The sequence below is a fragment of the Allobosea sp. NPDC055353 genome (assembly GCF_053644975.1).
This window is the reverse complement of the sequence record NZ_JBSHMC010000001.1, coordinates 1,044,469-1,098,179: the sequence shown is the minus strand read 5'-3', so window position 1 is coordinate 1,098,179 and position 53,711 is coordinate 1,044,469. Positions and strand designations below refer to the sequence as shown.

Below are 53,711 nucleotides of genomic sequence, written 5' to 3'. Positions count from 1 at the left end.
GCGCCGCGGATCAGGCCCGGCAGGAGCGAAGGCCGCATGTCCGAGAGATCGGCCGCGATCGGGTTGGCGAGCGCGAGCCTGGGCGAGCCACCGCCGAAGAGCTTGGCCTGATCATGCGAGATGAAGGACCAGGTCACCGCCTCGACGAGGCCCCGCGCCGCGAGCGTGCGCTTGGCGATGCGCGTGCGCTTCTGCAGCACGGTGAGTACCGGCTTGATCACCTCGCCCTTGATGCGCGGCAGCGGCGTCGAGGCGACGCGATCGAGCCCGGCGATGCGCACGATCTCCTCGACGAGATCGGCCTTGCCGCCGACATCGGCACGCCAGGACGGCGGCGCCACCTTGGCCCGGTCGCCCGCGCCCGAGACATGGAAGCCGAGCGAGGTCAGTGCCAGTTTCATTTCTGCCTGCGGCAGCTCCAGGCCGGTCAGGCGCTTGACCTCGGACCAGGGGAAGTCGATCGCGCCGGGGCTATCCGGCAGGTCGCCGACGAATTCCACCTCGGAGGCTTCGCCGCCGCAGAGATCGATCACCAGCGCGGTCGCGAGATCGAGGCCGGGGCGTGTGAAATCCGGGTCGACGCCGCGCTCGAAGCGATAGCGCGCATCCGAATTGATGCCGAGCGCGCGGCCCGAGCGGGCGGTGTTCAGCGGGTCCCAGAGCGCGCTCTCGATCAGCACGTCGGTGGTCGCCTCGCTTGAGCCCGAGGCCTCGCCGCCCATGATACCGGCCAGCGATTCGACGCCGTGCTCGTCGGCGATCACGACCTGCTCGTCGGTCAGCGTATAAGTCTTGCCATCGAGGGCGAGGATGGTCTCGCCGGCCTTGGCGCGGCGCACCGTGAGGTTGCCCGTGACCTTGGCGGCGTCGAAGACGTGCAGCGGCCGGTTGCGATCGAGCGTCATGAAGTTGGTGATATCGACCAATGCGTTGATCGGGCGCAAGCCGACGGCGCGCAGGCGCGCCTGCAGCCAGTCCGGCGAGGGGCCGTTCCTGACGCCGCGCACGAGGCGCAGCGCGAAGGCCGGGCAGAGCTTCCTGTCTTCCTCGGCGAAATCGAGCGTGACCTTGACCGGGCACGGGAAAGAGCCGCGCAACGGCTGGATGGCCTGCGACTTGAGCTTGCCGATACCGGCAGCAGCGAGGTCGCGGGCGATGCCGGCGATGCCCAGCGCATCGGCGCGGTTCGGCGTCACCGCGATCTCGATCACGGCATCGTCGAGGCCGGCATAGGGAGCGTAGGGCTGGCCGACCGGCGCATCATCAGGCAATTCGATGATGCCGTCGTGATCGTCGGAAAGTTCGAGCTCGGCTTCCGAGACCAGCATGCCATTCGATTCGACGCCGCGGATCACGCCCTTGCCGAGCGTGGCCTTCTTGCCGGGGATGTAGCTGCCCGGCGGCGAGAACACGCCCTTCATGCCGGTGCGGGCATTCGGCGCGCCGCAGACGACCTGAACGGGCTCGCCCGCGCCGGTATCGACCATGCAGACGCGCAGGCGATCGGCGTTCGGGTGCTGCTTCGCCTCGATGACATAGGCGATGGTGAAGGCCGAGAGCGCGGCCGCGCGATCCTCGATCGCCTCGACCTCGAGGCCGACGCGGGTCAGGGCATCAGTGATCTCCGCAACGGAGGCGTCGGTATCGAGATGCTCTTTGAGCCAGGAAATCGTGAACTTCATGCGTCTGCGTCCATCGGGGCGAACACTTCCACCAGGCGGAAACGTTCGCAAAGCAAGGGCATGTCGGGGCTGAAGGCACCGATGCGCCGGAAATAAGTTTCGTGGGCATCCCGCCAGAAGGCCAGGGAGCGGTCGCCCTCCCCTTCGTCGAAGGCGAAGGCCTCGTCAACTTCGTCGAAGCGGCGGGCCACGAGTTCGAGCGTCTCGATGACGCAGACGGGCCGCCCAGTGCCGTCGAGCACGATCCAGAGCTCGTTGAGTTTGGGGCAATCGGGCGCATCGAGCGTGTTCACCGTCGCGGTCTTCCGGCCGCTGACGACCAGCGCCGCGAGTTCGGTGGCCAGTTCCGGACTGTCGCCGAAGGAAAAGCTCGGGCAGCCGCGATAGCGCTCGGGCACGGAGGCAATGAGGTCAGCGGCCATCGCGCGCCGCCTGTGCCGGCGCCGCCGGCAGCGTATCATTCAGCTTGTTGGCGCCGTCGGCACGGATCTTCATGGCGTTGCCGCGCCAGCTCACCTCGCCGCCGACGAAGGCATAGGCCCAGATCCCGGGAAAGGCGATGTCGCGCGCCAGCATGGCCAGCGGCGAGCGCCAGTTCAGGAACCAGCCGGCTCTCGCCGAGAGCAGGATGTCGCCGGCATACCAGATCAGCAGCACGAGGAGCGGCGCCAGCCAGGCCGGCAGGCCGAGAGCGGACGCACCGAAAGCGGCAAGCACGGCCGCCGGCATCGGCGCGGCAAGGATCTCCAGCGCGAAGAAGGGCAGGAAGGTCACGCGCCGGAGCCGCGCCCAACGGAACTGGCGCTGCACGGCGTCGGCAAGCCGGCGCGGGCCGAGCGGCTGCTCGAAAGGCTGGCCGACGAGATGGACATGCCGGCCGGCCGCCCGCACCAGCTTGGTCGAGGCCGCATCCTCGGCGATCTCGGCACCAAGCGCGGCGATGCCACCATTGGCGTCGAGGAAAGGCTTGTTCCAGAGCATCGACTTGCCCTGCGCGAAGCCGAAACCCAGCGCCTCGCCGACATATTGCCAGCGCGCCTGGAAGGCGTTGAGGAAGGCACATTCGACCTCGGCACCGAATCCCTGCGGCCAGGAGCCGGCCGGCGCCGAGCAGACGAGACCGGTCGTGGGCTGCCAGGCGGCCAGCATGCGCTGGATATAGTCCCTGGGCATCAGCACATTGGAATCGGCGAGGATGACCCAATCGGTCGTCGCCGCCTCCCAGCCGCGCACGCAGTTGTTGAGCTTGGGATTGGCGCTGACGGGCACGTCTCCGACGATCAGCCGGGCCTTTTCGGGACCATGGGTACCGATCAGCTCCTCGATCAGCGGGATGATCGGGTCCTGCGCGTCGGCGACGCAGAAGATCGTGCTGTAGCGGGGATAATCGAGTTCCAGCCCGGAAACCGCCGTCTCGCGGCTGAAGGCCTCGATGCCGCGCACCGGACGGACGATGGTGACCGGCGGCAAGGTGTCGAGCAGGGCTGAGCCTTGCAGGGGCCGGCGCAGCCGCCAGAGCGCGATGGCCTGGCTGACCAGGTTCATCGCGACCAGCAGCACGGCGATCGCCGCCGCCCAGCCCGCAGGCGTCATCGCGCCCTCCCTTGTCCGGCCGGAGCCGTCACGAGGAAAGGCCGCCTGTCAGCGTCGGCAGGTCGAGGGGACGGAAACCGTAATGCGCGAGCCAGCGCACGTCGGCCTCGAAGAAGGGGCGCAGGTCCGGCATGCCGTATTTCAGCATGGCGATGCGGTCGATGCCCATGCCCCAGGCGAAGCCCTGATAGATCTCCGGGTCGAGCCCGCAATTCTTCAGCACATTCGGGTGGACCATGCCGCAGCCGAGGATCTCCAGCCAGTCGTCGCCCTCGCCGAAGCGGATTTCGCCGCCCTTGCGCGAGCACTGGATGTCGACCTCCATCGAGGGCTCGGTGAAGGGGAAGAAGGACGGACGGAAGCGCATCTTCACGTCGTCGATCTCGAAGAACGCCTTGCAGAACTCTTCCAGAACCCATTTCAGGTGGCCGAGATTGGCCGACTTGTCGATGACGAGCCCCTCGACCTGATGGAACATCGGGGTATGGGTCTGGTCGGAATCGTTGCGATAGGTGCGGCCCGGGCAGACCACGCGGATCGGCGGTGCCTCGGCCAGCATGGTGCGGACCTGGACCGGCGAGGTGTGGGTGCGCAGCAGCTTGCGCTCGCCATTGGCGTCAGGCGCGAAGAAGAAGGTGTCGTGCATCTCGCGGGCGGGATGACCGACCGGGAAATTCAGCTTGGTGAAGTTGAGGTCGTCGGTCTCGACATCCGGCCCTTCGGCAATGGCGAAGCCCATATCGCCGAAGATCGCGGTGATCTCGTCGATGACCTGGCTGATCGGATGAATGCGACCGCGCGCTTCCGGGCCGTCCTGCACCGGCAGCGACACGTCGACGCGCTCGGAGGCGAGCCGGGCTTCCAGCGCCGCTTCGCCCAGCGCTTCCTTGCGCGCTGCGATCGCGCTCTGAACCCGATCGCGCAGGCCGTTGATCTGCGGGCCCTTCTCCTTGCGCTCGTCCGGTGTCATCGCGCCAAGCGTCTTGAGCAGCGCCGAGATCGAGCCGGATTTGCCGAGCGCGGCGATGCGCAGATCCTCGACGGCGGCTTCGTCGGCGGCAGTATCGATCGCGGCGAGGACGTCGCGTTCCAGAAGGGCGATATCGGTCATGAATTTAAGTCGCAAGCGTTTGAAGGCGTGGGAACGGGCGCGTTCTAGCGGGAACGGCCGGCTTATGCCAGAGCGAAGGCAGGCGTCTCATCCGCAAGGTTCTGGAACGCCGTCCGTCAAGAGGATAGGCCCATGCCCGACAACACCGCCCAGAAGGAATCGCCGTCCTATCGGCTGGCTGCGCTCGACCCCGATTTCATCCTGGGCGATTCGACCCGCGGCGCCCGCTTCATGCTGGAATACCAGAAAGCGGAGGATAGCCTCAGGGCCCGCGGCGTCGTCTCGACCATCGTCGTCTTCGGCTCGGCGCGGGTACGCGAGGGCAATCCCTGGTACGAGGCCGCCAGGCAATTCGGCCACATCGCCTCGGAGCGCGGCGGCGCGCTGCGCGACGGCGAGGCCGGCCGCCATCACGTCATCGCCACCGGCGGCGGCCCCGGCATCATGGAAGCCGCCAATCGCGGCGCGACCGAAGCCGGCGCGATCTCGATCGGCTTCAACATCACCCTGCCGCATGAGCAGGAGCCGAACGCCTGGTCGACGCCGGACCTGACCTTCCTGTTCCACTATTTCGCGATGCGGAAGATGCATCTGGCGATGCGTGCGGCGGCGCTGGTCGTCTTCCCCGGCGGCTTCGGCACGCTCGACGAACTGTTCGAGATCATGACGCTGGTCCAGACAGGCAAAATGAGCCCGGTGCCGATCGTGCTCTACGATTCCGGCTACTGGAAGGGCCTGCTGAACCTCGATGCGATGGCCGCAGCAGGCTTCATCCGGCCCGATGACCTCAAGCTGTTCAGCTATGTGGATTCACCGGAGGAGGCGTATCAGCGGATCGTCGAAGGCGCCGGCGAAGGCTGGAACCCGCCGCAAAACGGCAGCGTGCAGACCTGACTCGCCCACGCCCCGTCATTGCGAGGAGTGAAACGACGAAGCAATGACGAGTGAACGCTTCTGCGCAACGAAAAAGGCCGGCGTCACCGCCGGCCTTTTCCAATTCAGCGATGCAAGGCTGCTCAGGCGGCCTTGGCTTCGGCGCCCAGCACGCCCTTGACCGTCTCGACCACGGCAGCGAACGAGGCTGCATCGTCGATGGCCATGGCCGACAGGGTCTTGCGGTCGAGTTCGATGCCCGACTTGATCAGGCCACCGATGAAGACCGAATAGGTCAGGCCGTGCTCGCGCACCGCAGCGTTGAGACGCTGGATCCAGAGCGCGCGGAACGTGCGCTTCTTGTTCTTGCGGTCGCGATAGGCGTACTGCATCGAGCGATCGACGGCCGCCTTGGCAGCGCGGATCGTGTTCTTGCGACGGCCGTAGAAGCCCTTCGCAGCCTTGAAAACTTTTTTGTGCTTGGCGTGGGCTGTTACGCCCCGTTTCACGCGAGCCATGTCATGATCTCCGGAATGTCAGGTGGCGTCAGCCGTTGGGAAGGAAGAACTTCTTCACGTTGGCCGCATCGCCCTCGAACAGGACGGTGGTGCCGCGGTGATTGCGGAGCTGCTTGTTGGTCCGCTTGATCATCCCGTGACGCTTGCCGGCCTGGGCGTACATGACCTTGCCGGTTCCGGTGATCTTGAAGCGCTTTTTAGCGCTCGACTTCGTCTTGATCTTGGGCATTTGAGCTCCTCAATGGTCGTGGCTGCGCGTCTTTCGAACGCGTTGCCAATGTCTTGCTTTCAGGAAGCAAAGCACGATCGCCACGGCAGCCCTTATCAGCCGGGCGATCGAAGGCCGGGCCTATCGCAGAAAATGACCGCTATTGCAAGTGCGAAGCCGGCAATAACCGGTGAGGCTGCCCGGAAAAGCAGCAGCCCTTCGTCTGCCTTCTTCAAACGATCGTCACGCCGTAAGGTCAACAGGCGTGTTCCGCATCTGGAGACAGTTCCGTGAAGAAGCTTCTGCTCAATCTCGCCGCAGGCCTTGCCCTGACGGCCGCCGCTTCCGCTCCCGCCCTCGCCCAGTCGACGCTCGACAAGATCAAGGCGCGCGGCAATATCATCTGCGGGACCAGCGAGGGCGTGCCCGGGTTTTCGCTGCAGGACAATGGCGGGGTCTGGAAGGGCTTCGACACCGATTTCTGCCGCGCTCTGGCGGCGGCGATCTTCAACGATCCGAACAAGGCGAGCTATCTCTCGCTGTCGAGCAAGAACCGGCTCGTCGCGCTGCAGAGCGGCGAGATCGACGTGCTCGCCCGCACCACGACCTGGACGCTCGGCCGCGACATCGGCCAGGGCCTCACCTTCACCGCCGTCAACTACTATGACGGTCAAGGCTTCATCGTGCGCAAGAAGCTTGGCGTGACCAATGTCAAGGATCTCAACGGCGCCTCGGTCTGCGTGGCGCAGGGCACCACGACGGAGCTCAACCTCGCCGATTACGGCCGCACCAACGGCATCAAGTTCGAGACCGTCGCCTTCGCCACGCTCGACGACACCGTCCAGGCCTATGAGGCCGGCCGCTGCGATGCCTATACCACCGACCTCTCGGCACTGTCCGGCACCCGCAGCCGGCTCAAGGACCCCGACGAGCACATCCTGCTGCAGCAGGTCATCTCCAAGGAGCCCCTCGGCCCCTGGGTCCGCAAGAACGACGCGGCCTGGTTCGACCTCGTGCGCTGGACGGTCTTCGCCCTGATCAATGCCGAGGAGCTCGGCGTCACCCAGGCCAATGTCGAGGAGATGGCGAAGTCCTCGCAGAACCCGGAAATCCGCCGCATGCTCGGCAGCGAGGGCAAGTTCGGCGAATCCCTCGGCCTCAGCAATGACTGGGTCGTGCGGATCATCAAGGCCGTCGGCAATTACGGCGAGAGCTTCGAGCGGCATTTCGGTACCAGCACCCGCCATCCGCTGCCCCGCGGCGTCAACAAGCTCTGGACCCAGGGCGGCCTGCAATACGCCCCGCCGATCCGCTGAGGTCAGACCGACTGAAATCGGGCCGCTCCTTTCGGGGAGCGGCCCTTGGCGTTCGCGGGCCTCAGGCGGCTTCGCAGACCAGGGTTTCGGCGCGTAGGCCGAGCAGGCGGTTGTAGCCCGCCAGCACCACCAGCAGGGCAGCGACGCCCGCCCCCACCGAGATCCAGAACCCGCTAGGGGCGCCGAAGGCGTCGATCAGCACGCCGGCGGCCGAAGCGCCGGCGGCCATGCCGATGCCGATGCCGGTGATGCCCCAGGTCATGCCCTCGGTGAGCTGGCGCGGCGGCACGAGGCGCTCGATCAGGCCCATGGCGATGATGATCGTCGGCGAGACCGCCGCGCCCGCCATGAAGAAGACCAGCGCCAGCGAGGCGAGCCCGGTCACGGCGAGCAGCGGCAAGGTCGTCGCTGCCGCGAGCGCGAGCGCCGCGAGGAATTGCGTGGCGAGCGAGGCCTTGAGCCTGAGAGCCCCGAAGACGAGGCCGACGATCAGCGAACCCGCCGCATAAACGGCTAGGACGAGGCTCGCCGACGCCTTCTGGCCTTGCGCCTCCGCGAAGGCGACGGCGGTGATCTCGGCGGTGCCGAAGATCGCGCCGATCGCGATCATGGCGAGCACGACGACCTGGACGCCGCCGAGCCGGATGACCGAGATATCGGCCTCGGCAGCGCGGGCGCGGACCGGCGGCTCGGTGCGCCGCTGGGCGCAGAGCAAGGGCACGCCGACGACCAGGAAGATCAGGGCGGCGAGCGGCCCCGCTTCAGGAAACACGCTGACGCTGAGCCCGATCGCGACGATCGGCCCAACGATGAAGATGACCTCGTCGACCACCGATTCGAAGGCGAAAGCCGTGCGCAATTGCGGGGTGTCGCGATAGAATTCGGTCCAGCGTGCCCGGACCATCGCGCCGATGCTCGGCATCAGGCCGGCGAGCAATGCAAAGACAAAGAGCAGCCAGCTCGGCGCGCCCGCCCAGGTCGCGACCATCAGCCCGCCGAGCGCCAACGCCCCGGCCGCGGCGGCGGGCATCAGCACGCGGCGCTGGCCGTAGCGGTCGACCAGACGCGAGACCTGCGGCGTGATCAGCGCGCTGGCGAGCGCGAAGGTCGCGGCCACCGCGCCAGCGATCGCATATTCCCCGCGTCGCTCCGACAGCATGGTGACGATGCCCAGCCCGACCATCGAGGCCGGCAGGCGAGCGATGAAACCGGCGGAGGAAAAGGCGAAGGCGCCGGGCGCCTGGAAGATCTCGCGATAGGGATTAGACATGGCTCGGACCGGACAAGGCGGACATACGCCGCGTATGTCAGTGAGTAATTGCATACGCTTCGTATGTCAATTAACATACGGAACGTATGTGAAGAGGATGTGATGGCCCGCAGACTTCGTGCCGACATGATCGCGGAAACCCGCGCCAGCCTGATCGCCGCCGCGCGCGAGGCATTCGGCACGATCGGCTATGCGGCGGCCTCGATGGACGAGCTGACGGCGGCAGCCGGGCTGACGCGCGGCGCGCTCTATCACCATTTCGGCGACAAGAAGGGCCTGTTCGCCGCCGTGCTCGACCAGATCGATGCGGAGATGACGGTCAGGCTGCGCGCCGTCTCGGCGAGGGCCGAGGATCGCTGGGCCGGCTTCCGCGACGAATGCGCCGCCTATCTCGCCATGGCTCTGGAGCCGGAGATCCAGCGTATCATGCTGCGTGACGGCCCGGCCGTGCTCGGCGATCCCTGGAGCTGGCCCATCCAGAACGACTGCATCCGGATGATGGCCCGAAGCCTCGACGCTCTTGTCAGTGAGGGTGTTCTGGCGCCGCTCGATCCGGAAGCGGTGGCGACACTGATCTTCGGCGCGACCCAGCATGCGGCACAATGGATCGCGCATGCGCCGGAGCCGGAGGCGGCCCTGAAAAGCGCGACCGACGCCTTCGACGCGATGCTGAACGGGCTGCTGCGTTAGGCGACGCGGAGAATGGCCGGATTGCTCCCGGCCAGCCCTGTCATTCCGGGGCTTCGCGCAGCGAAGAACCCGGAACCCACGACCGGGTGAAACCCTTTCAACCGCATGATCGCGAACGCTCACCCAGTCGTGGCTTCCGGGTTCGCGCCTATGGCGCGCCCCGGAATGACAATCATCCGGTCGACATGAAAAAGGGCGCCAGCGGCGCCCTACTTCTCGATCAGAACGTGATCGCGGGTCTCTCGCGCCTCAGCGCGGCGCGAGCACCATCACCATCTGGCGGCCTTCGAGCTGCCAGTCGCTCTCGACCTTGGCAACCTCGGCGGTATCGACCTTGACGCGCTCGAGCACCTTCACGCCGAGATCCTGATGCGCCATCTCGCGGCCGCGGAAGCGCAGGGTGACCTTCACCTTGTCGCCTTCCTCGAAGAAGCCGTGCATGGCCTTCATCTTGACGTCGTAGTCATGCGTGTCGATGCCGGGACGCAGCTTGATTTCCTTGATCTCGATGGTGCGCTGCTTCTTGCGCGCCTCCGAGGCCTTCTTCTGCTCGAGAAAGCGGAAGCGACCGTAATCGAGGATCTTGCAGACCGGCGGAACGGAGTTCGGGGCGATCTCGACAAGGTCGAGACCGGCATCCTCGGCGAGCTTCAGCGCATCGAAGAACGAGACCACGCCACGGTTGGCGCCGGTATCGTCGATGAGCTGAACATCACGCACTCCGCGAATGTCGCGGTTCGAGCGGGGACCTTCCTTGGTCGGGGTCGGGGCAGCGCGGTACGGACGACGAATGGGGTATTCTCCTGTATCTGGCGCGCTTCGCGCCGTTGTTGCAGACACATTGCACAATGATGCGCGTTGTCAATGCATGACACCGCGATGGCGGACATTCCCGCGGGCTGCGGAACCTCAGCCTCCGAGCAGCGCGCAGTAGACGTCGAGCGTCTCGGAGACCATCGCCTCCAGCGAGAAATGCCGTTCGACATGCACCCGCGCCCGTCGCGCCAGCGCATCCCTGGCGGATGGCCGGAGCGCCAGCGCCTCGTTCAGGCCGGCCGCGAGAGCGGTCGCGTCGCCCGGGGGCACGCGCCAGCCGGTTCGTTCGCCCGGCTGAGCCTGCGGGGGTGCCAGAACCGTCTCGGGCACGGCGCCGAGATCCGAGACCACGACGGGTGTGCCCATCGCCTGCGCCTCCACCGCGACGCGACCGAAGGCTTCCGGGTCGGTCGAGGGCACCGCGACGACCGCTGCCGAAAGCATCGCGGCCGGCATGTCGCTGCAATGGCCGACGCGCTTCACGCGGCCCTCGAGCCCGGCCTTGGCGATCAGCGCGTCGAGTTCCTTGACGTAGCCGTCCCGCCCCTGCGCATCGCCGGCGAGGATGAAGGCGGTGTCGGTGTCCCCGCCATCGCGCATCAGCCGTGCGGCCTCGATCAGCACGCGCTGGCCCTTCCAGTTGGTCAGGCGGCCGGGCAGCAGCACGATGCGCTGATGCGGTTCGACGCCCCAGGCCTTGCGCAGCGCCTGTACCCGCTCGGCCCCGACCGCGGCCGGCGCGAAGGCGGAGAAATTGGTACCGCGATTGACGACCCTGACGCGATCGCCGGCGACCGGATGCTTCGCCAGGATCAGGCCGGCCGTATAGGCCGAGTTGGCGATGACCACGTCGCCGCGCGCCATCACCGAATTGTACAGCGTCTTCACCGTCGAGCGGCTGTTGTAGGAGCCGTGATAGGTCGTGACGAAGGGCAGCTTCAGCAGCTTCGCCGCGCCCAACGCGACCCAGGCCGGGGCGCGAGAGCGGGCATGGATCAGCTCCACCCCTTCCTGCTTGCAGAGCAGCGCGAGCTTGCGGATGTTGAGGAGCATCGCGACCGGGTTCTTCGAGGCCGCCGGGAACGGCAGCCAGACCCCGCCCTTGGCCTGCAATTCGGCCACGAGGCGCCCGCCTTCGGTCGCAACCAGCGCACGCGCGCCGGCATCGGTCAGCCCCTTGGCGATATCGACGGCGGTGCGCTCGGCTCCGCCGGCTTCCAGCTCGGGAATGATCTGCAGGATCGTCCGCCCCGCCAGCGGATGCGTTTCGGTCGAAGGCAGTGAAAGATGGGCACCCGGCTTGAAGGTCATGCTCGCTTGATCTGGACTTTCGTTTGGCGGGGCGAATATGCCCCTATCGGTTAGGCGCCGCAGCCCTTAATCGCCGCGGCCGGATGATTCGTCACAGGAGATTTGCCTTGGAGCGCCAGCCGCCGCAATGGCTCGAGGTCGGAGACGGCCCCACGAAGCGCCGCCTCGCCTATCTCCTGCAGGAGGGAACCGGCGCGCCGGTGGTCTGGCTCGGCGGCTTCCGCTCCGACATGCGCGCGACCAAAGCCGAAGCGTTGGCGGAGTGGGCCCGCACCAACGGCCGGGCCTGCCTGCGCTTCGACTATGGCGGCCATGGCGAGAGCGACGGCGATTTCGGCAGCTTCACCCTGTCGGACTGGCTCGACGACGCGATCGCCGCGATCGAAACCCAGTGTCGTCAACGCCCGATCCTGGTGGGATCATCAATGGGCGGCTGGATCGCGCTGCTCGCGGCACGCCGCCTGTTCGGCACACCCATGCAACCCGCCGGACTCGTCCTGATCGCCCCTGCGGTGGATTTCTCCGAGGACCTGATGTGGGCGCAGATGCCCGATTCCATCCGCCGGACGATCCTCGACGAGGGCGTCTGGCTGCGGCCTTCGGAATACTCCCCCGATCCGACGCCGATCACCCGCGCCCTGATCGAGGACGGGCGCCGGCACCTGCTATTCGGCGGCGAGATCAAGGCCGGCTGCCCCGTGCATATCCTGCAGGGCATGCGCGATCCCGACGTGCCGTGGCGCCAGGCGCTGAAGCTGGTCGAGCATCTCAGCGGCGACCCGGTCGTGCTGACGCTGATCAAGGATGGCGACCATCGCCTGTCCACGCCGGACGATATCGTGAGATTGCAGTCGGCGGTCGCCGGGATGGCGACCGCATCCTGAGGGTCGAAACGGCCGGCGTCAGTGGACGCTGACCATCCTCAGATCGTGCTCCCAGGCATTGGCCGTGGCGGCCTCGCGCGAATCCGTGACGAGGATCGGCGCGCCATCGGCCGAGAGCAGGGTGAAGAGCTGCAAGCCGGATTCGATCTTCGGCGCCTGCGGGAAAATCCGCATCAGCTCGTCCGAGCTCATCGACTTGATATAGGCGACCTCGCCAGCACCGAGCGCGGCGAATTCCGCGGGGGTCAGCGGGTTGGTCTGGATAAGATTGCTGTCCTGTTTCATCGCGCCCTCCTTCAGAGCAGTGCGAATGCGGTTCTGATACTGCGCCTTCAATTATGAACAGATGCGAAAACCGCTGACGCATCCTTCAAAAGCTGGACGGGTCTCCGTCCTCTACTCCCGGCTCATGATATCGATACGCCGGATGAGCCGTTCCGGTTCCGGCCTGACCAGATCAATCGCGAGCAGGCCATTCGACAGATCGGCACCGAGAACCTGCATGCCGTCGGCCAGCAGGAAGCTGCGCTGGAACTGACGGGCGGCGATGCCGCGATGCAGGAACTGGCGATTCTTGTCGTCGCCCTGGCGGCCGCGGATCGTGAGCTGGTTCTCCTCCAGCGTGATCTCGAGCTGCTCCCGGGCGAAGCCCGCGACGGCCAGCGTGATGCGCAGGCGATCGGGCTCGTCCTCTGTCCGGGGCATCCGCTCGATATTGTAGGGCGGGTACCCCTCGCTCGCGCCCTTGGCGACGCGATCGAGCGCACGCTCGATATCGTCGAAGCCGAGCAGGAACGGGTGAGACAGGCTAGGCGTACGCGTCATTGCTCCAGGCCCTCGAAAGGCGCCTCACAGACATCGGGACCCGCCGCTGGCAGCACCCCGCGGGCGAAAGGCGAACCCTTCCGCTTGAACATGATATGGCGAAGAGCAGAGGCCGCTTCAAGAGGAGCGGCCGGCAGCCGGCAACCCGTCAGCCGATGCGGAATTCCGACGATGTCCGGAAGGAGAATGGTACAGCCACCCCGGCTTGAACGGGGGACCTCTAGATCCACAATCTAGCGCTCTAACCAACTGAGCTATGGCTGCCCGTACCGAGGGCTTCGCGACCGGCCGCCGTGGCGGGGTCGTCAGCGGCGCGGACCCTAGTGCCGAGTCTCGGCTTTTGCAACCGCGTAATTCAACTCCGGCTCCGGAAATTCGGCGCAGCGATGGCGCACGCCGAATCCGGCCGCTGGATCAATCCTTGCGCAGGGCCGCGTTGGCGGTCCGGGCGAGCTCCTTCAGGTGCTCGGCATAGGATTCGTAGCTGCGGCGCACGGCCTTGGCCTGCAACGCGATCGCCTCCGAGGCGCTGTTGCTGCGCGCCAGCGTCTGCGCGTCGCCCAGCGTCGCCTCCAGCTCGGCGCAGGCATGGTCGAGCATGCGGGCCTGCAGGGCTCCGAAGGCGCGTGCCATGGTCAAGGCCTGGCTCATCGCGGTCGCCGTGACGACGGCAGCCGCTTCGGGCGGGCGCGGCAACGGCAGCGAATCGAGCGAAGCGGGTTGCGGCGGCGCCTTGGCAGCCGGCGCGGGAGCAGGCTCCGCCGGCTTTGCGGCAGGGGCGACCGGTGCGGCGGCGACCGGCGCCGATTTGGCAACGACGGGCTTGGTCACGACGGGTTTGGCGACGACGGGCTTGGCGGGTGCCGTCTCAGCGACTGTTGGCTTGACGAGCGCCGGCTTCACTTCGGCAGCGACAGCCTTGGACACCGCTGCCGCGCGTTTGGCGGCCTTTGCGGCAACCTTCGGCCCGGCGACCTTGGCCACGGGCTTCTCGATGCGTATCTTGACCGGCGCCGCCTTCTTCGGGGCGCTCGCGATGGCGGGCTTGGTCACGGGAGCAGGCTTGGCCGCCGCGACCGGCAACGGCGCGGGAACGGTGACCTTGACGGGCGCGGGCTTGGCCGGAGCGACGGCGGGCTGCGCGGGAGCGGCAACCTTCGGCTTCTCGGCCTGCGCGGCAGCGGGCGGTGTCGTGGCGGGCGCAGGCGTCAACGCCTTCACCGGGGACAGGCTGACCGGAACCTTGGACTTGGTCCGGGTCGGAGCAGGCTTGACCATGACGGCTCTCCTTCAGCGGCAAACAGCGAAGGCCGGACCCACGCGGTCCGGCCGGAAAAGCGGTATCGGCGCCATCAGGCGCCGAATCAGGAGGCCTCAGCGGCCCTTGGTCGCGTTGCTGACGGTCTCGGCCGCCTTGGTCGCGGCATCCTGCGCGGCGGTGCCGAGGTCCTTGAGCTGGCTCTGGAAGGCAGCAACCTGCGACTTCAGGAAGTCGGACTGATGCTGCATCACCTCGGTCAGGTCGCTCGACTTCACCAGCTTCTGGGCGAAATCGAACGCGGCCGCGACGTTGCTCTCGGCATAGGCGATCGCCTTGCGGGTCGCATCCTGGGTGTTGGCGCGGGCGCTTTCGGCGGTCCCATGAGCATTGTCCACAGCCTTGTTGGCCGCGCCCATGAAGCCGTCGAACGCCTTGCGGGCCTGCTCGACGCTGCGCTCGGCGAACTCGCGCATTTCTGTGGGCACTTCATAAGGCAGCTTGCCGTTCATCGAATCCTCCTGTCGGGTGGTGATCCATCCCTAGATCATTGTGCACTGCAATATCATTGTTGCGCTGCAATGACAACAGCGTGACAATTGGCGACAGCCGCCATGTTAACGCTGTTTCCATGAGAAGCGGGAGAGCGATCTTCGGTTCCATGGATTTGCCGCCGTTTGGGGTCTATTAAGGCTTTGTTAGGCATAACGGGCGCGGATCGAACGAGCAGGCAGGCATGAGCGAGGCCGGAGAGGACTGGGCGAGGTGGAGCATGGCAGCGGCTGAAGACGCAGCCCTTGCAGCCTTTGCTGCCGGCGGTGCCCTGCTGCTGTGGGACCCGGCTGCCGAGAAGCCGCATTTCGCCAATGCCGCGGCACAAGCGCTGCTCGGCGGACAGGTGAGCCTGCCGGGACCGACCCGGCAGCGCCTCAACCTGCTGGCCGGCGGCATGGCCTCCGCCAACGGCATCCGGCTGGAGCGCCTGCGCCTGACCGCAAGCTTCGCCGCGGTTCCGGTCACCTGCGGCAGCAAGCTGGTTTCGCTCCCCGACGGGCGCTCGGTTCTGGCCATTGCCGTGCAGGCCTCCGAGCTGCGCCGCCTTGGCGTCGCCGTTCCGCAGGCGGCGCCCGCCGAAGCTGCGCCGGCAGCCGCGCCCACCCCGGCTACGCCCCTGAATGAGGTCCCCGCACCCGCCAGGCCGGCCATGGTCCGCTTCCTCTGGCAGAGTGATCGCGAGGGCAAGCTGACCAAGCTCTCCGACAATATCGCCACCCTGACCGGGCAGGCTGCTGCGGCCAAGCTGATCGGCCAGCGCTGGCATGACCTGCTCGGCTCCGTCTTCGCCGACAGCGATGGCGGCCTGATCGAACGTTTCGCCAATCCCGCGACCTGGAGCGGCCACGGCGTGCTGTGGCGCACCGATTCGCCCGACGAGGCCGCGCCGGTCGAGCTTTCCGGCGTGCCGGTGCTCGATGCCGGGCGCCAGCTCGCCGGCTTCCGCGGCTTCGGCATCGCCCGGCTCAACGAGCGCTGCCCGTTCCCGATGCCCGAGGCGAATACCGCGGCGGCGGATGCGCAGGTCGAGGCGGAACAGGTTGATGCGACCGCCGAAGCCATTCAGGACGACGATGCGCAACCTGCGGCCAGCCTTGCCGCAATGGAGGATGCTCCGGCCGCGTCGCCTGCCGCCGACGACGTGATCGCGGCCGCCTCGGCCGGCGAGGAAGCCCCGACGGTCAGCGTGTCCGAGGCGGACGATCTCTCGAATCTGCCGGAGGACGACCGCGAGGAGGAGGCAGATGAAGCCGCCGCCTCGATCGATTTCGACCCGCCGCAGGACGATGCTGCGGCAGAGCCTGCTTCCGAAGCGCCTGCTGCACCGGAGCGCGAGCCCCTGCCCGGCAAGATCGTGCCGCTGCGCAACGGGCATCTCACCGCAATCCGGCCGGTGCTCGAACCGTCGAAGTCGCATCTGAGCTCGGCCGAGCGCAATGCCTTCCGCGAGATCGCCAAGGCGCTGGGCGCCAGACTTGCCGGCGATGAAGAGCCGAGCACGCCGCGCCTACCCCCGGTCGCGCCCTTGCAGGTCAAGGACAAGGAAGAGACCCCGGCGGCGAAGCCGGCCGCGGAGGCCGAAGCGGCTGCCGCCCCGGCGCGCCACCGCAATTCCCACGCCGACGTGCTCGACCGGCTGCCGATCGCCGTTCTCGTCAATCGCGGCGACGAGGCGCTCTATGCCAACCGCACGCTGCTCGAATTGCTGGATTATGCCGATCTCGCCGACCTGAAGGCCGGTGGCAAGGTCAGCCGCCTGATCAAGGAAGCCGCCCGCGCCGATGGCGGCACGATGACGCTGCTCGACCGGCTCGGCCACCTCGTCAGCGTCGATGCCGTGCTGTCGAGCGTGAGCTGGCAGGACGAACCCGCCACGCTGATGGCCTTCCGCCATCCCAACGGTGACGGCAGCGACGTGCCGGTCCTGACGCCGGAAGAAGCGGAGGAAGCCGAGCTTGCGGCCGAATTCGCGGCGGAGGAAGCCGAATCGGCGGCCCGGGTCGAGGCGCTCCGGCTCGATGCCGATGCGCGCGATGCCCGCATCGGCGAGCTCACCGCCATGCTCGACACCGCGACCGACGGCGTCGTCACGGTCGACGATCGCGGCCGCATCCTGTCGCTGAACAAGGCGGCCGAGGCGCTGTTCGGTTACGACCAGCGCGAGGTCACCGGCGAATTGTTCACCCTGCTCTTCGCCAGCGAGAGCCACGCGCCGGCGCTCGACTATCTCGAAGGACTGAAGGGCGGGGGTGTCGCCTCGGTCATGAATGACGGGCGCGAGGTGCAGGGCCGCGTGCGGCAAGGCGGCAAGATCGCGCTGTTCATGACGATGGGCCAGATCGCCCATGGCAACGAGCCGCGCTTCTGCGCCGTATTGCGCGACATCACCGCCTGGAAGAAGACCGAGGGCGAGCTGGTCGACGCCCGCAAGGCGGCGGAGATGGCGAGCGCGCAGAAATCCGACGTGCTCGCCAAGATCAGCCACGAGATCCGCACGCCGCTCAACGCCATCATCGGCTTCGCCGAGGTGATGGCGGAAGAGCGCTTCGGACCGATCGCCAACGAGCGCTACAAGGAATATCTGCGCGACATCCACCAGTCGGGCGGCTACGTCATCAGCCTCGTCAACGACCTGCTCGATCTCGCCAAGATCGAGGCCGGCAAGCTTGACCTCGACTTCGTCAGCGTCAACCTGAACGAGATCGCACTGTCGACGGTGTCGCTGCTCCAGCCGGAGGCGCAGCGCGGCCGCGTCGTGCTGCGCTCGGGGCTGTCGCCGAAACTGCCGCCGGTCGTCGCCGACGAGCGCTCGATCCGCCAGATCGCGATCAACCTGCTGTCGAACGCGGTGAAGTTCACCGATGCCGGCGGGCAGGTCATCATCTCGACCGCGCTCGGAGACCAGGGCGAGGCGATCCTGCGGGTCCGCGATACCGGCATCGGCATGGACGACGACGAGCTGCGCCTCGCGCTCGAACCCTTCCGCCAGGTGCCGACGACACGCCGCGCCGGCGGCACCGGGCTCGGCCTGCCGCTGACCAAGGCGCTGGTCGAGGCGAACCGCGCGGCGATGGCGATCACCAGCGTCAAGAAAGAAGGTACGCTGGTCGAGATCACCTTCCCGCCGCAGCGCGTGCTGGCGAGCTGAGGCGGACCGCTCCAGGTCATTCTCTGGCTTGACCTGAGAATGACGACCTCCGCAGCGCGGCGGATTGCGCATTGTACGGAAATCCCGCATATTCGAGCAGATGTCGGAAGACAGATTTGATCCCGTCAAAGACGCGGCCAACCGTGAGAAGCATGGGCTGCCCCTGGCGTTCGGCGATCGGATTTTCGAGGACGGAGATCACCTGATCGTTCCCTCCATCCGCGAGATCGACGGCGAGGAACGCTTCAAGGTCGTCGGGATCGTCGAAAAGAAGCTGTTCACCGGCATTTTTGTCTGGCGGGGCGATCTGCCCCGCTTCATCTCGGTGAGAAGGAGCAACACGGGTGAAGAACGAGCCTACCGCTCTTCCTGCTGATATCGCCGATGCCGAGGATTTCGACGCATCGGCCAAGGCACTCGACCGTGGCCAGCGCGCACGCCTGATCCGCCAGACGCGGACCCGGCTCGGCCTCTCGCAATCCGAGTTCGCCACCCGTTTCCGGGTTCCGGTCGGCACGCTGCGCGACTGGGAACAGGCACGGGCGACGGCGCCGGATTTCGCTGTCGCCTATGTAAGGGTCATCGGCCAGCATCCGGAGATGGTAGCGAAGGCCGTCGCGTAATCGCGAGCCGGCGCCTGCCAGCCGCGTAGGTCATGCTCGGGCACGACCCGAGTATCTCATGACGAGCGCGCACCCTGCCATGCCCGAGATTCCCGGGTCGAAGCTTACGCTTCGCCCGAGAATGACGGCCATCTGCCTTACAGCAGCGTCCCGGTCAGGATGAGCGCCGCCACGCCGAAATAGATCACCAGGCCGGTGACATCGACCAGCGTCGCGACGAAGGGCGCCGAGGCGCTGGCGGGGTCGAAGCCGAGCCGCTTCAGCGCGAAGGGCAGCATCGAGCCGGCGAGCGAGCCGAAGGTGACGATCCCGACGAGCGTGCCACCGACCGTCGCGGCGATCAGCATCCAGTGCGGCCCGTAATCGTAGAAGCCGAGCCATTGCCACGCGACGATCCGGGCGACGCCGATCACGCCGAGGATGCTGCCGAGCGTGAGACCGGTCGGCAACTCGCGCAGTGCGATCCTCCACCAATCCTTCAGCGTGACCTCGCGCAGCGCCAGCGCCCGGATGATCAGCGAAGTCGCCTGCGAGCCGGAATTGCCACCCGAGCTCATGATCAGCGGAATGAACAGCGTCAGCACGAGCGCCTTCTCGAGTTCTCCCTCGAAGAACTGCATGACGGATGCGGTCAGCATCTCGCCGACCAGCAGGATCGAGAGCCAGCCGGCGCGCTTGCGGATCATCGAGACGAAGCCGATCTCGTTATAAGGCTCGTCGAGCGCCTCCATGCCGCCAAGCTTCTGCACGTCCTCGGTGGTCTCGGCGATCATCGCGTCGATGACGTCGTCGAAGGTGACGATGCCGATAAGCTGCTCCTCCGCATCGACGACGGGCACCGACAGCAGATCGTATTTGGTGATGAGGCGCGCCACCTCCTCGCGATCGATTTCCGGAGTGACGCAGATCGGCTTGTGCGCCGGCACGACCGACTCGACCGGCGCCTCCGGATCGCCGCTGATCAGGCGCCTGAGCGAGACCGCGCGCACCAGCTTGCGCGTCACGGAATCGAGCACGTAGATCGCGTAGACCGTCTCGCGCGAACGCTCGACGCGGCGGATATGGTCGAGCGTCTGCTGCACCGTCCAGTTCGAGGGCACGCTGACGAACTCGGTCGTCATGATCGAGCCGGCGCTGTGCTCGGGATAGGCCAGCAGCTTCTTGAGGTCGGAGCGGGTCTGGCGATCGAGGCGCCCGCTGACACGCGCCCGCGTCTCCTCGTCGAACTCCTGGAAGACGTCGGCCGCCCGGTCCGCCGACATGGCGGAGAGCAGCGCACCGGCGCGCTGGTCGGGCAGCAGCGCCACCGCCTCGGCGGCGGCGGTGAGCTCGGGCTGGTCGAGCACCTCGACGGCGCGTTCGAACGGCAGTTCGGCCAGGACATGCGCGATGGTCGCGTCGTCTTGGTCGTTCAACGTCTCGACGATGTCGGCGACGTGTTCCTGCGCCAGCGTCTGGGCCAGCGTCACGGCAAGGAGGTCCGTCGTGGCGGCGGTGTCGTTCATGGCTCTATTCCTTGCGATCGGGCCGTCGTGGCCGGATCGCAGGCGAGCCGGGGGACCCGGTCAGGCGCGCGAGGCGGCGGCGGACGGCTTCGACTGTCGGCTGGGACTGTCGCTTGGCATCGGGTCGGGGTTTCCTGTGAGCAGCCGGCCGCAGGGGCCGGAGGCATGAGGCCAATGCACCCGCAAAGCGCCCGCGTCAAACGGTTTTTACCTCGCCCGCGAGCCGATCATTGGCATTGGCCGATGCGGCCTGCCCGGCCTATTGTGACGGGTGACGAACCGGCGCTTTCAGTCGGCCTCGTCGTCGTCCGCCCTCTCTCGCTGGATTCCGCCGATGTCCCTGACCATCTATGGCTGTTACCGCTCGCGCGCGACGCGCGTCATCTGGCTCGCCAACGAGCTCGGCCTGCCCTTCAACCATGTGCCGGTGATCCAGGCCTATCGCCTGCCCGATCCGAAGGCGCCGGGCGTGCCGCTGCATACCCGCAGCACCGATTTCCTGAAGATCAACCCGAACGGCCACATCCCCAGCATCGACGACAACGGCTTCAAGCTGCACGAATCGCTGGCGATCAACCTCTATCTCGCCCGCAAGCATGGCGGCCCGCTCGCCCCGAAGGACGCGCAGGAGGAAGGGCTGGCCGTAATGTGGTCGCTCTGGGCCGCAACCGAATGCGAGAGCCACGCGCTCAACCTGCAGTTCCATCTCGCCGCCTATCCGCCGGAGAAGCGCAAGCCCGAGCTGGTCGAGGCCGCACTCGCCGCCCTGCCCGGCCCCTTCGCCGTGCTCGACAAGACGCTGGCCGAGAACGGCGGTTATGTGATGGGCAACCGCTTCACCGTCGCCGACATCAACGTCGCGGAGGTGATCCGCTACGCCAAGCCGGCGACGCAGCTCTTCGACGCCGCCCCGCGAGTCAAGGCCTGGCTCGAAGCCTGCCAGGCGCGGCCGGCCTTCCAGGCGATGTGGCAGGCGCGCGACGCCGAAGCCGCCTGAGCGAAAGAGCGTGCAGAATCCGGGTGGCCGGGCCTTGCCCGGCCGCCTACTGACGCGGAATGACCCGGCCAGCGAGCAGAGCTTCCGCCATGACACCGCCGACCTCCGCTCCCGCGCTGCGCATGGGCCCGCTCGAATGGCTCCTGCTGATCGTCCTGTCGCTCCTGTGGGGCGGCTCGTTCTTCTTCAACAAGCTGACCGTGGCGGAATGGCCGCCCTTCGCCGTGGTGCAGGTGCGCGTCGGCCTCGCGGCGCTGGCGCTGCTTCTGGTCGTGCGAATCGCAGGCCAGTCGATGGCGGTCGGGCGCGAGCTCTGGCTCGCCTTCTTCGGGATGGGCATCCTCAACAACCTGATCCCGTTCAGCCTGTTCCTCTGGGGCCAGCAGCAGATCGCGAGCGGCCTCGCCTCGATCCTGAACGCCACCACGCCGATCTTCGCCGTGCTGGTGATGCATTGCTTCGGCAACGAGAGGGCGACGGGCCTGAAGCTCGGCGGCGTTCTGGCCGGGCTCGTCGGCGTCGCGATCCTGATGGGTCCCGACGCGATCACCGGGCTCGGCTCCAATCTGGCGGCACAGCTCGCCTGCATCCTCGCCGCCGTCTCCTATGCCTTTTCTGGCCTGCTCGGCCGGCGTTTCAGGGGCGTGTCGCCGCTGGTCGCCGCCACGGGTCAGCTTTCGGCCTCGACATTGATGATGATCCCGATCGTCTTCGTGATGCATCCGCCCTGGACGCTGCCGGTACCGTCGCAGCAGGCGCTTCTCGCCCTCGTCGGACTGGCGCTGATCTCGACGGCGCTCGCCTATCTCCTGTTCTTCCGGATCATGCGCACGGCCGGGCCGAGCAACGTCATGCTCGTCACCTTCCTGATCCCTGTCAGCGCTATCCTGCTCGGCTCCGGCCTCCTGGGAGAGGAATTGCTGCCGCGCCATTTCGCCGGCATGGCTGCGATCTTCGTCGGGCTCGCGCTCATCGATGGCCGAATCATCCGCTTCGCCCGGACTAGCCCTGCCCCAACCTCCTGACACCGCAAGCGTTTCCGGAGCCTTCCACGGCTGGGCGCCCTCATCGGCGCTCAGCCGAAAGGCTTTGTTGTCAAAAGATTATGAATTTCTGTAGGATCGACACCTTGGTCGGAACCGCTATTGGCGACGGCCACCGATAGAGATATCGCGGCAAGCGATACACGGGACAGGGGACGGCTCATGGATGTGCGGCAACTGCGATGTTTCATCGCGGTGGCGGAAGAGCTGCACTTCGGCCGGGCAGCCGAGCGGCTCGGCGTCGCGCCGCCCGCGCTATCGCGGCAGATCAGCGCCCTCGAGGACGAACTCGGCGTCGCGCTTTTGACCCGCACCACCCGGCAGGTCGCGATGACCCGCGCCGGGCTGATCATGCTCGAGGAGGCCAAGGGCATCCTGGTCAAGATGGAGCATGCCTCGCGTGCCGTGCGCGAGGCCTCGCTCGCCTCGGGCAAGGTGCTGCGCGTCGGCGCGATCGACGCGGCCTCGTCGAGCTTCGTGCCGGAGGCGCTGATGGCCTTCCGCGCCCGCTTCCCCGGCACCGAGATCAAGTTCGTCGAGGCGATGACGGCCGCGCTCGTCCAGATGCTGGAAGCCGGCAAGCTCGACCTGGCGCTGACCCGCCCGCCACGCAAGCCGACCGATTGCGCCTTCGAGATCCTGCGGGTCGAGCGCCCGATCGTGGTGCTGAACGAGAACCATCCGCTCGCCGCGCGCGAGCACCTGACCATGCTCGACCTCGTCGGCGAGCCCTTCGTCGTGCCGTCCAAGCGCATCCGGCCCTATGCCTACGATCTGGTGATGGCCTATTTCGAGAGCGTGGGCGCGGTCCCGAACGTCACCATCGAGGCGACCGAGAAACCGGCGATGATGTCGGCGGTCGCGGCCGGGCTCGGCATGGCGCTGGCGCCGGACTGGGTCTCGCGCTTGTCCTTTCCGGGCGTGACGATGCGGCGCCTGCGCGGCGCGATGCTCGATCCGCCGCCGCCGGGCGCGCTTGTCGGCGTCTCCTGGCGCCCGCAGCAGAAGCTGCCCTCCCGCGACGATTTCCTCGCGATCCTCAGGGAAAGCGTGACGCTGCTCGACGACCGCCACGTCCTGCCCTTCGTGGCACCGAAACCGCAGAAACGAACCGCCCGCACCGGGTCGCCAATCGGAGAAGCCTCATGAGTTTGAACCAGATAGAGCGGGCGCAGGGTCTGCGGGTCAGATCGACGCAGGACATGTGGGCAGGGCTGTTCATGATCCTGTTTGCCTGCGTGGCCGTATTCATGGCCTGGGATCTGCCCATGGGGAGCCTGCGACAGATCGGGGCGGGCATGCTGCCGAAATCCATCGCGACGATCTGCGGCGCGCTGGGAGTGATTCTCGCGCTGAGTTCGCTGCGCTATCACGGCGAGGCATTGACGCCCTGGTCGTGGCGGGCCGTCATCCACGTCCTCGGCGGGACCGTCCTTTTCGCGCTGGCGATCCGCGGTTTCGATCTCGGGCCGATCCATGTGCCTTCGCTCGGCCTCGTCATCGCCGGGCCGCTGGTCGTGCTGTTCTCTGGCATGGCGGCGAGCGACCGCAGCCTGAAGGAGCTGGTGATCTTCGCCGCCGTGATGACATTCGGCTGCGCGTTGCTGTTCAAATACGCGCTGGGACTGCCAATTCCCCTCGCCCCCTGGCTGCTTGGAATCTGACGCCATGGCTGAAATGATGTCTCATCTGGCGGTCGGTTTCGGCGTCGCCTTCACGTTCCAGAACATCCTGCTTTGCTTCACCGGCTGCCTTGTCGGGACGTTGATCGGGGTGCTGCCCGGCGTCGGCCCGACCGCGACCATCGCCATGCTGCTGCCGATCACCTTCGGCCTCGACCCGACCGGCGCGCTGATCATGCTCGCGGGCATCTACTACGGCGCGCAATATGGTGGATCGACCACGGCGATCCTCGTGAACATTCCCGGCGAGGCGACCGCCGTGGTCACCACGCTCGACGGCCACCAGATGGCCAAGCAGGGCCGCGCCGGCATCGCGCTCGGCACGGCTGCCCTCGGCTCCTTCTTCGCCGGCACCGTCGCGACCATGGTCATCGCAGCGCTCGGCGCGCCGCTGACGCGGCTGGCGCTGCTGTTCGGGCCTGCCGAATATTTCTCGCTGATGGTGATGGGCCTTTGCTTTGCCGTGGTTCTGGCACGCGGCTCGATCCTGAAGGCATTCTGCATGATCGCGCTCGGCCTGCTCCTGTCGACGGTCGGCACCGACCTCGAGACCGGGCAGGAGCGCCTGACCTTCGGCATCGCCTCGCTCTCGGACGGCATCGACGTCGCCGTGCTCGGCATGGGCGTCTTCGGTTTCGCGGAAGTGCTCCGCAACCTCGAAACCCCTGAAGCGCGCGACGTCGTCCGCGCCAAGATCGGCCGGCTGCTGCCGAACTGGAGCGACATCAAGCAATCGATCAAGCCGGTGCTGCGCGGCACCGGCATCGGCGCCATCCTCGGCATCCTGCCGGGCAATGGCGCGGTGCTCGGCCCCTTCGCCAGCTACACGGTCGAAAAGAAGATCGCCGACGACCCGTCCCGCTTCGGCAAGGGCGCGATCGAGGGCGTGGCGGGGCCGGAATCGGCCAACAACGCCGGCGCGCAGACCGCCTTCATTCCGTTGCTCACGCTCGGCATTCCGCCAAATGCGGTGATGGCGCTGATGGTCGGCGCGATGACGATTCACGGCATCATCCCGGGCCCGCAGGTCATGACCAAGAACCCGGAGCTGTTCTGGGGCATGATCGCCTCGATGTGGCTCGGCAACCTGATGCTGCTCGTCATCAACCTGCCGCTGGTCGGGCTCTGGGTGAAGCTGCTGCAGGTGCCCTACCGGCTGATGTTCCCGGCGATCCTGATCTTCTGCTGCATCGGCATCTACTCGGTGAACAACCAGCCGGCCGACGTCGCCTTCACGGCGCTGTTCGGCCTGTTCGGCTACGCGCTGATCAAGCTCGGTTTCGAGCCCGCGCCGATGCTGCTCGGCTTCGTGCTGGGCAAGCTGATGGAGGAGAAGCTCCGGCAGGCGCTGATCATCTCACGCGGCTCGTTCTACACCTTCATCGACTATCAGAACCGGCCGATCTCGCTGGGGCTGCTCATCGTCGCGGCGATCGTGCTCGCCATCGCGCTCCTGCCCGCGATCTCGAAGAAGCGCGACGAGGTCTTCACCGAATGACGGGGTTGCCGCCCCGGCGGCCGCCCCCCAGTTTCATTTCACGCAATCTCCAGGGAGGAATACGCATGAAGAAGCTCGCTCTCGGCCTTGCCGCCGTCGCCACGCTGGCATTCGCCGGCACCGCGCAGGCGCAGGGTTATCCGACGAAGCCGATCACCATGATCGTGCCCTTCGCGGCCGGCGGCCCGACCGACATCATCGCCCGCGTCGTCACCGACCACATGTCGAAGACGCTCGGCCAGCAGATCGTGATCGAAAACGTCGCCGGCGCCGGCGGCACGACCGGCATCACCCGCGCCGTCACCGCCGCACCGGACGGCTACACCATCGCGATGGGGCATCTGGGCACCTTCTCGGCGGCCCCCGCCACCTATCCCGGCCTGAAATACGACCCGATCAACGGCATGCAGACGATCGGGCTCGCCGGCGGCACGCCGATCCTGATCGTTGCCCGTAAGAACCTCGAGGCGCCCGACCTCAAGGCCTTCGTCGCCGCCGTCAAGGCCAACCCGGACAAGTTCAACGAAGCCCATGCCGGCCTCGGCTCGGTCTCGTGGACGACCTGCACCCTGCTCAAGGGCATCCTTGGCACGCCGAAGATCAACGCCGTCGCCTATCGCGGCACCGGCCCGGCGCTGAACGACCTCGTCTCCGGCCAGGTCGACTTCATGTGCGACCAGATCGTTTCGGTCTCCGAGCAGATCCGCGCCAAGACGATCAAGGCCTATGCCATCGCCTCGGCCCAGCGCTCGCCGGCGCTGCCCGACGTGCCCACCACAAAGGAAGCCGGCCTGCCCGACTACCAGATCGAGGCCTGGAACGGCATCGCCGGCCCGAAGGGCATGCCGAAGGAGGCCGTGGACAAGCTGGTTGATGCGCTCAACAAGGCCCTCAACGACGAAGGCACCAAGAAGCGCCTGCTCGACCTCGGCGCCGTGCTGCCGACCGCCGAGGAGCGGACGCCGGCCGGTTTCGCCGCCCTGATCAAGCGCGACGCCGACAAGCTGACGCCTGCGCTCTCGGCCGCGTCGAAGCAGTAATCAGACGCAAGACGCCAATGACCATGCGGCGGGCCTTCGGGCCCGCCGTTTGCGTTTCAGGGCCCGGCAGCGTCCCTCAGGCGCCGGAGCACGCGTTTGTCATGACCAGGCAAGGCTCTGTTCCTGAAGCTCTTTCTGCTTCCGGTTGCCGAACGTTAACATCTCGTGACCCGCTTTCCGGGAACTGTTCGAGCAGGTTGCGGTTGTCCTCGCCGAAGGTTCGCTTCGAAAGGAGACATACCATGTTCAAGAAACTTGCTCTTGTTGCCGCCCTGACCATCACCCCGGCGGTTGCCTTTGCCCAGAGCCAGCCCTCGGGCGGCGCGGTCGGCGGTGCGACCAGCGGGGCCGCGACCGGCGCAGTCGGCGGCGCGGTCGTCGGTGGCCCGGTCGGCGCGGTGGTCGGCGGTGTCGGCGGCGCTGTGGTCGGCGCGATCATCGGCGATGCGGCCGAGCCGAAGTTCCGCACCTATGTGGTGGAGCAGCGCGTCCCCTCCTACACCTATGCCGAGCCCGTCGCGGTCGGCACGGTGCTGCCGCAGCAGGGCGTCGTCTACCACCAGCTGCCGGCCGACTATGCGCCGAACGCCTCGAACTATCGCTACACGGTCGTCAACGACCGCACGGTGATCGTCGAGCCGCAGACCCGCCGCATCGTCCAGATCATCGAATAACGCCGATCCGAAAGGCGGACGGCTTCAACCCCAGACCGTCCGTCCTTCAGGCCAGGCCCGCTCCGGAAACGGAGCGGGCCGCTTCGTTCTGGGAAACTTCAGCGCGTCCCGAACATGCGGTCGCCGGCATCGCCGAGGCCCGGAACGATATAGCCGTGATCGTTGAGGCGTTCGTCGATCGCGGCCGTCCAGATCCGGACATCGGGATGGGCGCCGCGCAGGCGCGCGATGCCCTCCGGCGCAGCCAGCAGGCACATGAAGCGCAGATCCCGGGCGCCGCGCTCCTTCAGGCGCTCGACCGCCGCCACGGCCGAATTCGCCGTCGCCAGCATCGGGTCCATCACCACGATCATGCGATCGGCGATATCGGAGGGCGCCTTGAAGTAGTATTCGACGGCCTGGAGCGTATCGGGGTCGCGGTAGAGTCCGATATGGGCGACGCGCGCGGCCGGGACGAGCTCCAGCATGCCGTCGAGGAAGCCGACGCCGGCGCGCAGGATCGGCGCGAAGACCAGCTTCTTGCCGGCGATGACCGGCTGCATCGACTTCTGCAACGGCGTCTCGATCTCGATCAGCTCGGTCGGCAGGTCGCGCGTCACCTCGTAGCAGAGCAGCATGCCGATCTCGTTGAGGAGCTGGCGGAAGCTCTTGGTCGAGCGGTCCTTCTCGCGCATCAGCGTGAGCTTGTGCTGGACCAGCGGGTGATCGACGACGGTGACGCCGTCCTGGCTCGAAGTCATACGCCGGTTACCCCTCTATCTCTCGGACCTTGGCTTATCCTCAAAATACCGTGCCATCGCTGACGATGGTCAAGGGCGGCCCGCCATCCACACGCTTTTCGCGCGCGATCCGACGCCCGGCGGCCCAGGTCCCGCCTTCGAGCACCTTGGCGAGCGGGAGTTCATCGCGCGAACGGCCGAGGCGCTGTCGGATAAGAGCGCCAACTTCATCGAGCAGAGCGACGGTGAGCGCACGCCATTCGACCACGAGCGGCGACGAAACCTCATGCGCCTTCGCCCGGTCCGCCTCGTCCTTCAGCGCGATGACGCCGCTGTCGAGGAAGAGCCCGCCATTGCGGTATTCGGGCAGGCCGGTCATCTCGTCGATATCGACGACAGTGATGCCGGCCCATTGCAGCGGCTCGATCAGCGAATAGGTCAGCCATTGCGAGAGCTTGTGGAAGGGCACGAGGCCCTCCGTCGGCTTCCCCGGTGCGATCAGGGGATGGCGCCAGGTATCGCCGAGCGCTACGCCAGCGACCGTCAGGCGCGACGGCCAGATGCCGCCGAAGGTGCCAAGGACCTCGCCGAGCATATGCGGCGCCCGCAACGTCCCGGTATCTGCGGCATTGGCGAAGCGATCGAACAGCGCTCCCGGTCGGGAAAGCCCCTGCCGCTCCAGCTCTTCGCCGAGGCGGTTGAGTAGCGCGGCACGACCTTCCAACGCGAGCAACGGATTGTCCGGCCCGGCCTGGAATCCCCGCGCCAGCGCGGTCGCATCGAGCCGCTTCAGCCCGGCTGCATCGGCCTGCAGGGAATCGGCTGGATCGCTGGAGAACAGCCCTGCGGCGAACATGTCGAGCGAGGCGAGCGCCAGCCCTTCCGAGCGGCCGATCTCGCGGCCCGTCGCGGCATCGCGATAGCGCCAGTCCGGCCCGGCCCCGGCATCGAGCAGGACGCTGACGACGGCGAGGTCATAAGCGGCGCGGCTGCGCGCCGCAGGGTCGGCGAAGCCGGCGGCCCTGTCGAGCTTCTGCCAGCGATCCTCGCCATCGACGACGAAATGGCGCCAGCGGGCGTGGAAGGGAACGTCGAGCGTCGGATAATTCGCGCGGATCGTCTTCAGTACGTAATCGGCGCAGGCTTCGAGCCGTTCCGGATGAACGCTGAAATGGAGGAGCTGGCCGGCGAGCCCGAGCTCCAGCATCTCCTGCGCGCGCTCGCGCACGGCAGCGGGTTTCAACAGGGCGCGGAACGCCTCGGGATCGCGGTCGGGCATCATCATCTCGGTAGGCGTGGGCGGAATCAGAACTTGTCGAGGTCGCGGCCAACCGTCGACTTAAGGGCATTGTCGCCGGGCGCGCCCTCGGGCGAGTAGTACCCCGCGGCCTTCTTGGCCTCGATCTCGACGGAGGCATCAGGCGGGACCAGCTCGGGCGGGATCGCGACGCGCTCGCCGATGGTGATGCCGCTCTCGACCATGGCGTCGTATTTCATGTTCGACATCGACATCAGCCGGTCGATATGCGTGACGCCGAGCCAGTGCAGCACATCCGGCATGAGCTGCTGGAAGCGGGCATCCTGGACGCCGGCGACGCATTCGGTGCGCTCGAAATAGGTCGCAGCGGAATCGCCGCCCTCCTGGCGCTTGCGGGCGTTGTAGACGAGGAATTTCGTGACCTCGCCGAGCGCCCGGCCCTCCTTGCGGTTGTAGACGATCAGGCCGACGCCGCCGCTCTGGGCCTCCTTCACGCATTCCTCGATGCCATGCGTGAGATAGGGCCGGCAGGTGCAGATATCGGAGCCGAAAACGTCCGAGCCGTTGCACTCGTCATGGACGCGGCAGGCGATGCGCGTCTTCGGATCGGCAAGCCGCGAGGCCTCGCCCATGACATAGGCCGTGATCGAACCGATCGGCGGCAGGAAGACCTTGAGATCCGGCCGCGTCACCAATTCGGGATACATGCCGCCCGTCTGCTCGAAGAGCGTGCGGCGCAGGTCGCTCTCGGTCGTGCCGAAGCGCTCGGCGATGCCCGGCAGGTACCAGACCGGGTCGACTGCGATCTTGGTGACGCTGATATCGCCGGAAGCGTGCAGGATATGGCCGTCCGCCGCGAGGCGATGGGCGCCCATCGCGGCGAGGATCTCCGGCAGGTTGAGCCTGGCCTTGGTGATCGCGATCGAGGGGCGGATATCGATGCCCTCGCCGATCAGCTTGCCGAAATCCTGCGCGACCGTGTGGCCGAAGGGATCGAGCGAGACGATCCTCTTCGGGTCGGCCCATTGCGGCTGCGGCGCGATCTCCGCCGTCGGATGGGTGTTGGTCAGGTCCGGGCGCTGCTGCGGATTCATCGCGCGGGCAGAGATCGCCAGCGCGCGATAGACCGAATACGAGCCGCCATGGGCGCCGATGACGTTGCGGTCGGCCGGGTTGGTGGTCGAGGCGATGATCGGGCCGCGCTCGGCCGCGGTCGCTGCGCCCCATCGGATGGGGAAGCGCGCGGCGGCGCTGCCCGGCTCGGGATGGGAGGTCAGCCTGATATGGCCGTTGCGGTTCGGCGCATTCATCGCGGTGTTACCCCGATAGACCTTGCCCTGAAACGGAAGAAGGCCCCGGGACGGGATCGTCCGGGGCCCTCTGGACCTCTCGAAGTCTGAACCAGCGCGATAGCGCCGTCAATCGCCTTAGAAAACAGCGAGATAGCGCAGCAGCGAGATGATGCCGATCACGATCACGATGATCTGCACGACGTTCTTGATCTGCCCGTCGAGCGGCAGCATGCGCACGAGGTAGAGCACGAGGCCGATGACGAGAACGGTGATCAGCAGCGAAATCAGAATGGACATGCTTGCAGCCCTTTATCTCGGCCGGTAGCCGGCCCCCCGGAGCCCATGCCGCGACGCATTCGCGGCTTGTCAGCCCCGCCGAGAGAACGTCGCAGGGCGGGGATTGGTTCCGGGGGTGGGTTTGCCGGCGAAGAGGGGCTTCTTTTTAGGGAGAGCGCGGGAGCCGCAACAGAAAACCCCTCTCCTGTAAGGAGAGGGGTAGGGGTGAGGTGTAGGCCACTGGACCAGTCTGGCGCCGGCCCAACCGCAGTTGCGGTTAGGACGGAGTGAGGGCGACCAACGGCCGACCCCTCACCCTGCCCTCTCCCTCCGGGAGAGGGTTCCCGGCGCTGTCCTCACCTTATCCGGCGATGCGATCGAAATCCGCGACCGCGCGCGTCGCCTGGCGGAGCTGGTTGAGCAGCTTCAGGCGGTTGGCGCGCAAGGCCGGATCGGGATCATTGACCGTGACCTTGTCGAAGAAGGCATCGACCGCCGGGCGGATTTCGGCGAGCGCGGCCATGGCGCCCTCGTAATCCTCGGCAGCGACCGCAGCCTCGGCCTTCGGCGTCGCCTGCGCCAGCGCGACGGCGAGCGCCTTCTCCTCGATCAGGCCGGCCTCGGCGATCAGATGCAGGTCCGGAGCCTCGGCGAAGGCGCCCTCCCCGTCCTTCTTCTCCTCGGCCTTGAGGATATTGGCGGCGCGCTTGTAGCCCGCGAGCAGGTTCTTGCCGTCCTCGGTGTCGAGGAAACGGCCAAGCGCGGCGACGCGGCGGGTGATGAGGAAAAGATTGCAGCTTCCGGGCGCGATGACGGCATCGATGATGTCGTGCCTGGTGCCTATCTCCCGGAGATGAACCCTGAGGCGATCCTGAAGGAACAGGCGCAGGTCGTCGCTGATAGCGGGGTCATGCTCATCGACGAGCCGCAGCCATTCGGCCCCCTCGTCACGGCTCGCAGCGATCAGCGCGCGCGCCTCTTCACCGAAGATTCCGCCCGCAGCGGCTGCGGACAAGATGGCGCCGAGCTTTTCGGGAGCCGACGCTGATGAGCCGATCTGGTGACGCAGCAACTGCACGTCGTTGAAGCGGTCTATCGAGAAGTTCAGGCCGTTTTCCAGCACGATCTTGATTACGCCGAGCGCCGCACGACGCAACGCATAGGGATCCTTGCTGCCGGTCGGCTTTTCGTCGATCGCCCAGAAGCCAGTGAGCAGGTCAACCTTGTCGGCCAGCGCCACCGCAACCGAAACCGGATCCGTCGGAACGCGGTCCGAAGGCCCAAGCGGCTTGTAGTGCTCCTCGACCGCTGCGGCGACCGAGGCGTCCTCGCCCTGCAATTCCGCGTATTTCCGGCCCATCAGACCCTGCAGTTCCGGGAACTCGCCGACCATCTCGGTCGGCAGGTCGGCCTTGGCGAGCTTGGCGGCGCGTTCGGCCTTCTCGGGATCGGCACCGACGATCGGCGCCAGTTCCTTGGCCAGCGCCGCGATGCGCTGGACGCGTTGCCCTTGCGTGCCCAGCTTGGCGTGGAAGACGACGCCGAGCTTGTCGAGCTTGGCCATGCGCTGGTCGAGCGGCTTGGCCAGATCGAGCCCGAGCTTCTCGGCGCTCTCCTTGAAGGTGTCGAGGTCCGGCAGCGAGCCGCGATCGGTCTGCCAGAAATAGGCGGCATCCGAGAGGCGCGCGCGGACGACGCGGCCATTGCCGGCGGTGATCGCCACGCCGCCGTCGCTGGCAACGAGATTCGAGACCAGGATGAAGCGGTTGGCGATGGTCCCGGTCGCGGGATCGCGCAGCACGAAGCATTTCTGGTTGGCGCGGATGGTGGCGCGGATCGCCTCGCCGGGAATGTCGAGGAAACGCTCCTCGAAGGAGCCCATCAGCACGACCGGCCATTCGACGAGGCCGGCGACCTCCTCCAGCAGCCCCTCGTCCTCGACGAGGTCGAGCCCCTGCGCGAAGGCGAGGTTGCGGGCGTCGGTGAGGATGATCTCCTTGCGCCGGTCGGCATCGAGCACGACCTTCGCCTTCTCAAGCGAGGCGACATAGTCCTCCAGGCGCTTCACCGTGATGGGCGCAGGCGCATGGAAGCGATGGCCATAGGTGGTGTTGCCCGAGACGATGCCGTCGACCTCGAAGGGCACCACCTCCGGGTCCTCGACCTCGGCAGCGCCGAAGGTGCAGAGGATCGAATGCAGCGGGCGCACCCAGCGCAGGCTCGCGCCAGCGGCCGAGGCCTTGCCCCAGCGCATCGATTTCGGCCAGGGGAAGGACCGGATCACGGCAGGGACGATCTCGGCGATGGCCGCGGCGGTTTCCTGGCCGGGCTTTTCGATGATGGCGACGTAGGAATCGCCCTTCTTCGGGTCGCTGACGATGGTCGCCTGATCGAGCGAGGTCAGGCCCGCAGCCTTGAGGAAGCCCTGCACGGCGGCGTCGGGCGCGCCGACGCGCGGACCCTTGCGCTCCTCGCGCACATCGCGGCCACGCACCGGCAGGCCGGCGATATGCAGCGCGAGGCGGCGCGGTGTGACGAAGGCCTTGGCGCCCTCATAGACGAGACCGCGCTCGACCAGCGCATCGGTGACGAGCTTCTTGAGGTCCTCGCCGGCCTTGCGCTGCATGCGCGCCGGGATTTCCTCGGAGAAGAGTTCGAGCAGGAGATCGGGCATCAGATGGCTCCCCCGCCGGCCGTCTTCAGCCAGGCCGCACCGCAGGCCTTCGAGAGCTCGCGCACGCGCAGGATGTAGCTCTGCCGCTCGGTGACCGAGATCACGCCGCGCGCATCGAGCAGGTTGAAGATGTGGCTGGCCTTGATGCACTGGTCATAGGCCGGCAGAGCCAGTTCGTGGCGGGGCTGGTTGGCGCCGGCAGCCGGCTCTCCGGCAGCGAGCAGCGCCTTGCACTCGGCTTCCGCGTCCGAGAAGTGCCGGAACAGCATCTCGGTATTGGCATGCTCGAAATTGTGCCGGGAGTATTCCTGCTCGGCCTGCAGGAACACGTCGCCATAGGAGATGCGGTCCTCGCCATCGAGGCCGTTGAAATTGAGGTCGTAGACGTTCTCGACGCCCTGGACATACATTGCCAGGCGCTCGAGCCCGTAGGTGAGCTCGCCTGCGACCGGTGCGCATTCGACACCCGCGACCTGCTGGAAATAGGTGAACTGGCTCACCTCCATGCCGTCGCACCAGCATTCCCAGCCGAGGCCCCAGGCGCCGAGCGTCGGACTCTCCCAGTCGTCCTCGACGAAGCGGACGTCATGCAGGCCGAGATCGACACCGATGGCGCGTAGCGAGTCGAGGTAGAGTTCCTGCAGGTTCGGCGGCGACGGCTTCAGGATCACCTGGAACTGGTAATAGTGCTGGAGGCGGTTGGGGTTTTCGCCATAGCGGCCGTCCTTGGGGCGGCGCGAAGGCTGGACATAGGCAGCCCGCCACGGCTTCGGCCCGAGCGCGCGCAAGGTCGTCGCCGGGTGGAAGGTGCCGGCGCCGACCTCCATGTCGTAGGGCTGCAGCACCACGCAACCTCGCTCGGCCCAGAAGCGCTGCAAGGTCAGCAGCAGCCCCTGGAAGGAGCGGGTCGGGTCCATCGCCGGGGAAGAAGCCGGGATGGCGGAATGCGAGAGTGGCGCGGGGGCGGACAAGTGCCAGCAACCTTCCGATAACGAGGGAATGCTGCGGTGATTAGGGTTCGGGCCAGTCATGGTCAAGCACGAGCCGGAACCGAAAGCGGACAGCTTTCGTTCATATCGGGTCTGATATCGATAATCCCAACCGCACGGCTCGCGATGTTCGGGGCGAGCATTTGATGCCGGGCCGGCGGCTGTAAAACCAAGGAGTAAGCCCATGTTGACAACCCGCATCATTGCCGCCGCCTTCGGCGCTGCAACCTTGCTCGGTGCCGCCATGAGCACCGCCCCGGCCTCCGCGGCCCCGATTTCCGCGGGCACGGCGCTGGCTTCGGGTGCCGAGACCGGCCTCGTCCAGCAGGCCTGGCATCGCGGCCGCCCGCATTACGGCCCGCGCCGCCATTACCGCCCGCGCTGCTGGACCGAGTCCCGCCGTATCTGGAACGGCCATCGCTGGGTTCGGCGCGCCGTGCGCGTCTGCCGCCGCTGAGGCGAGCGCACATATCTGAAGACGGGCGGACGGCGCGGTTTCGCGCCGTCCGTGCAACAGGGCCCGCCATCCGCCTCAGGATGACGGGCCGGTCTCCGGCAAGGCCGGTGGCGCGATGGAGGCCAGGGATGTTCCGGACAACGCTTCTCGCCGCTGCGCTGGCGGGTTCTCTGGGGGGAGTTGCGCTCGCGGCGCCCCCGGTTTCGGCGGCGCCTGTCGCTGCCGCGGCCGGGCAATCCGCGCAGGCCGGGCAAGGCCTCGTCGAGCGGGCCCAGTATTACGGCCTGCGCCGATACCGGCGCCCGCGCTGCTTCTGGGCCGACCGCCGCGTCTGGAACGGCTGGCGCTGGGTGGTTCGCCCGGTGCGCATCTGCCGCTGAGCGGCTCCCAAGAATGGCCGCAATGTGGCCGTTGGCTGAAGGCAAGCTGAACGACGCGATTCCGTGCCGTTCAGGTTCGAGGCCCTAACATTCAACGCAAGGACGGCGTTTCCATCCGACGGCAGGGACTGCCGGCGCCATCTCATGGAGGTTTTCATGTTTCGGACACTGATCGTCACCATGGCGACCGCTGGCGCGCTGGGCGTGGCCGGCATCGCCGCTACCCCTGCTTCAGCCGCCCCGATTGCGGCAGCCCCGATCGCGGCCGCGCCCGCGGTCTCGGGCGAAGGCATGGTGCAGCAGGCTCAGTATTATTACGGGCCGCGCCGCTATTACGGCCGGCCGCGCTATTACGGCCCCCGCTATTACGGGCCGCGGCGCTATTACGGCCCGCCGCGCTTCTATGGTCCGCCGGCCTATTATGCTCCGCGGCGTTTCTACGGGCCGCGCTACTACTGGTAATCGGGCGTAAGGCGCCCGTGGCCGCGATGGACCGCATCGCTCAAGGGTGTCAGCCTGCCATCAGCGCCATTGATCACGAAAGCCGGCAGCAACGCTGCCGGCTTTCTGCTGTTCAGCACGGCCGTGACGATGATGCGGATCGCGGGCTTGTCGGCAAAGGCATGGACCGGGCGGACCGCGACCGCGCCGAAGCCGGTTTCGAGGCCGGCTAGAACTTCGGGCAGCGCCTCGACCCGGTGAATCAGCGCGAGATGCCCGCCCGGCCGGAGCAGGCGCCGGGCCGTCCGCAGCCAGGGCGCGAGCGCTCCTTCAGCGACATGGGCCGCCTTGCGGTTGGGGACAGGCGAGGCCCTGCTACCGCCCGGGGGATAGAAGGGCGGGTTCATCGCCACCGCATCGTAGGAGGCGGATGCCAGGCCCAGTTCCGATAGAGTCGCGGCCCGCGCCGTGACATCTCCGGCGATCGCCGTCACGCGCTCCGCCATGTGGTTGAGCCCGGCATTGCGCGCGGCCAGCGCGGCAAGCTCCGGATCGCGCTCCAGCAGCGTGACCTGCAATTCCGGCTGGGCCAGCGCCGCAGCGAGGCCAACCGTGCCGACGCCGGCCCCGATATCCAGCAACGCGCCGCCGCCCAGGCCCGGCAGCGCCGCGGCGAGCAGGACCGCATCGCTGCCGGCGCGATGACCCTTGCGCGGCTGGAGCAGCCTCAGCCGGCCATCAAGCAAACGATCTTCGACGATCTCGCCCAGTGCCGCGCCCGGTTCGATTTCACTCATCACGCAATTCTGACCCGTAGCCGGCCTCGATCAGCAGAGCCCGCGCGCGCCTGCGATCGGCATCGCGCACCAGCAGGCGGCGCGGGAAGGCCCCGATCATGCCCTCGAGCGAACTGATATGCTGATCGGCGATCAAGCAGTCGAGATTGGCCGAAGCCAGCAGGGCCTCGACGGCGCCGAGCAGGATAAGGTCGTTGGTGCGCAGGAGTTCGTGCATGGCTCCATGGAGCCCAAGCGCCCGGGTTTGTGCAAGAGCCCTCGGCTTTCAGGCCCCCGCTCACGCAAAGGTGCGGCGTCACGCCGGTTTGCAGGGGCTGGCGTCCCATGCGACGGTTGTGGCATGGCACAAGCGCGCCGCCCGGCGCGGGTATCTGACTCCGGAGTGTCTCCAGTGGGTGTCGTCGTCTCCCTCGAGGAACGGGAATCGAATCAGGCCAGCATCGAGCCGCTGGTCGCGCTGACGCGCGAGGACATGGCCCGCGTCAACGCGATGATCCTGTCGCGCACCGGCTCGGACGTGACGATGATCCCGGAGGTCGCCAACCACCTGATCTCTTCGGGCGGCAAACGGCTGCGGCCGATGCTGACCCTCGCGATGGCCGACCTCTGCGGCTATGCCGGCGATGGCCATGTCAAGCTCGCCGCCTCCGTCGAGTTCATGCACACGGCCACGCTGCTCCACGACGATGTCGTCGACGAGAGCGACATGCGCCGCGGCAAGCTCGCCGCCCGCATGCTCTGGGGCAACGAGGCAAGCGTCCTGGTCGGCGATTTCCTGCTCGGCCAGGCCTTCAAGATGATGGTCGAGGTCGGCTCGCTCAGGGCGCTCGACATCCTCTCCACCGCCGCCTCGGTCATCGCGGAGGGCGAGGTCCTGCAGCTCTCGGTCGCCAAGAACACGGAAACGACCGAGGACGAGTATCTGGCGGTGATCCGCGGCAAGACGGCCGAGCTCTTCGCCGCCGCTTGCGAAGTTGGGCCGGTCATCGCCGGCTCCCCCAAGGCCGATGCCGCCGCCTGCCGCAGCTATGGTCTCAATCTCGGTATCGCCTTCCAGCTCATCGACGACGCGCTCGACTATGGCGGCGTCGCCGCGAAGCTCGGCAAGAACACCGGCGATGATTTCCGTGAGGGCAAGATCACCTTGCCCGTCGTGCTCTCGTTCCGCCGCGGCGACGAGGCCGAGCGCGCCTTCTGGAAACGCACGCTGCAGGACGGCGAGATCCGCGACGGCGATCTGGAGCAAGCACAGGCAATCATGCGCCGGCACAAGGCGCTCGACGACACCATCGCCCGCGCCGAGCACTATGCGCGGATGGCGAAGGATGCGCTCGGCCTGTTCCCAGCCTCGCCGATGAAGCAGGCGCTCAATGCCGCCGTCGATTTCTGCGTCGCGCGGGCGCATTGAGGCAAGCACGTCCTGCTCGGGCTTGACCCGAGCATCTGGCAACCCAGTGTTTTCCTGTCGTGAGGTTCTCGGGTCCGCGCTACGCTTCGCCCGAGAATGACGGCTGTGTGTCTAACTCAGCAGCGTCGGCTTCACCCACCAGCCCGGCCGCTCGCGCTGCAACGCCTTGGCAGCGGCAGCGCTCGATGCGCAATCGTCGAACAGCGCGAAGCAGGTCGCGCCCGAGCCGGACATGCGCGCCAGCCGGCAACCGGGCAACGCCGCAAGCCGGTCCAGGACCTCGCCGATCACCGGCGCACCTCGCTGCGCCGGTGCTGCGAGGTCATTACTCGTGGTCGCCAATTGGCCCAGCAGGTCCGAGGCCGATGCCGGAACCGCAAGATTGTGCCCGCGCGCCTCCGACACAGCCTCACCCGGCTTGAGACCAAGCGCCCGGAATACGGCCACCGTCTCGACGCCCACGCCCGGATTGACCAGCACGGCGAAGAGCGGCGGCAGCCTGAGCACCGGGCCGAGCTTTTCGCCGATGCCGGCCATCAGTCGCGCGCGCGAATCGAGACAGACCGATACGTCGGCCCCGACCTGCGTGGCGACCTCCCGCAGGACCGGATCGCCTGGAGCGATGCCGTTCAGGCGCGCGAGCAGGCGTAGCGCGGCAGCCGCATCGGCCGAGCCGCCGCCGATCCCCGACGCGACAGGCAGGCGCTTGACGAGATGGAAGCGCCCGAGACGCAGGCCGGGGCGCGCAACCGCCAGCGCGCGGGCGGCGCGCAGGACGAGATTGCCGTCATCGACCGCCAGGCCTTCAGAACGCGGTCCCGCGAGCGTCAGAGAGAGGTCAGCGCCGGGATCGAGCGACAGCGTGTCGCCGACGCCGGCGAAGGCGACGAGGCTTTCAAGCTCGTGATAGCCGTCGGCGCGCCGGCCGAGCACGCGCAGGTCGAGATTGACCTTGGCGCGGGCGCGCGTCGTCAGCGGCGGGGCCACGAGGTCAGGCCGGCGACGCGGAAGCGTCAGCCGCCGTCCTTCTTGGTCTCCTCGACCGCATTGGCCGAAGGATCCTCCATCCCGCGCTCGATCTTGCGCAGGATCTTCTCCAGGTCCTCAGGCTCGGGCTTGAGGTCGCGGGCGTGGTTCCACTGGAACTTCGCCTCGAGCTGGCGCCCGGTGCGCCAGTAGACGTCGCCGAGATGATCGTTGATGACCGGATCGGACGGGCGCAGTTCCGCAGCGCGCTCGATCTCGCGCGAGGCATCTTCATAGCGGCCGAGGCGATAATAGGCCCAGCCGAGCGAATCGATGATGTAGCCGTCGCGCGGGCGCAGCTCGACGGCGCGGCGCAGCATGTCGAGCGCTTCGTCAAGCTTGAGATGCTTGTCGACCAGAGAATAGCCGAGATAGTTCAGCACCAGCGCCCGCTCGCGGCCGAGCGGATCGGGCAGGAGTTCCAGCGCCTTGCGCAGATCGGCCTCGGCCTCGGGCCAGCGGTTGATGCGCTCGCGGGCGATGCCGCGGAAATAGAACAGATCCCAGTTGGCGCGGCCGGGCGAGGCGAGCTTGTCGATGGCCTTGTCATAGGCCGCTGCGGCTTCCACGAATTTCTTGCGCGAGCGATAGATGTTGCCGAGCGCCGAGAGCGCGTCGACATCGTCCGGCCGCTCGGCAATGACCTTGTCGAGATGCTTCACCGCCTCTTCGGGCTTGCCGAGGTTTTCCAGGGCCAGACCGGCCTGGATCTCGGCATTCGGCCGCAGCGGCGAGGAGGCCGGCATCTTGTCGTAGACGGCGACGGCATCCTCCGGCTGGCGGGCACGCTCGAGAATGTCGCCGAGCGTCAGGATCGCGAGGTCGTGGCCGGGGTCGAGATAGATCGCCATGCGCAGGTAGAGCAGCGCGGCGGCTTCGTCGCCCTGGCGGTTGCCGGCGCTGGCGAGGCCATAGAGCACCTCGGCCGCGCCCTGCTGCGGCGTCGAGATCTGACGCGGCGGCGCATCCTTCTTGCCGACGAGCGCCATGCCCTCGCGGATGATCGGGTGATTCGGCAGCAAGCGGTCGAAGGCGGCATAGGTTTCGGCCGCACCGTTGAAATCGCCATTGCGGGCCTGGAAGCGTGCCCAGAGATCGACCAGCCGGAGCGTGGTCTTCTCGGCGTCATAGGCGGATTTCAGTCGCTTCTCGGCTTCGCCCTTGCGGCCGGCGGCGTCGAGAATGAGCCCGGCATGATAGTCGCGGAAAAGATTGTAGGACGCCTCGCCCTTCAGGCGCTCCAGCGTCTCGATCGCCCGGCGGGAATTGCCGGAGCCGAGATAGGACCAGGCTGTGAGCAGCGTCGCGGTGATGTCGGCTGCGCGCCCCCTGCCCCCGCGCTGGAGATGGTTGCGCGCCGTCCGGTAGCTCTTCTGCTTGATCGAGCGGATACCGATGACGAGCTGGGCCAGCCCGTTGCTCGGGTCCTGCTGGATCAATTTGTCGGCGGCCCGGAAAGCATCCGGCATGGCACCATCGGCCAGGAAGGCGACGAAGGCACGCTCGGTCAGGTCGTTGTTCTGCGGGTCTTCCTTGATCGCCTCGCGCAGATAGACGGAGGCCGCGCCGAGATCGCGAGAGGCACCGGCGACGATCGCGGCGAGATAGTTGCCTTCCAGACTGTCGCCCGGTTCGAGCGTGTCGGCCGAGCGCGGCTGTGTAGCGCCCTGGGCAGCAGCCACGGCTGGCAGGAACATCAAAAGCGACAACGCAGCAGCCGTGCCGGAGGCACGCACCTTCTTCAATAATGTCACGACTGCCATTCTCCCTCGGTCCGCAGCCTCACCATCTCGGGGCGCACTCTTCCAGCGGACCGTGATCGCTTCGCGTAGGCTGCCAAGATGGCGGTTTCCGGGCGGACGGGCAAGCCGGCCCCCTCCCGAATGCGGCTGTTTCGTAGCAGCCGCGCAACACTCGCCGAAATCCCGATGACGAAGAGGCCGATCGAAGAAAACGGCAATCATCCCCTAGGGACGTCGTGCCTATAGTCGGCCCGCTCGCAGTTCATGCAGCGATTCCACTGGGACTATTCCAATGAAGAAAATCATTCTGAGCGTTGCCGCCGTCGCGCTCCTCGGCGGCTTCGTCGCCGGTTGCGCCAAGACCGAGACCAAGCCGGTTGCTCCGATCGTCCGCAAGGGCTGATCTGCTCAAGGCCCGACGACAAAGGGCGCGCCGGCCGGCGCGCCCTTTTTGATTCAGCGGTGGAACTGCACGCCGGCTGTCATTCCGGGGCGTGCCGCAGGCACGAACCCGGAATGACAAAGGTGGTCTCGACCGCGAAGACTCCGGCATCGACCATGCATCAGGCGAATCGCCCGCGATCACATATTCGCGTAGCCCGGCCCGCCGCCGCCTTCCGGGACCGTCCAGGTGATGTTCTGGGCGGGGTCCTTGATGTCGCAGGTCTTGCAGTGGACGCAGTTCTGCGCGTTGATCACGAAGCGCGGATTGGTCTTCGTCTCGGCGTTCTCGTAGACGACCTCGTAGACACCGGCCGGGCAATAGAGTCGCGCCGGTTCGCCGTAAAGCGGGAGGTTCTGCGCGATCGGGACCGACGGATCGGTCAGCTTCAGATGGGCCGGCTGGTCCTCCTCGTGATTGGTCGAGGAGAGGAAGACCGAGGAGAGCTTGTCGAAGGAGATCTTGCCGTCCGGCTTCGGATAGGTGACCGGCGTGACCTCGGCCAGCGGCTTCAGCGTCGCGAAATCCGGCTTGCCGTGCTTCAGCGTGCCGAAGGGCGACCAGCCGAAAAGCTGGTTCAGCCACATGTCGATGCCGCCGAGCCCGATGCCAAGGAGCGTGCCGAATTTCGACCAGAGCGGCTTGACGTTGCGGACGCGCTTCAGGTCCTTGCCGATGGCGCTGTCGCGCCAGCTATTCTCGATCTCGATGACCTCGTCATGCTGGCGGCCCGCCTGCAGCGCCGGCACCAGCTTCTCTGCCGCCAGCATGCCCGACAGGATGGCGTTGTGGCTGCCCTTGATGCGGGGAACGTTGACGAAACCGGCCGCGCAGCCGATCAGCGCGCCGCCCGGGAACGTGAGCTTCGGTACGGACTGGAAGCCGCCCTCGGTGATGGCGCGCGAGCCATAGGCGATGCGCTTGGCGCCTTCGAAAGTATCGCGGATCAGCGGATGAGTCTTGAAGCGCTGGAACTCGTCGAAGGGCGAGAGCGTCGGGTTCTGGTAGTTCAGATGCACGACGAAGCCGACCGAAACCAGGTTGTCGTCGAAATGGTAGAGGAAGGAGCCGCCGCCGGTCTTGTTGTCGAGCGGCCAGCCGAAGGAGTGCTGCACGCGGCCCTTGTGGAACTTCTCCGGCTTGACCTGCCAGAGCTCCTTCAGGCCGATGCCGTATTTCTGGGGCTCGCGGCCTTCGTCCAGAGCAAACCGCTTGATCGCGATCTTGGAGAGCGAGCCGCGCGCGCCCTCGCCCAGGAGCGTGTAGCGACCGCGCAATTCCATGCCGCGGGTGAAGCGGTCACTGACCGTGCCGTCCTTGGCGATACCCATGTCGCCTGTGGCAATGCCGGCGACCGAGCCATCTTCATTGAAAAGCAGCTCGGCGGCGGCGAAGCCCGGATAGATCTCGACGCCGAGCGCCTCGGCCCGCGCGCCCAGGAACTTCGCGACGAGCCCGAGCGAGCCGACGAAATTGCCGTGGTTGTTCATCAGCGAGGGCATGCCGAAATTCGGCAGGCGGATGCCGTTCGGCTCGGTCAGGAAATAGAAGATGTCTTCCTTGACCTCGGTGGTCAGCGGACGATCGGGATCGTCGCGCCAGTCCGGCACGAGCCGGTCGAGGCCGATGGGATCGATGACGGCACCGGAGAGGATATGGGCGCCGACCTCGGCGCCTTTCTCGACCACCACGACCGAGATGGACTCATCGAGCTGCTTCAGCCGGATCGCAGCCGCCAGACCCGCAGGGCCCGCGCCGACGATGACGACGTCATAGTCCATGCTCTCGCGCGGTTCGCTCTGCGCTTCCTTCAGATCCATCCTGCCCTCCGCCTCACATCCCGCGCCGCGATTAGTTTATATATGAACTGTCTTGTCGACTCGTTCAACGCCCGGCTTCCGCCCAGTCTGGAACCCCTCTATCCAAGCGTGCGTTCCATTTTGCAACTGCGTCGGCTCGCAGAGAGGCTTTGCAAGGTATAGGATGCAGCGATGAGCCTGTCCGATGCAGTCGGCCCCGACGCGCCCGATCCCTATGAGCTTTTGAGCTGGTACGCCGAGATGGGCGTGACCGAGGCGCTCGACGAGGCGCCGCGCAACCATTTCGCCGATCCGGCTCCTGCTGGCGAGCGCGGCGGCGACGGGCAACCGCGCCTGCGCCCGCTACCCGGCCGCCCTGCCGCACCGGCACGGCCGATGGCGGCTGCGGCAACGGCACCGGACGACGCCACGGTCAGCGCCCGGGCGCTCGCCCGCGAAGCGCGCACGCTCGACGAGCTGAAGACCGCGCTGGCCGGTTTCGAAGGCTGCGCGCTGAAGGCCACCGCCAAGAACCTGGTCTTCGCCGACGGCAATCCGCAGGGCCGGGTGATGCTGGTCGGCGAAGCGCCCGGTGCCGACGAGGACCGCATCGGCCTGCCCTTCGTCGGACGCTCCGGGCAGTTGCTCGACCGCATGCTGGCCGCAATCGGCCTGAGCCGGAAGGAAGAGGTCTATATCGCCAACCTGCTACCGTGGCGCCCGCCGGGCAACCGCGATCCGTCCATACAGGAAGCGACCATCTGCCTGCCTTTCATACAGCGCCAGATCGAACTCGCTGACCCCGACATACTCGTCTGTATAGGCAAACCCTCAGCCCAGGCACTGCTTGGCTTCAAGAGCATTACCGCGTCGCGCGGAAAGTGGGTGGAATACGACACCGGCGCGCGGCGCATCCGGGCGATCGCGACCCTGCATCCAGCCTATCTGCTGCGACGCCCCCTCGAAAAGCGGCTCGCCTGGCGGGACCTCCGCGCGCTGAAGGCCGCACTCGACGGGAAGGCCTGACCGGGAAGCTGCGGGAACCGCCGCAGTCACCGGGCGTTCAGGAGCGGTTTGCAAAGACGACTTGAGTTCCCGGCATCTCCCAGCGAGATTGCGGGAGAGCTTCGCCGGGGATGCCTTCATGCAATGGGAAGATTACCGCCAGTCCGATAATCTCGAGGACAGGCGCGGCAGTGGTGGCGGCGGCTTCGCCGGCATGCCCGGCGGGCGCGGCGGCGTCGGCATCGGAACGATGGTGGTGCTCGGCCTGCTCGGCTGGGCGCTCGGCATCGATCCGCGCCTGCTGATCGGCGGTGCCGAGTTGATCGGTGGCATCGGCGGGCGCGAGCAGACACAGGAAACGCGCCGCTCCTCCGGCCCGCCGGAGGACCAGATGGGCCGCTTCGTCTCGGCCGTTCTGGCGCAGAATGAAGACATCTGGTCGAAGCTTCTGCCGCAGCAGGCCAATATCCGCTACCAGCCGCCGCGGCTCGTCCTGTTCTCCGGCGTCGACCGCTCGGGCTGCGGCACCGCGCAATCGGCGATGGGGCCGTTCTACTGCCCGGTCGACAAGAAGGTCTATCTCGACACCTCCTTCTTCCAGGAGATGCAGCGCAAGCTCGGGGGCGGCGGCGATTTCGCCTATGCCTATGTGATCGGCCACGAGGTCGGCCACCACATCCAGAACCTGCTCGGCATCCTGCCCAAGGCCAACCAGATTCGCGAGCGTTCCTCAGAGCGCGACGCAAATGCGATCTCGGTCAGAATCGAATTGCAGGCGGACTGCTTCGCCGGGGTCTGGGCCCATAACGTCCAGGCGATGGGCCGGATCGACCAGGGCGATATCGACCAGGCGATGCGCACCGCCTCCGCCATCGGCGACGACAAGCTTCAGAAGGCCGCGCAAGGCACGGTCGTGCCCGACTCCTTCACCCATGGCTCCTCGGCGCAGCGCATGAAGTGGTTCACCACGGGCTTCCAGTCAGGCTCGATGCAGAGCTGCGACACGTTCCGGAATCAGGTGTAGCGCAGCGCCTCCCGATCGGTGGAGAGCAGCTCAGTCGCGGAGCCGCGCCGTCTCCAGCACACGCACCGGCGGCCAGGAAACGCTTTCGATCACATCGAAGGTCAGGCTGAACGGCTCGAAGCGCCCGGTTGCCAGCACGAGCGCTTCCTCACGCCGATTCGCCGGAATGGCCATCGCTATCGTCAGGTGCGGCGTCCAAAGCCCCGGCCGATAATGTGGATCGCAGAGAGCGGGATCGACGATCTCATGGATTCGGGCGTGCAGGTCGATGAGACGCTGATCGTGCCGGGGCGACAGCCACAGGACCAGCGGATCGACATCGAACAGGCCGGCCCGGTCGAAGGTCAGCGAAATAGGTTTCTCTTGCACGCGCAAGGTGAGGGCTTCGCGCAGGATATCCGCAGAGAGATCGGCGTAGCGCGCGAGCGTGAGATGGGGCGGATAGCCCAAGGCCCTGATCGAGGGCGCCCCTTCCAAGGCTGAAGCCTTGTCGACCCATTGCCAGAACGGACGCGCTTCCGACGTCGTGCACAGGGTGATGCCGATCATCGCTGGGAGGGCCTTTGGACTCGCCGGAACCAGCGAACTCTAACAGAGCCTGCCATGTCCCGGAATTCCGTGCGGAGGGCTGCTTTCAGCCCTCCGCCTTGTTGTCATGGAGCTGCCGGATCACCGCCGACGGCGATCCGGCCCCTTTACGCAGCGCCGGATAATCCGGTGCCTAGCTCCAGAATCCTTCCTGATGAACGCGAGGCGAGAACGTATCTTCGTCCTCCCGTTGTTCCTCGCGCTTGTCCTCGTCGCGCTCCGCTTCGAGCGCAGAACAGGAATCGTGCCGTTCCAGCATGGATCTCTCCTTTCGATGTCTGAGGGAGGTGCTTCAGGCAACCGTCAACATATGAACTTATGCTGCAATGCACAAGTTCCCGATAAAAATGCGCGCCGCCATGCGTAGCCGGCATATCGATTTCAGGGACATCGCAGCCCTCCGCAGCAGCCTAGTCCGCCCGCTCCCGCAGGACCGGCAAACGCACCGGAGCCCGGTCGAGGCGGCCGGCGAGCGCCATCGCCTTGGGCATGACGAGCCCTGCTCCGAGCCCGCGTCCGCCGATTGAAAACGCGATTCGCTCGCGCAGGGATGCAGGAACCCCGCGCGCCGGAATCAGGGCCGGTTTGCCCGCAGCGACCAGCAAATGGCGCTCCACCGCCTGAACCCAATGGGCCTGCGGCACATCGCCGGCCTCGAACAGGACGAGGCGATCGCCGCGGGCATGGGCCGCAGCATCCTGCCAGGCCTGCGCGTGGCTCGCCCGTAGATAGCGCGCGCCGGTCGCGTCCGCGGCGCGCTCGGTCTCGGGCGCGCCGACCGTGTCGACGATCACCGCATGACCGAGAAAGCCTTCGGCGACCGCCGGGATCAGCACGGCGAGCGTCGCGGCAAGCGCCTGCTGGGAACCATCGCTGCGGATCACGGCTGTGAGCATGAGCGAAATCCTATGCCGCAACGCAGCATGTCACAATCCCGCCACTTGTCTTTTGTTCTCTATATGTTCACTCTACATGAGACCAGAAGGCGCCGATTCCCGGCGCGCGACGCGGTTCGACAGCCATGCCCCAGGCCAGACCCACTTCACGGCCCTTCCCGGCAGCCCAGCCCCTGCGGCGGTTCGACCGGGAGCCGAGCGTCTCGGCGCCGGTCGTCACACCCGCCGATCCGATGGCCTATATCGGCCATCAGATCGATCCCGACAGGCGGCGCGGGCGCGGTGCCACGATCAATCCCGGCGGCCGCTACGAGGCCGAACAGCGCGTCGCCGAGGACGATGGCTGGGGCTCGCTGGAGGAGCTCCCGCCGTTCTCGACCGAGATCGCCTACGAGAAGGCGCGCACCATCATCACGCGCAACGACTCGCCCGATATCTCCTTCGACCGCTCGATCAATCCCTATCGCGGCTGCGAGCATGGCTGCGTCTACTGCTTCGCCCGGCCGACCCATGCCTATCTCGGCCTGTCGCCGGGGCTCGATTTCGAAAGCAAGCTGACCGCGAAGCCCGATGCGGCGGCGCTGCTGGAAAAGGAGCTCTCTTCCCCGTCCTATCAGCCGCGGACGATCGCGATCGGCACCAATACCGATGCCTATCAGCCGATTGAGAAGAAGCTCCGGATCATGCGCCAGATCCTGGAGGTGCTGGCGAAGTTCAATCATCCGGTCGGCATCGTCACGAAATCGGCGCTGGTGCAGCGCGACATCGATATCCTCGCGCCGATGGCGGAGAAGGGACTGGTCAAGGTCGCGCTCTCGGTGACGACGCTCGATCCCAAGACCGCACGCGGCATGGAACCGCGCGCCGCCTCACCGGCCAGGCGGCTGGAGACGATTCGGAAGCTATCGGAGGCCGGCATTCCGGTCACGGTTCTGGTCGCGCCGATCATTCCGGCGATCAACGAGCACGAGATCGAGCGCATCCTCGATGCGGCGAAGGCGGCAGGCGCCGAGGCCGCCGGCTATGTTTTGCTCAGGCTCCCGCTCGAAGTCCGCGACATCGTGCAGGAATGGCTGCTGACGCACCATCCCGACAAGCTCCGGCATGTGATGTCGCTGATCCGCTCGACGCGCGGCGGCAAGGACTACGATTCGCAATGGGGCCAGCGCATGGTCGGCTCCGGCCCCTATGCCTGGATGATCGGACGGCGCTTCGAGATGGCGGCCGAGCGCATCGGCTTCAACACGACGCGCCGCCGGCTGCGGACCGACCTCTTCGTGAAGCCGGAAAAGGAGAAGGCGCAGTTGAGTTTGTTTTGAAGGGATGGGCTGCCGGACAGCGCGACAAGATGGTTGAGAACCGCGGAAACCCCTCTCCTGTAAGGAGAGGGGCAGGGGTGAGGTGTAGGCCGCTGGACCAGTTGTGCATGCCCTCACCGCAGCGGCGGTCGGGTCACGGCAGAAGCGTCCAACGGCCTACCCCTCACCCTGCCCTCTCCCTCCGGGAGAGGGTTTCTCGCGGTTCCGACGCCTATCGCGTTGGGTGCGAGCGTGTCGGGTTAGGTGAAAGGATGACGGTGGAGCACTCTCATGCCGCTCTGGCCCCGCGCTGTGCTCTGCTGCATAACCCCGCCATGCCCGCCGATTTCAACCGCGAGACATCCGCCATTGCCGACGGCCGCTGGCCGCTGGCCGGCATCGACGAGGTCGGACGTGGGCCGCTGGCCGGCCCGGTCGTCGCGGCCGCCGTGATCCTCGATCCCGAGCGCGTGCCTCACGGTCTCGACGATTCGAAAAAGCTCTCGGCCGCGATCCGCGAGGACCTCTTCGGCGAGATCATGGAGCGGGCGCTCGCCGTCTCCGTCGCCAGCGTGACGGCCGTCGAAATCGACGCCATCAATATCCGCCAGGCGACGCTTCTGGCGATGCGCCGGGCCGTGGCCGGGCTGCCGCTGGCACCGCTCCATATCCTGGTCGACGGGAACGACCCGCCGCAATTCGCCTGTTCCTGCGAGGCGATCATCCAGGGCGACGGACAGATCGCTTCGATCGCGGCAGCGTCGATCATCGCCAAGGTGACGCGCGACCGGATGATGGCGCGGCTGTGCAAGCGCTATCCGGCTTATGGCTTCTCCAGCCATGTCGGCTATGCGACGCCGCAGCATCGCAAGGCAATCACGGTGTACGGTCCCTGCCCGGAACATCGCTACTCCTTTGCGCCGGTGAAGGGTGTGTGGTTCCGATAAGCTGCGGCCTCGCGCGTCGTTCCTCGGTGGCGAGGAAGCCTCTGTCCGGCCTCCGTGAACTCGGCCGCATTTCACGCCGTCATGCTCGCCCTTGTGGCGAGCATCCACGTCTTGAACACCGCCCTTGCTGAAGGAAGACGTGGATGGCCGGGACAAGCCCGACCATGACGGGAAACACGGCTCCCGGACCTCACCGAACGCCCTCGCAAGCTGCCCTAACGGCACCCCGAGGCGTTAACCGCCGTTTACGAATTCCCCTTCATTGCCAATGGGCTAGGCAAAATCTGCAGCCCCAGAATGGGACGCATTTTTTTCAAAGCGGAAACCCGACCTTTACCCTGTCCGACCAAGATCGCGCTCGTTGAAGTTGCGTAACGGTCTTGGTGTCATGGGTATTTTGCGTACCGGGACCGCCAGTGCTCCCGTCCGGATTCAGGTTTCGCGTACCGGACGGCCTGCGCTGGGGGCTCGGATGAAGGCCAAGGGCCTTCCCGAACAGATCGGCACTCCGCGGGAGCTGCCGCTCGATCAGATTCTCGTGGGTGACTGCGTCGCCGCGATGAACGCGCTGCCACCGGCAAGCGTCGACCTCATCTTTGCCGACCCCCCCTATAACCTCCAGCTCGGCGGCGATCTGCGCCGGCCCGATGACAGCCTCGTCGATGCCGTCGACGACGACTGGGACAAGTTCGCCTCTTTCTCCGATTACGACCGCTTCACCCGCGACTGGCTTGCGGCCGCACGGCGCGTACTGAAGCCGGACGGAGCATTGTGGGTCATCGGCAGCTACCACAACATCTTCCGTGTCGGTGCGACGCTGCAGGATCTCGGCTTCTGGATGCTGAACGACATCGTCTGGCGCAAGGCCAACCCGATGCCGAATTTCCGCGGCCGGCGCTTCACCAACGCGCATGAGACGCTGATCTGGGCCGCGCGCGGCGAGAACTCGAAATACACCTTCCATTACGAGGCGCTGAAGGGCGGCAATGACGACCTGCAGATGCGCTCGGACTGGTACCTGCCGCTCTGCACCGGCGACGAGCGCCTGAAGGACGAGAGCGGCGCCAAGGTCCACCCGACCCAGAAGCCGGAGGCGCTGCTTGCCCGCGTGCTGCTCTCGGCCTCGAATCCCGGCGACGTCATCCTCGATCCGTTCTTCGGAACGGGCACGACCGGCGCCGTCGCCAAGGCTCTGGGCCGCCATTTCATCGGGCTCGAACGCGATCCGGTCTATGCCAAGGCAGCCCGCGAGCGCATCGCAGCGGTGACGCCGCTGGCGCCGGAAGCGTTTTCGACCGCGCCCTCCAAGCGCAGCGAGCCGCGCGTGCCGTTCCTCAGCCTCGTCGAGGCCGGGCTGGTGAAGCCCGGCGAGACCGTCCATGACGAGAAGCGCCGCCACAAGGCCGTGATCCGCGCCGACGGCACGCTGATCCTCGGCCCGGCCGTGGGCTCGATCCACAAGGTCGGTGCGCTGGCCCAGGGCCTGCCGGCCTGCAACGGCTGGACTTTCTGGCATGTCGAGCGCCAGGGCGGGTTGACCGTGCTCGACGCGCTGCGCGGCGAGATCAGGGCGCAGATGGCGGCTGCCTGAACCGCCGGCCTCGCGCGCCCTGCCCTATCGTCATATGTTCGAAGGATGCGCGTTGGCCACCGGCGCGCGCATCCTGAACATAGGACAGCGAGGGCGGCAGCATGGCGACGATCCTCAAGAACGGGTCCCGCGGACCCGAGGTCAAGACGCTTCAGGAAGCGCTGAACGCGAAATTGAAGCCGATCCCGAAGCTCGTGCCCGATGGCCAGTTCGGCACCATGACCCACAACGCGGTCCTGGCCTTCCAGCGCAAGAACTGGCTGGTCGAGGATGGCCAGGCGGGGCCCGCGACCCAATCCTGCCTCTACGATACCGAGGCCTTCGCGCCGATCCTGCACAAGGTCCCCTTCATCGCGCAGCCGACCAACACGACCTGCTGGGCGACCTCGACCGCGATGATGAAGAAATCGACCGTGCCGATCATCATCGCCAGGACGCCGCCGGACATGATCGCCTCCGATGGCGGGCTGCTGAACTCCTCCGAAAGCGACCAGGCGATCGTCACCGGCCAGCGCTATGGCCGCGTCCACGGGCTACGCTGCAACGCGCCCCAATCCTGGTCGGTCGAGCAGCTTCGGCAGGCGGTGGCCCGTGGGCCGCTGATGTTCGACATGCTCTGGCGCGTCGATGAATACACGGCCGGTCGCGGCAGCCCCGGCCACATGATCGTGATCGTCGGCATGCGCGGCGACGGCAACCCGGACGGCACCGGCACGACGCTGCGCATCCACGACCCCTGGCCGCCGAACCGCGGCAAGGTCTATTCGAAGGGCTATTTCAAATGGTCCGTCGAATTGCCGACGATGACCTATCGCGTCTTCGAATTGTAGAGCCCGGCGCGCTCGACCACCTTCAGCATCAGGCTCGGCAGCGGCTCGCCTGATAGCTTTGCCAACGGCGTGAAGCGCATGCCTGCCGGGGCCTGCGTGCGCTCGGACACGCTGCCGGTGAACACGGTCAGCTCCAGCGGAAAATGTGTGAAGACATGGCGCACCGGCTCCGCCACCTGCGTCCAGCGTAGTGGCAAGGGCGCATCCTGCGCCGCGCCGTCAAGTTCGTAATCGGCCCGCCATTCGCTGGTCGGCACCTCGGCCATGCCGCCGAGCAAGCCCTTGGCCGGCCGGGTCCGCAGCAGGATTGCGCCATCCGCACGCGCCAGCACGAAGGCCGCGCCATAGCGCATGACGCCGGCCTTCTTCGGCGTCTTGCGCGGAAAGCTCTCCTGCGTACCGGCGATGCGTGCCCGGCAGGGCTCCCGCCAGGGGCAGAGGCCGCAGGCCGGATTGCGCGGCGTGCAGATCGTGGCGCCGAGATCCATCAAGCCTTGAGCGAAATCGCCCGGCCGATCATGCGGCAGCAGCGCCAGAACCCGCTCGCGAATCAGAGGGCGGGCACCGGGCAATTCGTCCGCGATCGCGAAAAGCCTGCTCATCACGCGCTCGACATTGCCGTCGACGGCGGCAGCCGGCCGGTCGAAAGCGATCGCCGCGACGGCACCGGCCGTATAGGCGCCGATGCCCGGCAAGGCGCGCAAGGCCTCCTCGGTATCCGGGAAACGGCCGCGATGGCCCTCCATCACCGCCTTGGCGCAGGCGTGGAGATTGCGGGCGCGGGAATAGTAGCCGAGCCCGGCCCAGGCCTGCATGACCTCTTCCGAAGGCGCCTCGGCGAGAGCCTGCACGGTCGGGAAGCGGGCCATGAAGCGCTCGTAATAGGGCTTCACCGCCGTAACCGTGGTCTGCTGCAGCATGATCTCGGAGGCCCAGACGCGATAGGGATCGGCCCGTTCTCCCGCCTTCGCGCGCCAGGGCAGCGCGCGGCGATGGCGGTCGTACCAGGCGAGAAGATCGGCGGCGCGGGCCTCGGCGGTCATGATCCGGATGTAGCGCAGTCATGGGGGACCGCAAGCGGCTTCATGCACCGCTTGCAGGCGACCGTCCCCGCGCCCACAATAAAGCCATGTCCGCCAAACCCCTCGCAGAGCTGATCGACGACTGCATCGCGCCCGCGCTCGCCGCGCAGGGCTTCGCGGGACGCGCCATCGTCTCGCTTTGGCCGGAGATCGCAGGCGAGCGGCTGGCGGCGCGCTCGCGCCCGCTCAAGATCGACTGGCCACGGCGCCGCCCGGCACCAGGCGAGGCTTCCGAGCCGGCGACCATGGTGGTGCGGGTCGAAAGCGCCTTCGCGCTGGAAATGCAGCAGCTCGGGCCGTTGCTGGTCGAGCGCGTCAACACGCATCTCGGCTGGCGCGCCGTCGGCAAGCTCGTGCTCAAGCAGGGGCCGGTCGCGGCGCCCGTCACGTCGAAGCCGGTGCCCAAGCTGGACGGAGCGACGGCGGCCCGCGTCGAGGCGCAGGTTGCCGGCGTGGCCGACGAGGGCCTGCGCGAGGCGCTGGCCCGGCTCGGCCGGGCGGTGGCGCTCAACGCGAAAACGCGAGGCGACGACACGGCTTCGTGAGCAGCGCGGTGCGCGGCAGGATGCGCTCTTGCCACAATCGCACTGACCACTATAGCTCCAAGCGACTTTGACCTTCCGAGGATCTTTCACGATGACGAACAGGCGACAGCTCCTGACCGGCGCAGCCGGCATCGCCGCTGCCGCGCTCGCCGGTGGCAACACCGCGCGGGCCCAGACCAAGCTGCCCGATGCCGGCCCCCTCGGGGACGTCTGGCTCGGCCCGGCCGATGCCAAGGTCACCATCGTCGAATATGCCTCGATGACCTGCTCGCATTGCGCGCATTTCCACGAGACGACCTGGCCGGAGCTGAAGAAGAAATACATCGACACCGGCAAGGTGCGTTTCACGCTGCGCGAATTCCCGCTCGATCCGCTGGCGACGGCCGGTTTCATGCTCGCCCGCTGCAACGGCAACGACAAGTATGTTCCGATGACCGATCTGCTGTTCGCGCAGCAGCGCAACTGGGCCTTCACCGACAAGCCGGTCGACGCGCTCTCCGCGCTGGTGAAACAGGCGGGTTTCACACAGGAATCCTTTGAAGCCTGCTTGAAACGCCAGGACATCTATGACGCCGTCACGGTGGTGAAGGATGGTGGGGCCAAGGCTGGCGTGGATTCGACGCCGACCTTTTTCATCAATGGGCAGAAGCGATCCGGTGCGCTCACGATCGCCGAATTCGACAAGATCCTGGAGCCACTCCTCGGCAATTGAGGCGGCGGTTCTCGCGCGCGATCCCTTTTCCCCTCGGGGGAGAAGGTGTCTGCGTAGCAGACGGATGAGGGCCGGCTCGCGCTACCCTGCCCCTCCCTCATCCGACCCGGCTTCGCCGGGCCACCTTCTCCCCCGAGGGGAGAAGGGAAAGGAGGCGCGATGCATCTGACGCGCCTCAAGCTTGCCGGCTTCAAGACCTTCGTCGAGCCGACCGAGTTCCTGATCGAGCCCGGGCTGACCGGCGTCGTCGGCCCGAATGGCTGCGGCAAGTCCAATCTCGTCGAAGCCCTGCGCTGGGTGATGGGCGAAAGCTCGTTCAAGAACATGCGCGGCTCGGGGATGGACGACGTCATCTTCGGCGGCTCGGGCGAGC

General features: G+C 66.9%; 57 protein-coding genes and 1 tRNA gene (2 of these 58 only partly in view). 27 read left to right on the top strand and 31 right to left on the bottom strand.

The window, feature by feature from the left end; genetic code table 11:
* The 4 genes in view from pheT to pheS are tightly spaced (at most 28 nt apart) and all read right to left on the bottom strand, a layout consistent with a single transcriptional unit that may run on beyond the window.
* On the bottom strand, positions 1-1,682 hold the 5' portion of the coding sequence (pheT, locus tag ACWIEX_RS05030; RefSeq protein WP_454032010.1) for a phenylalanine--tRNA ligase subunit beta. It extends 742 nt beyond the left edge of the window; the window shows 1,682 of its 2,424 coding nt (coding positions 1-1,682); the start codon lies at positions 1,680-1,682; its stop codon lies beyond the left edge, outside the window.
* Positions 1,679-2,104 carry an ASCH domain-containing protein gene (locus ACWIEX_RS05025; RefSeq protein ID WP_454032009.1) on the bottom strand — a complete coding sequence of 142 codons (426 nt, stop codon included), beginning with the start codon at positions 2,102-2,104 and terminating at the stop codon, positions 1,679-1,681. Before ACWIEX_RS05025 ends, pheT begins: the two co-directional genes overlap by 4 nt.
* Positions 2,094-3,275: a ceramide glucosyltransferase gene (locus ACWIEX_RS05020; RefSeq protein ID WP_454032008.1), complete on the bottom strand. Its 1,182-nt coding sequence runs from the start codon at positions 3,273-3,275 to the stop codon at positions 2,094-2,096. The genes ACWIEX_RS05025 and ACWIEX_RS05020 overlap by 11 nt, the downstream gene beginning before the upstream one ends.
* A 28-nt stretch (positions 3,276-3,303) precedes the next feature.
* Complete coding sequence (pheS, locus tag ACWIEX_RS05015; RefSeq protein WP_454032007.1) at positions 3,304-4,386, bottom strand: phenylalanine--tRNA ligase subunit alpha; 1,083 nt, start codon at positions 4,384-4,386, stop codon at positions 3,304-3,306.
* 132 nt (positions 4,387-4,518) lie between these two features.
* Between pheS and ACWIEX_RS05010 the strand changes: the two genes are divergently transcribed.
* Entirely contained in the window at positions 4,519-5,280 is a 762-nt protein-coding gene (locus ACWIEX_RS05010) for an LOG family protein (protein WP_454032006.1), read from the top strand.
* 122 nt (positions 5,281-5,402) lie between these two features.
* Here ACWIEX_RS05010 and rplT read toward each other — a convergent pair whose 3' ends face one another.
* Both rplT and rpmI read right to left on the bottom strand, forming a co-directional pair.
* Positions 5,403-5,777 (bottom strand): 50S ribosomal protein L20, encoded by a 375-nt coding sequence (rplT, locus tag ACWIEX_RS05005; RefSeq protein ID WP_454032005.1) that lies wholly within the window; start codon positions 5,775-5,777, stop codon positions 5,403-5,405.
* A gap of 28 nt (positions 5,778-5,805) precedes the next feature.
* Positions 5,806-6,006: a 50S ribosomal protein L35 gene (rpmI, locus tag ACWIEX_RS05000; protein ID WP_061964767.1), complete on the bottom strand. Its 201-nt coding sequence runs from the start codon at positions 6,004-6,006 to the stop codon at positions 5,806-5,808.
* Between the two features lie 269 nt (positions 6,007-6,275).
* Here rpmI and ACWIEX_RS04995 point away from each other — a divergent pair, with 269 nt between their 5' ends.
* On the top strand, positions 6,276-7,301 hold the full coding sequence (locus tag ACWIEX_RS04995) for an amino acid ABC transporter substrate-binding protein (protein WP_454032004.1): 1,026 nt from the start codon (positions 6,276-6,278) through the stop codon (positions 7,299-7,301).
* 61 nt (positions 7,302-7,362) lie between these two features.
* Here ACWIEX_RS04995 and ACWIEX_RS04990 read toward each other — a convergent pair whose 3' ends face one another.
* Positions 7,363-8,571: an MFS transporter gene (locus tag ACWIEX_RS04990; RefSeq protein WP_454032003.1), complete on the bottom strand. Its 1,209-nt coding sequence runs from the start codon at positions 8,569-8,571 to the stop codon at positions 7,363-7,365.
* A 102-nt stretch (positions 8,572-8,673) separates the two neighbouring features.
* Between ACWIEX_RS04990 and ACWIEX_RS04985 the strand changes: the two genes are divergently transcribed.
* Positions 8,674-9,261, top strand: a complete 588-nt coding sequence (locus ACWIEX_RS04985) for a TetR/AcrR family transcriptional regulator (RefSeq protein WP_454032002.1) — start codon at positions 8,674-8,676, stop codon at positions 9,259-9,261.
* Positions 9,262-9,510: 249 nt separating this feature from the next.
* Here ACWIEX_RS04985 and infC read toward each other — a convergent pair whose 3' ends face one another.
* Both infC and ACWIEX_RS04975 read right to left on the bottom strand, forming a co-directional pair.
* Complete coding sequence (gene infC / locus ACWIEX_RS04980; RefSeq protein WP_061965586.1) at positions 9,511-10,053, bottom strand: translation initiation factor IF-3; 543 nt, start codon at positions 10,051-10,053, stop codon at positions 9,511-9,513.
* A gap of 117 nt (positions 10,054-10,170) precedes the next feature.
* Positions 10,171-11,388: a glycosyltransferase family 4 protein gene (locus tag ACWIEX_RS04975; protein ID WP_454032001.1), complete on the bottom strand. Its 1,218-nt coding sequence runs from the start codon at positions 11,386-11,388 to the stop codon at positions 10,171-10,173.
* 107 nt (positions 11,389-11,495) lie between these two features.
* Here ACWIEX_RS04975 and ACWIEX_RS04970 point away from each other — a divergent pair, with 107 nt between their 5' ends.
* On the top strand, positions 11,496-12,272 hold the full coding sequence (locus ACWIEX_RS04970; protein WP_454032000.1) for an alpha/beta hydrolase: 777 nt from the start codon (positions 11,496-11,498) through the stop codon (positions 12,270-12,272).
* Between the two features lie 18 nt (positions 12,273-12,290).
* On the opposite strand, the gene ACWIEX_RS04965 is transcribed toward ACWIEX_RS04970, so the two are convergent.
* The 6 genes from ACWIEX_RS04965 to ACWIEX_RS04940 form a co-directional block, all read right to left on the bottom strand.
* Positions 12,291-12,557, bottom strand: a complete 267-nt coding sequence (locus ACWIEX_RS04965) for a BQ00720 family protein (RefSeq protein WP_061965588.1) — start codon at positions 12,555-12,557, stop codon at positions 12,291-12,293.
* A gap of 111 nt (positions 12,558-12,668) precedes the next feature.
* A complete protein-coding gene (locus ACWIEX_RS04960; RefSeq protein WP_265058332.1) occupies positions 12,669-13,097 on the bottom strand; it encodes an Hsp20 family protein in 429 nt (142 codons plus the stop codon).
* Positions 13,098-13,284: 187 nt separating this feature from the next.
* Positions 13,285-13,361 (bottom strand) — tRNA-His (locus tag ACWIEX_RS04955).
* 150 nt (positions 13,362-13,511) lie between these two features.
* Positions 13,512-14,375, bottom strand: a complete 864-nt coding sequence (locus ACWIEX_RS04950; protein ID WP_454031999.1) for a phasin family protein — start codon at positions 14,373-14,375, stop codon at positions 13,512-13,514.
* Between the two features lie 96 nt (positions 14,376-14,471).
* Positions 14,472-14,867 (bottom strand): phasin, encoded by a 396-nt coding sequence (locus tag ACWIEX_RS04945; protein ID WP_454031998.1) that lies wholly within the window; start codon positions 14,865-14,867, stop codon positions 14,472-14,474.
* Positions 14,845-15,018 carry a hypothetical protein gene (locus tag ACWIEX_RS04940; protein WP_162766477.1) on the bottom strand — a complete coding sequence of 58 codons (174 nt, stop codon included), beginning with the start codon at positions 15,016-15,018 and terminating at the stop codon, positions 14,845-14,847. Before ACWIEX_RS04940 ends, ACWIEX_RS04945 begins: the two co-directional genes overlap by 23 nt.
* A 73-nt stretch (positions 15,019-15,091) precedes the next feature.
* On the opposite strand from ACWIEX_RS04940, the gene ACWIEX_RS04935 reads away from it, so the two are divergent.
* The 3 genes from ACWIEX_RS04935 to ACWIEX_RS04925 all read left to right on the top strand — a co-directional run bounded on the left by ACWIEX_RS04935 (position 15,092) and on the right by ACWIEX_RS04925 (position 18,681).
* Entirely contained in the window at positions 15,092-18,058 is a 2,967-nt protein-coding gene (locus ACWIEX_RS04935; RefSeq protein WP_454031997.1) for a sensor histidine kinase, read from the top strand.
* Positions 18,059-18,158: 100 nt separating this feature from the next.
* Positions 18,159-18,434 carry a BrnT family toxin gene (locus ACWIEX_RS04930; protein ID WP_454031996.1) on the top strand — a complete coding sequence of 92 codons (276 nt, stop codon included), beginning with the start codon at positions 18,159-18,161 and terminating at the stop codon, positions 18,432-18,434.
* Positions 18,403-18,681, top strand: coding sequence for a helix-turn-helix domain-containing protein (locus ACWIEX_RS04925; protein ID WP_454031995.1), 279 nt, complete (start codon positions 18,403-18,405; stop codon positions 18,679-18,681). The genes ACWIEX_RS04930 and ACWIEX_RS04925 overlap by 32 nt, the downstream gene beginning before the upstream one ends.
* A 137-nt stretch (positions 18,682-18,818) precedes the next feature.
* Here ACWIEX_RS04925 and mgtE read toward each other — a convergent pair whose 3' ends face one another.
* Positions 18,819-20,186, bottom strand: a complete 1,368-nt coding sequence (gene mgtE / locus ACWIEX_RS04920; protein WP_454031994.1) for a magnesium transporter — start codon at positions 20,184-20,186, stop codon at positions 18,819-18,821.
* 334 nt (positions 20,187-20,520) lie between these two features.
* On the opposite strand from mgtE, the gene ACWIEX_RS04915 reads away from it, so the two are divergent.
* The 7 genes from ACWIEX_RS04915 (at position 20,521) to ACWIEX_RS04885 (ending at position 27,120) form a co-directional block, all read left to right on the top strand.
* Positions 20,521-21,183, top strand: a complete 663-nt coding sequence (locus tag ACWIEX_RS04915; RefSeq protein WP_454031993.1) for a glutathione S-transferase family protein — start codon at positions 20,521-20,523, stop codon at positions 21,181-21,183.
* An 89-nt stretch (positions 21,184-21,272) separates the two neighbouring features.
* Positions 21,273-22,208, top strand: a complete 936-nt coding sequence (locus tag ACWIEX_RS04910; protein WP_454031992.1) for a DMT family transporter — start codon at positions 21,273-21,275, stop codon at positions 22,206-22,208.
* A 180-nt stretch (positions 22,209-22,388) separates the two neighbouring features.
* Complete coding sequence (locus tag ACWIEX_RS04905) at positions 22,389-23,375, top strand: LysR family transcriptional regulator (RefSeq protein WP_454031991.1); 987 nt, start codon at positions 22,389-22,391, stop codon at positions 23,373-23,375.
* Positions 23,372-23,890 (top strand): tripartite tricarboxylate transporter TctB family protein, encoded by a 519-nt coding sequence (locus ACWIEX_RS04900; protein WP_454031990.1) that lies wholly within the window; start codon positions 23,372-23,374, stop codon positions 23,888-23,890. The genes ACWIEX_RS04905 and ACWIEX_RS04900 overlap by 4 nt, the downstream gene beginning before the upstream one ends.
* Positions 23,891-23,894: 4 nt before the next feature.
* Complete coding sequence (locus ACWIEX_RS04895) at positions 23,895-25,406, top strand: tripartite tricarboxylate transporter permease (protein ID WP_454031989.1); 1,512 nt, start codon at positions 23,895-23,897, stop codon at positions 25,404-25,406.
* A 65-nt stretch (positions 25,407-25,471) separates the two neighbouring features.
* Positions 25,472-26,446: a tripartite tricarboxylate transporter substrate-binding protein gene (locus ACWIEX_RS04890; RefSeq protein WP_454031988.1), complete on the top strand. Its 975-nt coding sequence runs from the start codon at positions 25,472-25,474 to the stop codon at positions 26,444-26,446.
* A 242-nt stretch (positions 26,447-26,688) separates the two neighbouring features.
* Complete coding sequence (locus ACWIEX_RS04885) at positions 26,689-27,120, top strand: DUF1236 domain-containing protein (protein ID WP_061964797.1); 432 nt, start codon at positions 26,689-26,691, stop codon at positions 27,118-27,120.
* 98 nt (positions 27,121-27,218) lie between these two features.
* Here the strand turns inward: ACWIEX_RS04885 and upp are convergent, their stop codons facing one another.
* From upp to ACWIEX_RS04855, 6 genes are all read right to left on the bottom strand, one after another.
* On the bottom strand, positions 27,219-27,860 hold the full coding sequence (gene upp, locus ACWIEX_RS04880) for a uracil phosphoribosyltransferase (RefSeq protein ID WP_061964799.1): 642 nt from the start codon (positions 27,858-27,860) through the stop codon (positions 27,219-27,221).
* Between the two features lie 40 nt (positions 27,861-27,900).
* The gene (locus tag ACWIEX_RS04875; RefSeq protein ID WP_454031987.1) at positions 27,901-29,118 is read right to left on the bottom strand and encodes a URC4/urg3 family protein; all 1,218 of its coding nucleotides are present in this window, start codon (positions 29,116-29,118) and stop codon (positions 27,901-27,903) included.
* A gap of 26 nt (positions 29,119-29,144) precedes the next feature.
* Complete coding sequence (locus ACWIEX_RS04870) at positions 29,145-30,407, bottom strand: GTP cyclohydrolase II (protein WP_454031986.1); 1,263 nt, start codon at positions 30,405-30,407, stop codon at positions 29,145-29,147.
* 117 nt (positions 30,408-30,524) lie between these two features.
* Positions 30,525-30,686: a Thivi_2564 family membrane protein gene (locus tag ACWIEX_RS04865; protein ID WP_091855869.1), complete on the bottom strand. Its 162-nt coding sequence runs from the start codon at positions 30,684-30,686 to the stop codon at positions 30,525-30,527.
* A 340-nt stretch (positions 30,687-31,026) separates the two neighbouring features.
* Positions 31,027-33,339: a glycine--tRNA ligase subunit beta gene (glyS, locus tag ACWIEX_RS04860; RefSeq protein WP_454031985.1), complete on the bottom strand. Its 2,313-nt coding sequence runs from the start codon at positions 33,337-33,339 to the stop codon at positions 31,027-31,029.
* The gene (locus tag ACWIEX_RS04855; protein ID WP_454033464.1) at positions 33,339-34,256 is read right to left on the bottom strand and encodes a glycine--tRNA ligase subunit alpha; all 918 of its coding nucleotides are present in this window, start codon (positions 34,254-34,256) and stop codon (positions 33,339-33,341) included. Before ACWIEX_RS04855 ends, glyS begins: the two co-directional genes overlap by 1 nt.
* A gap of 256 nt (positions 34,257-34,512) precedes the next feature.
* Here ACWIEX_RS04855 and ACWIEX_RS04850 point away from each other — a divergent pair, with 256 nt between their 5' ends.
* The 3 genes from ACWIEX_RS04850 (at position 34,513) to ACWIEX_RS04840 (ending at position 35,627) form a co-directional block, all read left to right on the top strand.
* Positions 34,513-34,785 carry a hypothetical protein gene (locus tag ACWIEX_RS04850; protein WP_454031984.1) on the top strand — a complete coding sequence of 91 codons (273 nt, stop codon included), beginning with the start codon at positions 34,513-34,515 and terminating at the stop codon, positions 34,783-34,785.
* Between the two features lie 128 nt (positions 34,786-34,913).
* Positions 34,914-35,165, top strand: a complete 252-nt coding sequence (locus ACWIEX_RS04845) for a hypothetical protein (protein ID WP_454031983.1) — start codon at positions 34,914-34,916, stop codon at positions 35,163-35,165.
* A 156-nt stretch (positions 35,166-35,321) separates the two neighbouring features.
* Positions 35,322-35,627, top strand: a complete 306-nt coding sequence (locus tag ACWIEX_RS04840) for a hypothetical protein (RefSeq protein WP_454031982.1) — start codon at positions 35,322-35,324, stop codon at positions 35,625-35,627.
* Here ACWIEX_RS04840 and ACWIEX_RS04835 read toward each other — a convergent pair.
* Positions 35,618-36,403 carry a tRNA1(Val) (adenine(37)-N6)-methyltransferase gene (locus ACWIEX_RS04835; protein WP_454031981.1) on the bottom strand — a complete coding sequence of 262 codons (786 nt, stop codon included), beginning with the start codon at positions 36,401-36,403 and terminating at the stop codon, positions 35,618-35,620. The genes ACWIEX_RS04840 and ACWIEX_RS04835 overlap by 10 nt on opposite strands.
* Positions 36,396-36,620, bottom strand: a complete 225-nt coding sequence (locus ACWIEX_RS04830) for a putative signal transducing protein (protein WP_454031980.1) — start codon at positions 36,618-36,620, stop codon at positions 36,396-36,398. The genes ACWIEX_RS04835 and ACWIEX_RS04830 overlap by 8 nt, the downstream gene beginning before the upstream one ends.
* Before the next feature lie 255 nt (positions 36,621-36,875).
* On the opposite strand from ACWIEX_RS04830, the gene ACWIEX_RS04825 reads away from it, so the two are divergent.
* Entirely contained in the window at positions 36,876-37,811 is a 936-nt protein-coding gene (locus tag ACWIEX_RS04825; RefSeq protein WP_454033463.1) for a polyprenyl synthetase family protein, read from the top strand.
* Between the two features lie 111 nt (positions 37,812-37,922).
* Here the strand turns inward: ACWIEX_RS04825 and ACWIEX_RS04820 are convergent, their stop codons facing one another.
* From ACWIEX_RS04820 to ACWIEX_RS04810, 3 genes are all read right to left on the bottom strand, one after another.
* Positions 37,923-38,798, bottom strand: coding sequence for a 4-(cytidine 5'-diphospho)-2-C-methyl-D-erythritol kinase (locus tag ACWIEX_RS04820; RefSeq protein WP_454031979.1), 876 nt, complete (start codon positions 38,796-38,798; stop codon positions 37,923-37,925).
* Between the two features lie 26 nt (positions 38,799-38,824).
* Positions 38,825-40,600 (bottom strand): tetratricopeptide repeat protein, encoded by a 1,776-nt coding sequence (locus ACWIEX_RS04815; RefSeq protein ID WP_454031978.1) that lies wholly within the window; start codon positions 40,598-40,600, stop codon positions 38,825-38,827.
* A gap of 561 nt (positions 40,601-41,161) precedes the next feature.
* Complete coding sequence (locus tag ACWIEX_RS04810; protein ID WP_454031977.1) at positions 41,162-42,841, bottom strand: electron transfer flavoprotein-ubiquinone oxidoreductase; 1,680 nt, start codon at positions 42,839-42,841, stop codon at positions 41,162-41,164.
* Positions 42,842-43,012: 171 nt separating this feature from the next.
* Here ACWIEX_RS04810 and ACWIEX_RS04805 point away from each other — a divergent pair, with 171 nt between their 5' ends.
* Together ACWIEX_RS04805 and ypfJ are read left to right on the top strand one after the other, a co-directional pair.
* Positions 43,013-43,846, top strand: a complete 834-nt coding sequence (locus ACWIEX_RS04805) for a uracil-DNA glycosylase (protein WP_454031976.1) — start codon at positions 43,013-43,015, stop codon at positions 43,844-43,846.
* A gap of 118 nt (positions 43,847-43,964) precedes the next feature.
* On the top strand, positions 43,965-44,849 hold the full coding sequence (ypfJ, locus tag ACWIEX_RS04800; RefSeq protein ID WP_454031975.1) for a KPN_02809 family neutral zinc metallopeptidase: 885 nt from the start codon (positions 43,965-43,967) through the stop codon (positions 44,847-44,849).
* A 30-nt stretch (positions 44,850-44,879) separates the two neighbouring features.
* Here the strand turns inward: ypfJ and ACWIEX_RS04795 are convergent, their stop codons facing one another.
* From ACWIEX_RS04795 to ACWIEX_RS04785, 3 genes are all read right to left on the bottom strand, one after another.
* On the bottom strand, positions 44,880-45,398 hold the full coding sequence (locus tag ACWIEX_RS04795; RefSeq protein WP_454031974.1) for a 2'-5' RNA ligase family protein: 519 nt from the start codon (positions 45,396-45,398) through the stop codon (positions 44,880-44,882).
* Between the two features lie 172 nt (positions 45,399-45,570).
* A complete protein-coding gene (locus tag ACWIEX_RS04790; RefSeq protein WP_454031973.1) occupies positions 45,571-45,696 on the bottom strand; it encodes a hypothetical protein in 126 nt (41 codons plus the stop codon).
* 151 nt (positions 45,697-45,847) lie between these two features.
* Positions 45,848-46,333 carry a hypothetical protein gene (locus ACWIEX_RS04785; protein WP_454031972.1) on the bottom strand — a complete coding sequence of 162 codons (486 nt, stop codon included), beginning with the start codon at positions 46,331-46,333 and terminating at the stop codon, positions 45,848-45,850.
* Positions 46,334-46,566: 233 nt separating this feature from the next.
* On the opposite strand from ACWIEX_RS04785, the gene ACWIEX_RS04780 reads away from it, so the two are divergent.
* From ACWIEX_RS04780 to ACWIEX_RS04765, 4 genes are all read left to right on the top strand, one after another.
* Positions 46,567-47,652, top strand: a complete 1,086-nt coding sequence (locus tag ACWIEX_RS04780) for a PA0069 family radical SAM protein (RefSeq protein ID WP_454033462.1) — start codon at positions 46,567-46,569, stop codon at positions 47,650-47,652.
* Between the two features lie 314 nt (positions 47,653-47,966).
* The gene (locus ACWIEX_RS04775) at positions 47,967-48,578 is read left to right on the top strand and encodes a ribonuclease HII (RefSeq protein ID WP_454031971.1); all 612 of its coding nucleotides are present in this window, start codon (positions 47,967-47,969) and stop codon (positions 48,576-48,578) included.
* 388 nt (positions 48,579-48,966) lie between these two features.
* The gene (locus ACWIEX_RS04770; RefSeq protein ID WP_454031970.1) at positions 48,967-50,169 is read left to right on the top strand and encodes a site-specific DNA-methyltransferase; all 1,203 of its coding nucleotides are present in this window, start codon (positions 48,967-48,969) and stop codon (positions 50,167-50,169) included.
* A gap of 101 nt (positions 50,170-50,270) precedes the next feature.
* Complete coding sequence (locus tag ACWIEX_RS04765) at positions 50,271-50,999, top strand: peptidoglycan-binding protein (RefSeq protein WP_454031969.1); 729 nt, start codon at positions 50,271-50,273, stop codon at positions 50,997-50,999.
* Here ACWIEX_RS04765 and mutY read toward each other — a convergent pair.
* Positions 50,978-52,042, bottom strand: a complete 1,065-nt coding sequence (gene mutY / locus ACWIEX_RS04760; protein WP_454031968.1) for an A/G-specific adenine glycosylase — start codon at positions 52,040-52,042, stop codon at positions 50,978-50,980. The genes ACWIEX_RS04765 and mutY overlap by 22 nt on opposite strands.
* An 86-nt stretch (positions 52,043-52,128) precedes the next feature.
* On the opposite strand from mutY, the gene ACWIEX_RS04755 reads away from it, so the two are divergent.
* From ACWIEX_RS04755 to ACWIEX_RS04745, 3 genes are all read left to right on the top strand, one after another.
* A complete protein-coding gene (locus tag ACWIEX_RS04755; RefSeq protein ID WP_454031967.1) occupies positions 52,129-52,626 on the top strand; it encodes a DUF721 domain-containing protein in 498 nt (165 codons plus the stop codon).
* Between the two features lie 91 nt (positions 52,627-52,717).
* A complete protein-coding gene (locus ACWIEX_RS04750; RefSeq protein ID WP_454031966.1) occupies positions 52,718-53,338 on the top strand; it encodes a DsbA family protein in 621 nt (206 codons plus the stop codon).
* Between the two features lie 159 nt (positions 53,339-53,497).
* Positions 53,498-53,711, top strand: partial view of a chromosome segregation SMC family protein gene (locus ACWIEX_RS04745; protein ID WP_454031965.1) — the beginning only. The gene runs 3,242 nt beyond the window's last position; only the first 214 of its 3,456 coding nucleotides appear in the window; it begins with the start codon at positions 53,498-53,500; the stop codon falls past the right edge of the window.

Excerpts from the sequence above, each read along its gene's own strand:
- ACWIEX_RS04930 (WP_454031996.1), top strand. The coding sequence starts at position 18,159 with ATGTCGGAAGACAGATTTGATCCCGTCAAAGACGCGGCCAACCGTGAG.
- ACWIEX_RS04805 (WP_454031976.1), top strand. The coding sequence starts at position 43,013 with ATGAGCCTGTCCGATGCAGTCGGCCCCGACGCGCCCGATCCCTATGAG.
- ACWIEX_RS04865 (WP_091855869.1), bottom strand. The coding sequence starts at position 30,686 with ATGTCCATTCTGATTTCGCTGCTGATCACCGTTCTCGTCATCGGCCTC.
- ACWIEX_RS05025 (WP_454032009.1), bottom strand. The coding sequence starts at position 2,104 with ATGGCCGCTGACCTCATTGCCTCCGTGCCCGAGCGCTATCGCGGCTGC.
- ACWIEX_RS04965 (WP_061965588.1), bottom strand. The coding sequence starts at position 12,557 with ATGAAACAGGACAGCAATCTTATCCAGACCAACCCGCTGACCCCCGCG.
- ACWIEX_RS04935 (WP_454031997.1), top strand. The coding sequence starts at position 15,092 with ATGAGCGAGGCCGGAGAGGACTGGGCGAGGTGGAGCATGGCAGCGGCT.
- ACWIEX_RS04890 (WP_454031988.1), top strand. The coding sequence starts at position 25,472 with ATGAAGAAGCTCGCTCTCGGCCTTGCCGCCGTCGCCACGCTGGCATTC.
- mgtE (WP_454031994.1), bottom strand. The coding sequence starts at position 20,186 with ATGAACGACACCGCCGCCACGACGGACCTCCTTGCCGTGACGCTGGCC.
- rpmI (WP_061964767.1), bottom strand. The coding sequence starts at position 6,006 with ATGCCCAAGATCAAGACGAAGTCGAGCGCTAAAAAGCGCTTCAAGATC.
- rplT (WP_454032005.1), bottom strand. The coding sequence starts at position 5,777 with ATGGCTCGCGTGAAACGGGGCGTAACAGCCCACGCCAAGCACAAAAAA.
- ACWIEX_RS04900 (WP_454031990.1), top strand. The coding sequence starts at position 23,372 with ATGAGTTTGAACCAGATAGAGCGGGCGCAGGGTCTGCGGGTCAGATCG.
- ACWIEX_RS04990 (WP_454032003.1), bottom strand. The coding sequence starts at position 8,571 with ATGTCTAATCCCTATCGCGAGATCTTCCAGGCGCCCGGCGCCTTCGCC.
- ACWIEX_RS05020 (WP_454032008.1), bottom strand. The coding sequence starts at position 3,275 with ATGACGCCTGCGGGCTGGGCGGCGGCGATCGCCGTGCTGCTGGTCGCG.
- ACWIEX_RS04775 (WP_454031971.1), top strand. The coding sequence starts at position 47,967 with ATGCCCGCCGATTTCAACCGCGAGACATCCGCCATTGCCGACGGCCGC.
- pheS (WP_454032007.1), bottom strand. The coding sequence starts at position 4,386 with ATGACCGATATCGCCCTTCTGGAACGCGACGTCCTCGCCGCGATCGAT.
- ACWIEX_RS04950 (WP_454031999.1), bottom strand. The coding sequence starts at position 14,375 with ATGGTCAAGCCTGCTCCGACCCGGACCAAGTCCAAGGTTCCGGTCAGC.
- ACWIEX_RS04795 (WP_454031974.1), bottom strand. The coding sequence starts at position 45,398 with ATGATCGGCATCACCCTGTGCACGACGTCGGAAGCGCGTCCGTTCTGG.
- ACWIEX_RS04850 (WP_454031984.1), top strand. The coding sequence starts at position 34,513 with ATGTTGACAACCCGCATCATTGCCGCCGCCTTCGGCGCTGCAACCTTG.
- ACWIEX_RS04785 (WP_454031972.1), bottom strand. The coding sequence starts at position 46,333 with ATGCTCACAGCCGTGATCCGCAGCGATGGTTCCCAGCAGGCGCTTGCC.
- ACWIEX_RS04770 (WP_454031970.1), top strand. The coding sequence starts at position 48,967 with ATGGGTATTTTGCGTACCGGGACCGCCAGTGCTCCCGTCCGGATTCAG.
- ACWIEX_RS04810 (WP_454031977.1), bottom strand. The coding sequence starts at position 42,841 with ATGGATCTGAAGGAAGCGCAGAGCGAACCGCGCGAGAGCATGGACTAT.
- ypfJ (WP_454031975.1), top strand. The coding sequence starts at position 43,965 with ATGCAATGGGAAGATTACCGCCAGTCCGATAATCTCGAGGACAGGCGC.
- ACWIEX_RS04940 (WP_162766477.1), bottom strand. The coding sequence starts at position 15,018 with ATGGAACCGAAGATCGCTCTCCCGCTTCTCATGGAAACAGCGTTAACA.
- ACWIEX_RS04765 (WP_454031969.1), top strand. The coding sequence starts at position 50,271 with ATGGCGACGATCCTCAAGAACGGGTCCCGCGGACCCGAGGTCAAGACG.
- ACWIEX_RS04830 (WP_454031980.1), bottom strand. The coding sequence starts at position 36,620 with ATGCACGAACTCCTGCGCACCAACGACCTTATCCTGCTCGGCGCCGTC.
- ACWIEX_RS04905 (WP_454031991.1), top strand. The coding sequence starts at position 22,389 with ATGGATGTGCGGCAACTGCGATGTTTCATCGCGGTGGCGGAAGAGCTG.
- ACWIEX_RS04870 (WP_454031986.1), bottom strand. The coding sequence starts at position 30,407 with ATGAATGCGCCGAACCGCAACGGCCATATCAGGCTGACCTCCCATCCC.
- ACWIEX_RS04975 (WP_454032001.1), bottom strand. The coding sequence starts at position 11,388 with ATGACCTTCAAGCCGGGTGCCCATCTTTCACTGCCTTCGACCGAAACG.
- ACWIEX_RS04755 (WP_454031967.1), top strand. The coding sequence starts at position 52,129 with ATGTCCGCCAAACCCCTCGCAGAGCTGATCGACGACTGCATCGCGCCC.
- ACWIEX_RS04845 (WP_454031983.1), top strand. The coding sequence starts at position 34,914 with ATGTTCCGGACAACGCTTCTCGCCGCTGCGCTGGCGGGTTCTCTGGGG.
- ACWIEX_RS04985 (WP_454032002.1), top strand. The coding sequence starts at position 8,674 with ATGGCCCGCAGACTTCGTGCCGACATGATCGCGGAAACCCGCGCCAGC.
- ACWIEX_RS04960 (WP_265058332.1), bottom strand. The coding sequence starts at position 13,097 with ATGACGCGTACGCCTAGCCTGTCTCACCCGTTCCTGCTCGGCTTCGAC.
- mutY (WP_454031968.1), bottom strand. The coding sequence starts at position 52,042 with ATGACCGCCGAGGCCCGCGCCGCCGATCTTCTCGCCTGGTACGACCGC.
- glyS (WP_454031985.1), bottom strand. The coding sequence starts at position 33,339 with ATGCCCGATCTCCTGCTCGAACTCTTCTCCGAGGAAATCCCGGCGCGC.
- ACWIEX_RS04945 (WP_454031998.1), bottom strand. The coding sequence starts at position 14,867 with ATGAACGGCAAGCTGCCTTATGAAGTGCCCACAGAAATGCGCGAGTTC.
- ACWIEX_RS04885 (WP_061964797.1), top strand. The coding sequence starts at position 26,689 with ATGTTCAAGAAACTTGCTCTTGTTGCCGCCCTGACCATCACCCCGGCG.
- upp (WP_061964799.1), bottom strand. The coding sequence starts at position 27,860 with ATGACTTCGAGCCAGGACGGCGTCACCGTCGTCGATCACCCGCTGGTC.
- ACWIEX_RS04825 (WP_454033463.1), top strand. The coding sequence starts at position 36,876 with ATGGCCCGCGTCAACGCGATGATCCTGTCGCGCACCGGCTCGGACGTG.
- ACWIEX_RS04815 (WP_454031978.1), bottom strand. The coding sequence starts at position 40,600 with ATGGCAGTCGTGACATTATTGAAGAAGGTGCGTGCCTCCGGCACGGCT.
- ACWIEX_RS04750 (WP_454031966.1), top strand. The coding sequence starts at position 52,718 with ATGACGAACAGGCGACAGCTCCTGACCGGCGCAGCCGGCATCGCCGCT.
- ACWIEX_RS04875 (WP_454031987.1), bottom strand. The coding sequence starts at position 29,118 with ATGCCCGACCGCGATCCCGAGGCGTTCCGCGCCCTGTTGAAACCCGCT.
- ACWIEX_RS05010 (WP_454032006.1), top strand. The coding sequence starts at position 4,519 with ATGCCCGACAACACCGCCCAGAAGGAATCGCCGTCCTATCGGCTGGCT.
- ACWIEX_RS04895 (WP_454031989.1), top strand. The coding sequence starts at position 23,895 with ATGGCTGAAATGATGTCTCATCTGGCGGTCGGTTTCGGCGTCGCCTTC.
- ACWIEX_RS04835 (WP_454031981.1), bottom strand. The coding sequence starts at position 36,403 with ATGAGTGAAATCGAACCGGGCGCGGCACTGGGCGAGATCGTCGAAGAT.
- ACWIEX_RS04915 (WP_454031993.1), top strand. The coding sequence starts at position 20,521 with ATGTCCCTGACCATCTATGGCTGTTACCGCTCGCGCGCGACGCGCGTC.
- ACWIEX_RS04780 (WP_454033462.1), top strand. The coding sequence starts at position 46,567 with ATGGCCTATATCGGCCATCAGATCGATCCCGACAGGCGGCGCGGGCGC.
- ACWIEX_RS04855 (WP_454033464.1), bottom strand. The coding sequence starts at position 34,256 with ATGGACCCGACCCGCTCCTTCCAGGGGCTGCTGCTGACCTTGCAGCGC.
- ACWIEX_RS04790 (WP_454031973.1), bottom strand. The coding sequence starts at position 45,696 with ATGCTGGAACGGCACGATTCCTGTTCTGCGCTCGAAGCGGAGCGCGAC.
- ACWIEX_RS04910 (WP_454031992.1), top strand. The coding sequence starts at position 21,273 with ATGACACCGCCGACCTCCGCTCCCGCGCTGCGCATGGGCCCGCTCGAA.
- ACWIEX_RS04840 (WP_454031982.1), top strand. The coding sequence starts at position 35,322 with ATGTTTCGGACACTGATCGTCACCATGGCGACCGCTGGCGCGCTGGGC.